Source organism: Pseudanabaena sp. BC1403 (genome assembly GCF_002914585.1).
In the GTDB taxonomy this organism is placed as follows: Bacteria; Cyanobacteriota; Cyanobacteriia; order Pseudanabaenales; family Pseudanabaenaceae; genus Pseudanabaena.
Window position 1 is genome coordinate 57,672 of the sequence record NZ_PDDM01000018.1, and the last position, 53,360, is coordinate 111,031.

Genomic DNA, 53,360 nt, shown 5'->3' on the forward strand with positions numbered 1-53,360 from the left:
CCTCAAAATTGATCGCTCTTTTGTCAGTCAAATCCAAACCGAAAATCGTAACTACCATGTCGTAGATACCATCATTGCTCTTAGCGATCAACTCGGTCTAGCAGTGATCGCCGAAGGGATTGAAACAAGGGAACAGCTTGAATGGCTGCAAAAAGTTGGTTGTAAATATGGGCAAGGCTACTTATTTAACAAGCCTCTACCTGCATCAGAAGTTGAAAGAATTTATCTGCAAATCTAAAAAGAAGGCGTGCAAAGCACGCCTTCTTTTAGATTAGCTAATCAACTGCTTGGCGCGACTTGCGATCGCGTCAGCATTCATGCCATTGAAATCAAACAACTGACCAGCAGATGCAGTCGTTTCACCACGCTTCCAAGAGAAGACATCGCGCTTGCTATTGCTGCGGAGCATTACGGGTTCCAGCATTGCTGAAGCGCCACCCACGATACCTATTAAAGCATCACCACCAAAGAAAGACTCAAAATCAGCATCGCTCAAGAACTTTCCATCTGGCTCTGAGCAAGTATCCCATGCCACATCGGTTGGACGATAGAGGCGACGAGGGCTGACAATAGAGACGATTTTGGAACCAATTCCTTGTTCTGCGAGTTTTTGCGCTGCTTCGTAAACAGGGATCAACATCATGTCACCGATGACAGCGAAGACCACCTTCTTATTTCCTGCGGTTTCTTGCAAAGTAATTGCGCCATCTTCGAGAGCCTGACGGTTTTGCTCAAACGTGGTGCGGATAGGCAAAGGTGATTTGCTGGCGGTAATCACAACACCCTTATTCACTGCCTTCAACGCCCAGTCGTAGCAAACTTGAATGCTATTCGCATCAAGAGGGAAGAGTGGGAATATATTTCCGTTACGCATCATTGAGGCAAAGTAGCCTTCGATTTCAGGTCGTTGGTGTGTCCAGCCATTGCGACCTTGCTCCAAAGCTCCTGCGGTAAATAAGCATACAGTTGCAGGTGTAGGGCGGCGCAGCTCTGCCATTGCCTGAGTAACTGTTTGCCAAATCGGAAGTCCATTAATCGCAAAGGATTCGTAAGAACACCATAGGGTACGGCTACCCATCAGCGCCAAGCCAACCGCTAAGCCTGCACAAGCATCTTCGCTCAATGGTTCGTAAACTTGTCCACCTGGCCCTTGATTATAAAGTGCATCTTCGGTGGGGTGATTGATTTTCAGAGCTTGGTTAATATTGGCAATCCCTGAAGCTTCATTTCCATCAGCATTAGTGACGATATAGCGCTTGTCAGTCTGTCCGACATAGCCAACTAAGCGCCCCATCGCTGTTGTGGAAATCTTCGCTTCCCCAGCAGCATATTCTTCTAAGGGCAAAGTTCCCAAATCGGTTAATGCTAGTACTGATTCCGTAACCGCAGTTTTGGAAGAAGAACCTCCGCCAGCCCATTCTAAATTAGTGCGAACGGTTTGCCATGCTTCAGGATTGAGCGCACGGGATTTCAACCCAGCCACTACATCAGGATTCTCAAGGGTGTGATGAGCATAGAGGTTATGGGATTTTGCACCGCGTGCATGAACTCCAGCGCCCTTAAGTTGTTTGATGATAAATACAGTCAGTTTGCCCCCAAAGGCTAGTTTTGCGGCTTTGTCTACACCGACAAGAACTGCTTCTGTAAAAGCAAGGCGTTGTTTGAAAGAGAAAGCGGTGCTATCAACATAGGCTTCTGGCTGATTCTGATCATCAAAATCCTTCGCATCGACTAGAATCACTTCATCAAAGCCGTTCCCTTTCCAGAAAGCAATCATTTCCGCATTGGTCTTGGTGGAAACCATGCTGTGATGTTCTTGGCTATAGCCATTCCAAACCAGAATTGGAATAAAATTTGTGACTTCAGGATAGGCGGTATGAAAATGGGCGATCGAGCTAATTGGATAGGGTTCACCCATGCCACCATCACCCATCGTCACTGGGAAAAGCTTGTCGCGATGCAACAGGGCTGCTGCCATCGCAAAATGTTGTCCTTGTCCAAGGGGGCCAGCAGGAGCGAGAATCCCTGGGATGAATCCTGATAAGTGACCAAGCAAGCCATGTTTTTCACGATAGCGATCGCGCATTTGCGTTACTGTGCTGATGCCCATGTCTTCGAGAGAGCGATCGAGAAACATGGCGCTGTAGTAACCAGGGGCGTGGTGTCCAACTTCGGTGGGCATGTTCTTGTGACCCAGCATATAAAAGGCGGCGACGGCTTCAGCGCTACTCGCAAATCCACCTGGGTGTCCTGATGCTTTGCTGGCTGTGACTTGTAGAGTTAGATAGCGTAAAGCATCGGCGGCGAGTAAGGTTTGAAATACGGCGGCGCGATCGCTAGGATCGGTAACGCCAGATTTTTCTGGGCTGAGTACTGGTACAAGTCCTAGCTCGTCGAACCCCTCCAACGGTTCGCCAAAGTACTGAATGCCTTCACGAAAGTCATCTTTGAAAGCGGGAGTGGCTGCGTTTGTGGTTTCAGGGGTTGCGACCATAGATTTTTTGACCTTGGGTTTGTCTAGACTAAGTATTTAATGATGAAATGTATAGAGGTTAAGAAATGTTGAAATTTCTTCTCCAGAGTCATTTTAGTATGTCTAGGGTTACATCAAGTCTTGATTTGCTAACTGGAGTTAAACTGTCGGGCGTGGATCAAATGGTTGTTGTTAGTTGGGGCAATAATGGGGAGTTAATGCAGCGCGATCTCCTATCACCATATCTACAATGCGATCGCTTAAATCAAAGTCTTCTATCTAGACTATTGAGCAAGCCTTCTCTCTCTGGCATCGTAAATTTTAAGGTGATATGATAGTTGACATGTCAAGTTACAAAAATTATGCGATCGCCGATTCATATTTTCTCAGTTGCGGAATATTTAGACGCAGAGAGTAAGAGCGAAGTTCGCCATGAGTATTTGGGTGGTCAGATTTTTGCGATGGCTGGGGGGAGCAAGGCTCACAATATCATTACTTTAAATATTGCAAGTTGGTTACGTTCTCAATTGCGGGGTGGGGCTTGCGATGTGTTTATGTCAGATATGAAGGTCAAGTTAAAGGCTGCTAATCAAAATAAGACGATATTCTATTATCCCGATGTGCTGATTACTTGTAGTCCTGAAGATCGGGATAAGTATTTTGTGAATTACCCTTGTGTGATTTTTGAGGTGTTGTCACCTAGTACGGAGGTAAGCGATCGCCGCGAAAAGCTGGTTAATTATCAAACGATTGGTAGTTTGCAGGAATATGTTTTAGTTTCTCAAGATGAAGTTAAAGTAGAGGTTTATCGTCAAGATTTGCAAGGGGCTTGGACAATGGAAGTTTTGGGAAGTGAGGATACAGTAATCTTAAATTCGATAAATCTATCGCTAACGATGACAGATATTTATGAGGGTATTTTCTAGATCGCATATCATCACATCTACAATGTGATCTCCCAAAAAGGAAAATTGACTACTAACACGATCGCTGTGAATATATTCAACGCATAGAAACCTCGGATTCACGATTCTGATTCAAATTGAACTATTTGCCATAGATTGGGATTGGGATAGTTGTATTTTAAATAATCGAGACTTTTACGGATAGATTCTTTATTGTTGGATTCCCAAAGGTTAATCCACTTGAGGAAACGCTCTAAGCAATCTCGATCTTTTTCAATATTTAGTTTCTCTCGAATGATTAAGTTAGAAAATATTTGAAAATAAGATAATCTTTGGATTTTAATATGTGCTATTGAATCCCCGAAAGAAATAGGATTTTTTAGCCATCGAATAAAAAGATTGTCTACTTTATCTTGAAAACTTTCTGTCTGAAGAGATCTCGCCCCGACAATAAAACTTAACGCTCGATAAATTTGGGCTTGAACTCGCTCATGTAAATCCCTTCTGTCGAGTAATAAGGTAAGAATCGCTTCGGCTGCTAAATATACATCTTCCGCTAGTTCATCTTGAAAAAGACGGCTTCCCAGATGATTAAATCGTATCAGACAGTTCTGATTGCCTGGGAATTTCTGACACCATTTTAATACACAGGTGAGTGTTTCAAGTGGTAGACTCCTTTGCATTAAAAGAGATTGCATCAGAAATGTCGCTTTTTCATTTTGCCAATTCCTATTAAACCAATTGATAGCCGCTTCTCGGACTATCTCAAACTCTCCGCCTGCTCTTAGCCATGCATTACAAATATAGTCAATTTCAGAAAAATCTTGATTCTGTTCGAGCCATTGAATCAAAGGCGATCGGATTAACTGGAAGTCACCTCCTGCATTCAACCATGATTTATAGACAAAATCAGCTTCTAAGACAGTAGCATGAAGGGAGAGCCATTCAAAAAAGTGCGATTGGATCCGTTCCTTATCCCCTCCTACATCTAACCATGCTTTGTAGACGAAACTTGTTTCTAAGGCAGTAGCATGAACAGAGAGCCAAGTAGAAAGGTGGGATTGGATCTGTTCCTTATCCCCTCCTGCATCTAGCCATGATTTACAGACAAAATTAGCTTCTAAGGCAGTAGCATGATCAGAGAGCCAAGTAGAAAGGTGGAATTGGATCCGTTCCTTATCTCCTCCTGCATCTAGCCATGAATAGTAAACAAATTGAGCTTCTAAGGCAGTAGCATGAAGGGAGAGCCATTCAAAAAGGTGAGATTGGATCCGTTCCTTATCCCCTCCTGCATCTAGCCATGATTGGTAGACAAAATTAGCTTCTAAGGCAGTAGCATGAGAGGAGAGCCAAGCAGAAAGGTGGGATTGGATCCGTTCCTTATCCCCTCCTGCATCTAGCCATGATTTGTAGACAAAACTTGTTTCTAAGGCAGTAGCATGATCAGAGAGCCAAGCAGAAAGGTGGGATTGGATCCGTTCCTTATCCCCTCCTGCATCTAGCCATGATTTGTAGACAAAACTTAGATGATCGTCTATAGGAAATTGATCGCACCATTGTTGCACTGCGAAACTAATAGCCTCGCTGGGCAAATCACTTTCTAACCATGCAACCAGCAAATAGTGAGTTTGAAATTTGCGAGGATAGATAGTAATCCAATTGAGCGCTGCTTCCTGTACGATTTTAGGACAGAGCTTTAACCCCCAGTTCAGTAACAGATTAGTCCTTGAAATTTGAGGAATCGATTTTTCAATCCACTTAGTCAATGTGATGCTAATTGAATTGTCTGTCTGGCTACCTGCCTCACTTAAATATTGCCGAATGTTCCAAGCCAAAGAGTTCTGAAAATCCACTTCAGTCTCAATGCCTTCCCATACAGGCTCATGTCGATCTAGTAAAGACAATGTTTGTATAGAAGAAAGTAGTGAATTTCTAATTAATACATCGCGAGTTTCTTTCCAAGCTAAGGGAGCGCGAAGCATTTGCTGATTTAGGATTTTGAGCCAATCGAGCCTATTAAGTTGCGGTAGACCGATTAGCCTTTGTAAAGTGTATAGGGTTGATCGCAAACTACCAACTTGCACGGCAAACTCCAGCAGTTCACAGACAAAGAGTTCAGTTGTCTTAGAATTACTCTCCAAGTAATGAGTCAATATCTGATCCGCTAAAACATCATGAATCGTCACCCAAGTGCGATCATCGCTTAAATCCATAGACAATTCTTCTTGCTCGATCCAACCATCGTTAGCAAGCCTGCTAAACAGTTGATGATAATCCCCTCGATAAATAGTCTCAGCCACAGCATCATTTAAAGGAAACTGAGTAATAAGGAAAGCAAGTTTCTTCTCAATTTGAGGTGTTTGAAAACTCAAGCGAATCCGCTTGATTAGCCATTCTCCAAAGCTAGGCTCCCCCACCAATGAAGCCAAATCTGCATTTCTTTCACGACTATGGAGATAAGCTAAAAAAACAGCCAAGATCGGCGTATCTCGGCAAAGCAATAAATAGTCATCAGTCGCACCTAACCCACTCCCCTGAAGAATATGTCTTACTGTCTCACGTCGGTAGCTCTTGAACCAATCTAAAGCTTTGTCTGGTGATAGATCTACTTGTTGATGTTTATAGATATCTCTAATGCTTGGATAATGGGTCGTGCGACAGTTAGCAATATATTTGAACTGAAAATCTTCATCCTCATTCAGTTCATTCATAGTTTCCAGTAGTTCTGCAAAATCCTGCTGAGTTTCTACATAGTCAATCAATAGCAAGACTTTTTGGGATACTTCAATCGCCTCTGCAAGTTGATAGATCCCATCTGCTTTCAACCTTTCCCTCACTCGAAACACTAACCAATTGTCTGCCAAGGCTAAACGACCGATCTCAAGCATGAGACGAGTTTTACCAAACCCACCACTACCTGTAATAATCAACCCCGTTAGATCTCGACTATCCAACCTTTGCAATAGAGCTACTTCATCAGGGATAGCAACATTTTCTGGCGCAGGGTCAATACTCAGGTGTGCAGATCTACTGTAATACGGCAATTTCTCACTACTTAGATATTCCCGAAAAGCACCTTGAGCAATTTTTTCTCCAAGCAAAGTTAACCCTTGAATACGCGGAAACCTTTTACCACTGCCAGATAATTGCTGCTCAAGTTTGGCAACCTCCTCACGCTTGTCGCCTAGCTCCACCTTTAGATGTGCAGGAATAGTCAAACTGCTATAGCCAGCCGCCTGTTCCTCAAGTACGCCCAGAATTCTTCTAGCTTTTTTTAATGCCTGTTCTATATCTGCTCGTTCAATCATGAGCATCTTTTAATCTTGCTTCTATGTTTGCCACTTCTTGACGTTTCTCTTCCAATTCTATCCGCAAATGAGCAGGCATTTGGAGTCTACCAAAACCTGCCGCTTGTTCTTCGAGAATAGCCAGCGATCGCCGCGCCATTGCTAAAGCTGGAGTCACCACCTCTTCATTCGTGATCACCCTAGGCAAATTCCCACTCTGAGGTTGACTAGGCAAACCCTTGCCACCTCGCAACATCGCCACAGGAAAATCCTCCGTCGCCGTGTCAAAAAATGGTGTTTGTTCCGCCTGACGTAGAGTTCGCGCACTTTGAGCTACCGTTTTACCAAGATGCGTCATCACATTTCCAAGGGTGACAAGGCGATCGCCCGATTGATTTGCTGCTCCCTTTAACGCCTCAATCAAATGAAAAGTATAAACACTAAGAGCATTATCGGGACGCACCCAAGAACTTTGATTTCCCCTCGATGAGGTGAATACAGCCCGACCTTCGCCTTGCTTCAGAACATCAACTACACCCTTCGGCAAAGCTGTAGCTAAAAAATCTGCTGGCAGATCGCCCTTAGCACTAGCCATTCCCTCCGCATGACAACTATCAACGATAACCCAGAGCCTCTTCGCCTCGATCTGTTTTAATCTCTCACTCAAAGTTTGAGCAGAAAGCGCTGTCTTGGGAATATCTGCGAGATCGAAGTCATGCTGGAGCAAATAGTAAGCACTACTGGAAAGATCATAGGTTCCATGCCCAGAGTAGTAAATGACGATCGTCGCATCTTTATCGCGATCGGCACAGGCTTTTAACCAGTCCAAACCTTCCAAAATTGCATTTCGATTCGCTTCCTGATCATGTAATAACCGCACATGATCGGGTGTATTCGGATATGCACAAAAATTCACATCAGTCAGTACAGCTTTAAGCGCTTGAGCATCCTTAACCGTCACTGGAAGCGACCAGCGCGGATTAGCGGTATTACCAACACCAATCAATAGCGCGTAACCATGAGTAAAAAGATCTGACATCTAGGTAAAAATCTAGCAATTAGTTAAGACTCAGAATAACCTAAAATCTCTCTGAATTTCAAATCATTAATCTCAATACAGTAGGTGACTAAACAGCGATCGCAAAGTTTTGCCAACTTGATATGGCGCTTGTCCTATTGTCTCAGATACTCTAGCCGCGCTATATCCTCGACCTCATTAAGTGCATCGTGCGAGTAAGTGTCGAATCGGTTAAAATTGTGAATAGCCTGCCACCATTGAATGAGAGATAGACATAAAAAACACAGGAGCTAAATTATGCCTGAAACAGTACAGTACATAACCAACGAACAAGGCGATCGCATTGGAGTTGTATTAGATTTAGATACCTATTCTCGACTTACTCCCACTTTAGATCCTGAATATCTTATTGGCTTAAACATAGAAGAATTAAAAGCCCTTGCTAGTTGCAAATTAGCCTTAACCGATCAAAATAACCTAGATCAACTCATCGATAGAAATAGCCAAAATTCACTCTCCGAAGGTGAACTTCATGATTTAGATGACCTTCTAGAGAAAGTGGATCATCTCACTATTCTAAAAACTCGCGCTAGATATACTCTAAGGCTCTTACAAACAAGATCAGAGCAAAGGATAGTTGCATGAGCGCCTACATCGCTATCCATTTACAAGAACAAATTCGAGAGCATTTTTATGAATGCTGCGCCTACTGCAAAACAGCAGAATTTTTAACAGCCGTTACCTTTGAGTTTGAACATATTCAACCAATTTCGGCAGGAGGTGAAACTATATTTGCCAACCTAGCTTTATCTTGCCCCTCCTGCAATCGCCACAAAGGAAATCGTCAAATTGCGCCCGATCCTAGCAACAACGATCTAGTTCCGTTATTTCATCCACAACAACAAATTTGGCAAGAGCACTTTAGTTGGGATGAATCCAAAACAGAAATTATAGGCAAAACAGCGATCGGTCGAGCTACTATTACCGCCCTCAAAATGAATCGCTCATCTCTAGTTCGAGTTAGAGCCATGTGGATAAAATTAGGAGAACATCCACCTATATTTTCAAAAGTAGTTCAAGAAATTCGTTTAGAAGCACAACAAAAAGGGCTTACCCCCGAAATCTTAGAGGAAATCCTCAAGGATGAATTTTAGATTTGCATCCCTTCCAAAATATTTCCATCATCAAAGCCGCTAATTTTTTAACTGCGATCGCGCTATATCCTTGACCTCATTAAGTGCGATCGTGCGAGTAAGTGTCGAATTAGTTGCGATCGTCAACAGCTTGCCACCATTGAATGAGCGAACCTAAACCAAAAATGCTAAGATATGCTCACTTGCTTTGTAAGGAGGTTTCTGTATGACTAACGCAACCTATGATGAAATTTTTGGAGCAGTCTTAACCCTGCCCCCTCTTTACCGCGCCATGCTTGCAGAACATCTCCTTAACAGCCTTGATGAAATTAATCCCGAAATTGAAACAGCTTGGAATAGAGAAATATCTAATCGCATAGAAGCGATCGATCAAGGTAAAGTCACCTTAATCCCAGCCGATGAAGTATTGCAAAAACTAAGGAATCGATAATGTTTCTTGAGTTTGATCCTAATGCACAACTAGAACTTGAAGCAGCAGTTTCATACTATGACAGCATCAATCGTAAACTTAACCAAGCCTTTATTGATGCCGTTGAAAGAACCCTCAATCGCATTGCTCAGTTTCCGAATGCTTGGACACCAATGATCGCAAGTGCTAGACGATGCCATGTTGATGGATTCCCCTATGGCATTGTGTACCGAGTTTGTGGCGATCGCATCCAGATCCTAGCCGTTATGCACTTACAACGCAAACCACACTATTGGATAGATAGAAATTAGATACAACCCCAACGACTGATCATGCGATCGCACTACATTCTTGACCTCGTTAAGTGCGATTGTGCGAGTAAGTGTAGAATCAGTTGCGATCGTCGTAGGGGAGAGCATTCCCATGAAAATCTACGCTTTTATAGATTGATTTAATTTGAGAATCCAATGACTTAAACACGCAAGATAGGGACAAGCGATCGCTAAAAAGAGAAGTCTAGAGGCTTTGCATCGCTTCGCTTAAGTTCATTAATAGCTTGTAATAGCGAATCACCCATATCAGAAAAAGAAGTAAAGACAATAAAGCTATGAAGGGGAAAATCGTAGCTAATCCCAACGATACAACCAGTCCTATGCCAATGAGCAAAACCCCTTCTGCATCTTTTGCAAGGTTATTTTTATGGATAAATTCTGCAACCTGTTTAAGAAATATTAAAAAAGAGACATAAGCGATCGCTGAAATAATCGTTTGTAGCCCTGCACCATTTGGGGAAAATGCTCCGATGCCCTGGAAACAAGCAATAATTATTGAAATTAAATCAAACATGACAGATATATAAATAGTTTCTTTTCCCGTCATTCTCTCTGGTGCTGTTAAGCAAAATAATTTGCCCACAATAGCCATAATCTGTGCGACCACAGATGCAATTATAGTACCAACCACTCCGAAAAAAAGAAACGCTAGGCTTCCAGCAAAGGGCGTAATAATGAGAATAATTACACTTAAAATAGTGAGGGCAAGGCTGTAATAGAGAAACGAAATCCCCCTAGGTACTTTAGTTTGCTTAAGTTGCCTAGCGGGGTTTGTATTCTGTCTAGAATTATTTTGCTGTCTCATAGCACTCTGAAGTTCGACCCTCGCAGTATATAGCTTCGAGAGCTTTATTGTATAGCAATGAAAGTTTTGCTTAGGACAGAATAAAACCCAAAAGATAAGTTGCGGCGCGAAGCGCCGCAACTTATCTTTTGGGTTTTATCGTAACATCAGTTAATTAAATAAACACCATCGGTTTATTCTTAAATGGAGCGAAAGCTTCCGCATCGAAGCGGTAGAGACTAGCGGGACGACCTGCTCCCCGTGAAGTTTTGATACCAGTATCACTTAAAAAGCCTAACTTTAATAATCGGGTGCGGAAATTGGAATAGTCAGAGAAATTCTCTCCGAGAACAGTTGTGTAGAGTTGATAGAGATCGCTAAGAGTAAAAGCTTCAGGCAGAACATCAAAGGCAACTGGGCTATATTCGAGTTTGTTGCGGAGGCGGCGATGTCCATATTCGAGAATGCGATTGTGATCGAAAGCGAGTTGCGGAACTTGCTTAACGGGATACCATGCGATACCGCTTACTCCATCGGCGATGAGTTCGGCTTGAGAGAAGGGAACTAGAGCAAAGTAACTGACAGATAGATAGCGCACAGCAAAACTGTCGGGAGCCTCGCGAGGATCGCGTCCGATATCGCCGAAGGTGAAGAGTTGTTCGAGATAAAGATTTTTGGCGCGGATTTTTTCCGAGAGGATGCGATAGGCCGATTCTTCGAGGGATTCGCCTTGACGCACGAGAGTTCCTGGTAAACACCAGCGATCGCGATATGGTTCATGTTGGCGCATCACAAGTAGTACCAATAGACGATTTTGCTCGGTGTCTACGGAAAAAATCACGTTATCGACACCGACCTTGAAGTCTGCTAGGGGTTTTGGGGCTATTGTGCGGGACTTGTCTGCCATGCGTAAAGCGACTCTCGTTGGATATATGCTGCGACTGTGGGTATTATGACTGAACTGTTGCCATTGTTGCGATAGTCTGACGAAGAAACGTTAGGTATCGAGGTAGAGTCAGGCGCGATCGCAACTTCAGTACCCATATTCACAAGGCGATCGATATCGTCTCCTAAAATGGTCACGCCTTGACGGGGAACAACTAGTAAATTTACTTGATTGAGCAGATCTTGAGCGCGATACCAAGTTGGCAACTGCGGCACAAGGTCACCACCGATAACGAGGGTGAAGTTTGTATCTTGCCAGATTTGTTTGGCTTGCTCGACGGTGTTAATCGTGCGTGGATTGCTGATTTCAGGATGCAAGCCAATCGTTTGGGCTGGTGGTTGGATCGCGGCAATGGTTAGCTCCATCATGGCGATGCGATCGCGTAGGCTTGCTTGATGAGTTTTGAATGGGTTATCTGACACCCAAACAACTGTGCGATCGTAATGATTATCGAGCCATTGCAAGATCTGTTGATGTCCAATGCTCGGCGGATCGGCGCTAGTTCCAAAAAGAGCGATATTCATGATTACCCTTGCAAGCTTGCTGCGATCGTAACAGGAATAGATATTGGTGAAGTAATGGCGCGTACAGTCAGCGGTAATGACTGAACAGATTTACGAGTGCGTTTTGCGATCGCATCCAAATCATCCAATGATTTCAACAATTCTCCATCATGCATGATTAGTTCTAGTAAAGGTTGCTCATTGGATTGAGGAATATCAGAAATATGAGTGAGGCGATCGCCTGTAATCATCCCATTCTCAAAACTGCGCCAGATTTGCTTGCGACCTGCGATCGAGTGCTTCCCACTTGATTTTTTGGAAACTGGAATATTATCAATTTCCACTAACTTATAAACTCCATTTACGGGCGCACCTGTTACCAATTTTGTACCGATGCCATAGCCATCGATGGGTGCTCCTAACGCTTTGAGACGGAGAATCTCGGCTTCGTCAATGTCACCACTAGCGAATATGGCGGCATCGGGAAGTAGCGATCGCACTTCTTTAGAAACTGCGGCAATATCTCCTGAATCAATGCGAACTCCCTTTACTTGCATCTCACCTGATTTTACTTTTTCAGCAAGATTTTGCGCAGCAGCGATCGTGTCGAAGGTGTCGATTAGGAGTGAACTATTGGGGAAAACTTGATGGAATGCGCTAAAGGCTTGGGCTTCACTACCCTCTGTTGCATTCAATGCCATCACCAAAGCATGAGCCATCGTCCCGCTTGGTTTTCTGCCAAGCTTCAGCGCAGCTAATACATTGGAAGTATCATTCATTCCTGCGGCGATGGCTGCTCTTGCTGCCCAGAGTGAAGCTTGAGGACTGAAGGCTCGTCTTGTGCCAAATTCTAAGAGGGTAATGCGATCGCCTGCGGCATCACGCATTCTTGCAGCTCTGGTGGCGATCAGGGTTTGATAGTTAATTGTATTTAGCAAATAGGTTTCCACTAATTGCGCTTGCCAGAGTGGTGCTTCGATTCTCAGAAAAGGTTCATTGGCAAACATGGCAGTTCCTTCTGGCACTGCCCAGAGATCGCCTTCAAACCGAAAATTTCTTAATAATTCCCAAAAACGGCGATCGGCGTTGGCAAAGATACCTGTACCTTGTAGAGCTTCGATTTGCTCTGAGGTGAAATGCAGATTTTGCAGATATTCCACTGCTTGAGCGAGTCCCATCGCGATCAGATAGCCAAATCCTTCAGGCAATCGGCGCACGAATAACTCAAAACTGGCTCGTTTGCGATCGCATCCTTCGCTTACATAGCAAGCGCCCATCGTCAGTTGATAAAGGTCAGTGAGCAGTCCATATTCATCGGTGGCGATGTTCAGTGTATCGGACTTTAGGCTCACAGTAGGATTAACGGTTATAGCGCTCATGACTTTGGTGGGGTAGAGGCTGGTGTATTTTTTATTATAGTGCTTTTCACCAAAATTGCAAGCGTATTTTTTATTTGGCAACATTTAAAACATTTATAGCTGGATCATAGATTTTCAATATGCTAAAGCTATTTCCTGTAGATATAAGACATGAGTCATTAAAGCGTTATGCTTGAAATTTGCAATAGTTATAGTAAATACAACTTTAAATATTAATTGCTGTGGCAGCAAGAATATTGCGTAACCAGTTGTGGGTCATATGATTGCGGTTGCTTTGATGCCAGCGCATGAATATCGAAAAGTCGTTCGTTTTTTACGGAACTGAAGCACCGTTTTCACCCCATGCGCTCCGTAAATAATCAAATTTGTCGTTAAAAAAATTTTGATTGTGCGAAAATATGCAATATCAAATATATACTGCATCTCAGTAAGTGAATTTAGGGGGTAGTGACATGTCTCGTACTTACGATTACAAAAAGAAGCCTTTCCAATCCACAGCTTTAGTCCAACCCAAAGCAACATATTTACAAACTAGAGGCTTCACACCACTTCAGACGGATTTGGATGAAGATGCCTCCTTTCGACCATCTGGATACACTGAGAATTTTCTAGAAAAAATAATAAATCAGCGGGGCACTGAATCGTCTGATACGTCAGTCCAAGCAAAGCCACAGAATCGATTGAAGGCGATCGCAAGTCAGCGTATGGCGATCCAAGCCAAGTTGAATATTGGTGAACCGAATGACAAGTATGAGCAGGAAGCTGATCGTATGGCGGCTCAGGTGACGCAGCAAATTAATTCATCTCCACAGGATAGCTCCGTCCAAAGGGGAGCGATGCCAAAAGAAGAAGACCAACTGCAAGCCAAGTTTTTGGTGCAAAGACGGACAAACTTAGATGAGAGCGAAGCCTCGACAGATTTGGAGTCATCAATTGAAAGTGCGCGGAGTCGAGGTCAGTCTCTAGAACCTAATCTGCAAGCAAAGATGGGGCAGGCAATGGGGGCAGACTTTAGCGGGGTAAAGGTACATACAGATTCGCAGTCTGATCAATTAAACAAATCAATTCAGGCTAAGGCTTTTACGACTGGACAAGATGTGTTTTTTCGGCAGGGTCAATATAATCCTACCAGTCGTGGTGGGCAAGAGTTGATCGCTCATGAGTTGACTCATGTTATACAGCAAAATGGGACACAAGCCCCAAGTGGTCAATCGATAGTTCATAAAGCTCCAGATCAAATTCAACGACTCATCTCAAAAGATGATTTTGTGAGTCTGGCTGGGGGGCCCAGCACTAAAGCTAAAATAGATTCTAGTACCTATACCAAGATTCTTCAATGTCTGAGACAGTGCGAATCGGAAAGTGTTGAAGAACGTAAACAAACGATTTATGAAAATCTGAAAAAACTATGTACAAAATGGTTGGGCGGACATACTGACAAAAAGAACACAGAGACAAGAGGCGTGGTCGATTATTTCCCCAAAGATAAATCGGATGAAACCAAAGCCAAGCATATTTCAGGCTTACTGAAAGAAGTTCTGGTGGTACTCGGAGAAAAAAGTAGTCATATCAAGAGCGAAACTCCTTCACAGATTGTCAATCAAATTCGAGAAGAGAAGGAAGCAACCCTAAATGCGATCAAAACCGAGGAAGAAAAAGCGTCTGAAGGCTCTGACAGTTATAAATTAACCTTACTTGCAGCAGTTGAGAATCCATACCTAATCGATTTCGCTAAGAAACGATTGGCTCTGACAATTGAAAATAAACGCAAACTGCGCTCTAAAAACAAAAAAAATAATACCCAAATCAAAAATGAAGCCGCCAAACAGGTACTGATGGAGAAAGAGGGAGAACAGTTTACTTCGATGAAGCCCGAAGAGCAACTAAAAGCAGTCGAAAAGTTAGCAAAGGCTTCGTCAGCAGTTGGTCATACTTGGGTGAATTTGACAGCATTAGATACTAATTCTAAGCCGTTAAATAGGCACAGTTTTGGATTCTATCCTAAGGAATTCTATAATCAACCCACGGTTCCAGTCCCTGGTAAAGTTGTCTATCCAGATACTCTTCATGAAGGTGATGCCACCCAAAGAGCTCTAGACTATAAATTAACCAAAAAGGAATACAACCAAGCACTGGATTTCGCAAAAATTCAACTGCAATCTCCGCCCCAATACCTATTAACTGGTTATAACTGCACATTCTTTGCTAAAAAGATAGTGGAAACCGCTGGGAAGAAATTTCCAGGAAATGCGTTTATGACAGTGCCAACAGGAGCAGTATCTGCAATTACAGGACTAGGAAAGGACAAAGCTTTTAATCCTAATGCCCTATACGATGAGTTGATGACATACGAAGGGAAAGACGGAGGTGCTCAGTCCTATGAACCCAAGAGGATAGAGCGCAAAAAGGAGCTTACTCCATGCGAAAAGATGCGTAAATGTATTTCAGACATGGGGGCTGACAAATTTACATTAAATCATGCTATCGAGGAAAAATATTCTCAACAAAATAAAGGGAAGCGAACCTTGGAAAGTGGTAAAGAAATAAAAATCACTGATATTTATACAGGCTTAATTGATAATGAAACAGAGATAACAACTATACCTGAAGGTAGAGGCGAATCCTATTGGGTTGATAACGATGTTTTGTATAATGCGATCGCCGATCAGGTTCTTGATGCTCTGGGTTTAAGTGATTGAGATTGACTTCTGCAAAAAATCTAGACGATTGATCGTATTCCATTAATTTGCATTAGTTTGACAAAACAGATTATGAAAGAAGATGGGGTAGTAGTTTAAGGCTCATTTGAGATAGGGCGATCTCGTATCTCGTAGGAAGTGATCTCCGATCTTGTCGATTGGGCTAAGCACAGCTACGCCGAATTATCCAACCACCAGCAACAAAACTGTGTAAAGTCTGGGTCATTACCGTCTGATCGCCGAGTTTGTAGCCCCGTATGGAGGCAAATAATCGGTGAGTTACGCGATCACTAACACATTACTACTTGAAAATTAATGAACGCGCTATAATGAAATTAAGCTAGCTATACCATAAACAGGTGGGAAATGGAAACTCTAACAACTGCCGCAGCCAGAGAAGACTTTGAGAACATGGTTAAATTAGTCACTGAAGAAAATAAAATCTATCAGATCAAATCTACTAAAAATTCTGCGGTACTTCTTTCATACAAAGAGTATGAAAGCTTGCAGGAAACTCTAGAATTATTGTCAATTCCTGGATTTAGAGAAAGCCTTCAGCTATCACTTCAACAAGTAAAAAACAATGAAACTTATTCCCTAGATGAGGTGTTAGGAGATCACAATTGATGCTTTACGAAGTTCGCTTTACAAAGGAAGCTCAAAAAGATATTGCCAAGCTGACTCCCAAATTGAAGCAAAAACTTAAAACAATTATTCAGGACACCATTAGCATCAATCCCTATGAGGGCAAAAAACTGGTCGGAGATCTTGCTGGCTTTTATTCTATTCGCTTGAGTTTGCAAGACAGAATTGTTTACTCAATTGATAGCGAGCAGAAACTGATCTATATTCACCGTGCCAAGACTCATTATGGAGAATAATAAAGGCGATCGCATAATCTGGTGATGCGATCGCTCTACTTCTGATAACTAGCTTCCCAGCCTAATATGGCAGTCTTGCGCTCCAATCCCCAACGATAGCCGCCTAATTCACCTGATTCGCGAATGACACGATGACAGGGAATGATAAAACTGATGGGATTACTACCAACGGCGTTACCGATCGCTCTAGCAGCATTGGGACGACCAAGCGATCGCCCTAAGCCCTGATAAGTGGTAATTCCGCCAAACGGAATGCGCAACAAAGCTCGCCAGACTTGAATTTGGAAGTTAGTACCTTTGACATAAAGGGTGAGGGGCGGTTGCTTCGTGGTATTCAGATTAGGAAGATGGCTAAATAGGCGATCGCAAATTGGTTGTGTAATTTCGCGATCGCAAATAATCTCGGCGTTTGACCATTCCTCTCGCAGCATTAATTCAGCAGCCTGATCATTCATTCCATCCAGAAAATATAAATTACAAATACCTCGCGCTGTCGTGGCAATCAGGCAATCACCAAACATGGTTTCATGGATGCCATAGCAAATCTGTAAACCCGCCCCACCAGTCTTAAACTCTTGCGGTGACATTGCTTCGATGTTCACAAATAGGTCATGCAATCGCCCTGCACTGGATAAACCCACATCTCCAGTCAATTCCAGTAAGTTCTTTGTTTCCGCAATTTTAGATTTAGCATATTCCACCGTCAGATATTGCAAAAATCGCTTAGGGCTAATGCCTGCCCATTTGGTAAACAAGCGCTGAAAGTGATATTCGCTCAGATGTACCTGTTGCGCGATCGCGGCGAGGTCTGGCTGTTGTCGATGGTTTTGACGAATAAAGGCGATCGCTTTTGCCATCAGTTCATAGGTTGCGCGATCGCCCATATTCTCATCTAGAAATTTGTCCATCGGAGAGTTCATGCTCAGCATTACGAGGGTTTACTCTCAATTTAGCAATGATTTGATATTTAAGCTAACCGTTTCTTGCGATCGCCTAAAATTCTAGTAAACTAGTCAGCAATGCGATCACTTGGTTTTTATGAATGGTAATGGGTTAACCTCTATAGAGTGTATATTTTCTCGCATGGAAGATTGTGAAATATTAGAAATGGAAAAAGAGGGAATTTGAACCATGAAAGTCACCCTTGATATACCTCAAGTTGAACTTGAAAAATTAATTGCTTCTGCGATCGCTGAACCGCGTATTGCCCTTCATGACATAACTTGGCAGCAATACCAAACCTTCATCGATCTATTTTCTGGACATCAAAACCTCCATCTAACCTATCTCAAAGGAGCATTAGAAATCGTGACGCTTTCGCCAGAGCATGAAATGCTGAAAACGCTGATTGCGAGATTAATATATGTATATGCCGATGTCATGAATATTGACCTCTTTAGTTGCGGCTCCGCTACTTGCAAATCAGAATTTACAGCGAGGGGATTAGAACCCGATGAAAGCTTCTGCATCGGTCAGCGTCAAGAATTGCCTGACTTAGCGATCGAGATAACGGTCACTAGTGGCGGTATTGATAAATTGGAGGTTTATCAGGGATTAGGAATTACAGAAGTTTGGTTTTATCAAAATGGGAAATTTACTCTTTATCATATCAATAGCGATCGCAGTGGATATAATGCGATCGCTCAAAGCCAATTCTTTCCCAATCTCGATCTAAACCTAATGGTCGAATACATCCAACCCGATCAAGAACCTGCAATGGTTAGAGCTTGGCGGCAATTGTTAAGCAAGCAGTAAATCAACCGACTGAAGAAAATCTCCAAACAACATTTTTCCGCTTTTACTTGATCAGCATATCAGGCAAAAAATATTAGGTTGCCATCCTTAATTTCTATTTGTTTTATATAGTCACTAGGTATTCCTCGTTCTCTAGGTTCTTTGATGACAATATCTTTAAGAATTGCTTGAGCTAATTTTCCTTGAGAAATGATCAGTCTCTCATCTTGGTAGGTGTCATCATCAGCTATATCAAAAAAGCCTCCTTTTACCCCTAAAAGAGTATCATTTTCAATGATTATATCTCTTTCAAAATAACTATCGTAGCGAAGCCCAAAGGATATTTCCCAAGTAGCAAAAATATATCCTTTGATAGATAGTACATAAAAGTCTTTTAATTCATGTGTAAACAGTTTGTTTTCAGTAATCGAAAAATGATATATGGATTTTTTGGCTTTACAAATGGCATTTAGTTCTTCCTCAGCAAGTGTTAGAGAAACTTCTGGATCTCCTCGTGCAATTGATTCAATGAATTCCTCGACTTTTTTAATAGCCCGATCTGCTTTTTCGATTGACGCATTATTCTTCCATTTATCTGGTATCTGAGGTGGATACAATTTGAGCCAGAACCAACGCAGAAAGTACAGAGAAGCAATTCCTCCCCAGCAGTAATAAAAAGCTTTAGGGTCTAATAGATTTATCATCTTGAAATTCTGCTTGACTTGAAAAAGTATAGTCTAGGACAAAATTTTCCAAAAGAATCAAAAGATAGATTTCAACAATCTAAAGTGTGTTCCAATTCCCAAGGACTAATACGAGTACTGTAATCATTCCATTCGCGTTGCTTTAACTTGATATAGGATTGCACAAATTCTGAGCCTAAAGCCTCTGGCAAAATCGTATTTGCTTGCAAACATCGCAGTGCATCTAAGAGATTAGCTGGTAATTGTTTCACCGTACCAAAGGGAAGCGGATCGGTGTAGGAATTATTGTCATAACGTTGACCTGCTTCGCGTTGGTGTTTGATGCCATCGAGACCACTGGCGATGAGGGCAGCAGGGAGGAGATATGGATTAGCGGCTCCATCGGCGAGACGGAACTCAAAGCGACCTGCTTCGGGAATGCGGATCATGTGGGTGCGATTGTTGCCTGTATAGCTGATCGTATTGGGCGACCATGTTGCGCCAGAGTTGGTGACAGGGGCATTAATCCGCTTGTAGGAATTGACGGTGGGATTGGTGAAGGCGCAGACGGATTCGGCGGAATGTAATACGCCGCCGATAAATTGATAAGCTAAGCTCGATAAACCGAGTTCTCCTTTTGCGTCATCAAAGAGATTAGTATTTCCCTCCAAATCCCAAATAGATAGATGGGTATGACAGCCGTTGCCTGTTAGATGTGGGAAGGGTTTCGGCATAAAGGTGGCGCGGAAGCCGTGCTTTTCGGCGATCGCTTTGACCATATATTTAAAAAAGGCATGGCGATCGGCTGTAACTAAAGCATCAGCATAAGTCCAGTTCATCTCGAATTGACCATTCGCATCTTCATGATCATTCTGATAGGCTCCCCAACCCATCGCTAACATGGCATCACAGATTTCGGCAATGATGTCAAAGCGGCGCATTAGGGCTTGTTGATCGTAGCAGGGCTTACTTGCGCGATCGCTTAAATCAGAAATATCCGTACCATCAGCAGAGAGTAGGAAATATTCGCATTCCACCCCCGTTTTGACGCGATAACCGAGGGCTTTGGCTTGGCTGAGAGCTTGCTTGAGAACATAGCGTGGGGCTTGTTTGACGGGTTCGCCATTCATGTAGAGATCGGCGGGCATCCAGCCAATTTCGGGTTGCCAAGGTAAGGGGAAAAGACTATTGCGATCGGGAATGGCGAAGAGATCGGGATCGGCGGGTGTCATGTCAAGCCATGTGGCGAATCCTGCAAATCCTGCGCCATTGGATTCCATCGAGTCGATCGCTGCGGTTGGCACTAATTTAGCGCGTTGGACTCCAAATAGGTCAGTGAAGGAAATGAGAAAGTAACGAATCCCTTTTTCTTGAGCAATTTCCGATAGAGCCTTAGTCATAATCCTGTAGTCACAATGTTTATCTCTCAGCAAACGGGATTATCGCTCAAATTAAAATGCAGTCTAGTATCAATCTTGTCAATATTTACCAAATCTTTATTCACCAAGTCTTTGCCACAAAACTCTGATCATTAACGATCGCCACCGTATCCCCTGAAGGCTTAATCAGAAATAGCCCTTCCTGTGTGGCATATTCATCGGCTCTCTCATCCACCTTAATGCCAGCGATCGCGCCATAGAGCTTATAACTTTGATACTTAGGCAGAGCTTGTTTAAAACGATCTAAAGTGATTAAAAATCGCTTCACATCACGAACTTCTAAATGAGACTTGACCTCAATCGCCACCACTTCATTAGTATTTTCGGCTAGAACATCAATTTCAATAGAACCCTTTTCATCCTGAGCTTCCACTCGCAAGGCTGTAAAATGCACTTCAATCCCCTTCTCGCGAAACATCCGTACTGCCGCAGGTCTAACTAAATTTTCGACAAACTCACCCCAGCGACTCGTAATCCCACCGACTTGCTTATTTGTCTGCGCGACAATTTTTTTGAGTTCAGCCATTTCTTGCTCAGAGGTCTTTCTATATTCTTGCAAAGACTGCTCAAATTCTCGTTGCTGTTCTTTACGTTGGCGTTCACTTTCACGAAACAACTCGAAAATATCATCTATGGTTACAGGACGTTGAGACATAGTTTTTTGGCGATGTTTTTAGCGATCGCATTAGATGTTAATAATGATTATAAACTCTTCCAAAACTCAAAAGATAAGTAGCTAGCGTAAACTGTAAATAGCGATCGCAGGATGAGTAAAGTTAGGAGATACGCAGATGACCACCCTATTACGAATCTCACAGATTGAAACCCTAGCAGGACAAAGCACAGTCCTCCATGATATTAACTGGCAACAATTTGAATCTATCCTCCAAGACCTTGGCGAAAAGCGCAGATCAAGAATTGCTTATTTAAACGGTGTATTAGAAATTGTCATGCCATTACCTGAACATGAAAAAATTAAAGTCTTGATTGGAGATTTTGTAAAAGCACTTCTTGAGACAATGGAGATCGATTTTGAAGGGTTTGGCTCCACGACTTTCAAGCGAATTGACAAACTCGCAGGACTAGAACCTGATGACTGCTTCTACATTCAAAACAATGTCGCTATGCGTGGCATCCGTAAACTAGACATGACAATCGATCCTCCACCTGATCTAGCGATCGAGGTAGATGTAACTTCCAAAACCAAGTTTGATGTTTACCGCGTCCTCGGTGTACCTGAACTCTGGCTATACGATCAGATATTGAAAATTTATATCTTGCGTGATGGCGAGTATGTCGAATCACAGTTAAGTCCTATTTTTGGTGATATTCCTATCCGTGATGTCATACCGCAGTTTTTAGAGATCAGTCTTAGCCAAGGACGCAGCAAAGCAATGAAGGCTTTTCGGTTATGGATGCAAGAGAATCTATCGCGATGATTCTTTGCGACTTAGCAATTCTCCAACCGCTTGACGAATGAACTTCTCATCTTCGGGATTTTGATAGGGATTACCCGCACGATGTCCCCAGACTGAAGGAATGGGAAGGTATGAACTATGGGGAATTAGAGATGCATCGCGATCGCAATCTTCGGGGGTGAAATACAAGTCCGTAGTGCTAGGCATGACTAGAGTTTTCGCTTGGATTGATCGCATGGCAAGTTCGTAATCTTTTTGATAAATGGGATTATCACTGACATCGCACCTGAGCCAAGTATCAAGCATCGCCATCAAATTTCGTGGATCGCGCTTGCGATAGCCTGCTTCCCAACCACGTAGGAGATAATCTTCGAGAGATTCATAACCGAATTGATAATACAAGCCTTCGCGATAAAAGGCTTGGGATGCTGCCCAACTAGCGTAAATTCTGGCAAAAGTGCGAAATCCGCGATCGGGAATACCGTCAAAATTAGTTCCATTCCAAGTTGGATCGCCAGTTAGGGAATAGCGCAAACTTTCTAAGAAAATGCGATTGTGATCGGTGGTTTTCGCCGTGCCGCAGATAGCGGCGATACGTTCTACGCGATCGCTATATAACGCACCCCAATGATAAGCCTGCTGAGCGCCCATCGACCAGCCGTAAACTAGGGCTAAACGCTCAATGCCAAAGACTTCACACAGCAGTTGCTCTTGAGCCGTGACATTATCCAGATGCGTAAACCAGAAGCCTTGTTCGGCTAATCCACATTCTGCACAATTGCAAGGCGAACTCGACAGCCCATTCCCAAACATATTGATGATAATCACGAACCATTTTGTCGGATCGAGAATACCATCAGGTCGCACTAGCCACTCAATATCAGGATGTTGCGCTCCGTAGGAGGTGGGATAGAGAATTACATTTGAGCGATCGCTATTTAGTTCGCCATAGGTTTGATAAACCAGTTGTGCTTGCGGCAAAATCGCACCGCACTGAAGCTGAAAGTTCTTAATCGTAAAAGTATTCATGCTACTGAATTCTCTGTCTTCGCGTCAAAATTAGCGATGATTTGGCGATGGACATTAATATATCCATTTTCGACACATTCAAAATGGGAACTTAATTTTGCATGGGCTGCGCCTAATTGATGGAAGGGAATGGAAGCATAGAGATGATGCTCGGCATGGTAGGAGATATTCCAAATTAGGAATCTTAAAGGCGCAAGGGTAAGCGTAGTACGGGTATTGGCGAGCATATTATCGGTATTGGGGCGATCAGTATGCTCGGCTAGGAGCAGAAATCTTAAAATGGGCTGACCGACTGCAAGGGGGAGCATCCAGTAGGTGATAAACCAAGGCTGTTGGAAATATACAGAAATAGCGATCGCCACCGCATAAACCAATAGCTGCAAACGGTTTGAGCGAATCACTTCCGCACGGGAGCCTTCAGGAATAAATGGACAATTATCTAAGTTACCGATCGCTGTGAGGAAATGTCTACGAAACTTGCCGATCCACCAAGTAATCCCGCTAATTTCGATAATATATTCCTTGAGATTTGTGGGCTTGCGATCGCTTAATTCAGGATCTTTATCCAAGATCTGAGTATAGCGGTGATGCCACTTGTGATAGAGCCGATAGAAGGTACTGTTATAAAAAGATAACAGCCCTGCAAACCAGCAAAGGACATCATTGGCTTGATTATTCGTAAAAACGGTACGATGGGAAGCCTCATGCAATGGCGCAAACATAATTGCAAAGCTAAATCCGTAAAGAATTAACGCTGGTATAGCTATAAACCAACGATCGCTAAGATTTCCCATATTTGTACCCCAGAGATAGCCACTAATTGACATCACCGCAAGATGCCCAAATAATTGCACAGATCCCTTAAGATCAGACTTAGCATTCAATACATTCAATTCTTGAGCAGAGAGAATTTGCTTAGAACTTTGAACTGATTTTGCCGATTTAACTTTGGTATTATCTATAGCCTCAAAATCCCTTGAAAACATAGTTTAAAACTCACTATTTATTTAGAGAGGATGGAGTAAATATTTATTCATCCTAACAATATAAATAAATTATTAGGTCAAAGCTTCTCTCAATAAGTCAAAGTTAATACCAAATCTGATCCCAGTTACGAATCACCGATGCAAAGCTCTGCTGATTCTTGATTAGCGAGGGAGTATTAAAAACTAAATACTGTACGTAAACTCAAGATCGTGATCGAGCCATTGGTATTGTTGTTATTAGGATTAAAGATCATCTGCAAATCTGGCGTGATCGTAATCTGTGAGGTAATTGGAAATTTAACAAATAGCTCAAGATTAGTTTGAGTAGCATTGCCAACATTCGTATCGATAAAGGGCTGCCCGATCGCGATCGCGCCCAATCCGCCTTCCGTAAATAAATCGGGAAAAGCTAAGCCTAAAGACCATGTTTGCGGATTAATCGCATTGCCTCCAAAGTTGGCATTTATATAAGTCGGTAAGGCATCACGAATCGGATTATCGCGGTTTTGAATGGAGCCGAACCCATATCTCCCAAATACTGCAAAGCCTTTATTAAGCATCCATTCCAAGTTAAGTCCACCGATGTTGTAATCAAGATTATTAACAGAGCCATTGGTATATTGCAAACGGATAGATACGGGTGTATTTTCTTGTGCATCTTTAGGAGCAAATTCTAATTCTGCGATCGCTTGATAGGGATCGCCAAATAGTCCTTGATTAATATTGCGAATTGGATCACTAGTATCTAATCCTGCGCCAGTTGTGATATGTCCTACTCTCAGAGTCCAGTCTCCCTGATTAGGACTCCATTCGACTAAGCCGCCAGTTCCATCATTTACAGGCAACAAAAGTGGATTGCTGATAAATATGCTGGCAGAAAAATCTTTGGTTTCGTCATTAGAGAAACTGTTTAAATCAAAATAATCATTTAGTGATAGAACAGGTGCGATCGTGGCTTGAATATCTCTACCTAGGGGAAATGTATAACGTAAAGCACCTAAATAGAACTCCGAAGAAATTCCACCATATTCTAATCCAGAACTACTAGCAAACCCAGCATAGCCAATAAATTGGGCAGGTTGCTCTAACAAACTACCAATACTTACGCCACTGTTTCCAGCTTCTAGTCTTGTATATAAGAGATCTTCGCCAGAGAAACTAGTACTTAAGTTCAATCTAGCGATCGCGATCACATTAGTATTAGGGGTTAACTGGTTAGAAATTATTGAGTTTTGCTGAATATCTAAAGCAGGTTGAGTAAAGTCAGTTTGACTAGCATAATTAGTAGCGATGGACATAATCGCTACTCCATTCAGTTTTGTCGTTGGCGAGAAAGATTTTGATTCTAAGTTAGTAGTTTTTGCTTCTAGATTAGCGACTATGTTAGTAAGCGATGATAGCTCTGTCGCGAAGTCAATTTGCAATTTTTGTAAAGTAAGTAAATCGGCTTGACTTATTTTATTTGTAAGTGTGGTTTGCAGTTGCTGATTTAAGCGATCGCTACAAGCTCTGATCGCTGCTGCAAATTCGTAACGAGTCAAATTGCGATCGCCCCTATAGTTTAGATTTGGATAACCAGTTAAGCAGTTGTATCGATTTACAATAGATTGCAAAGCCATAAAATCCCAGTCTTGATGGCTAACGTCTAAAAGTTGGGAAACATTAGAATATGATTCTGCTTTAGAATTAGAAATTATGTATGAGTTAGAGATTTGAAATGATTTTAAATCTCCCCTAAGGGTTATATCTGATAACTTATTTAACTCTGATCTAGAAAAACTATAAGCTAGTAACTGATCTGAAAAAATAGTATTTACTAGAAGGCTAACCATGCTGACTAGTAAATGCTTATTTAAAAATAAAATCATGATTTTTTAATTTGCTGTGATGGAGTACTCTATCAAACATTTTAATTAATTGCATTTTTATCAGATAAAAATATTGCTACGATTTTTTGATAAAAATTAACTTAAAGTCATTACCATAGATTTTTTTATGTTATTAAGCCTAAAGAACAACCACCAAAAGACTCAAAAACAAGGTTTATCTTTAAGGCTTTTGTTAGTTGCTCCATTTGTTATCCAAATTTTTGCTGCGGTGGGTATCACTGGGTATTTAGCATTGCGAAATGGACAACAATCCGTAAGTAACCTTGCCAGTCAATTGACGAATAAAGCTAGCCATCTAGTTAATCAACACCTAGATAGTTATTTAAATATCCCTCCAAAAATCAATCAAATTAATATTGATGCGATTGATATTGGTCTACTCAACTTACAAGATTTCCAAAAGTCTGGACGCTACTTTTGGAAGCAGATGCAGAGCTACAAGGTCAGCGCCATTGGCTACGCTTTGACAAATGGTGACTTTATTGGTGCAAACTATGTTAAAGAAGGATCGGAAATTATAATTGAGGAAGTTTCCAATCTCACAAACCGTAAAGACCATATCTATTCAGCCGATCTTGAAGGGAATCGGCTCAAAGTCATTAATATCGAAGATTATTCACCCTTAATGGAACCTTGGTATTATGAAACGATTCAGGCTAATAAGCCTGTTTGGACAAAGGTCTATGCATGGAATATTAAGCAGGGAATTTTTGCTGTCTCAGTAAACCAACCAATCTATGGAAAAAAGAAGGAAATCATTGGTGTGATTGGAACTGATTTACTCTTGAGTAGTATTAGTATTTTTTTAAGCGAGATCGAGCTTAGCCCTTCTGCCAAAATATTTGTAATTGAGCGCGATGGGCTGTTAATAGCTAGTTCTAACCGAGAAAATATGTTTACTGTTGTTAATGATAAAAGCGATCGCTTGAACATTCTCCAAAGCCAAGATCCACTTGTGAGAGCAACTGCGAAACACTTACAACAAAAGTTTGGGAACTTTCAGGTGATCCAAACGGGATTTCAAAGCTCAGACTTTGACTATCAAGGCGATCACCAATTTTTACAAGTCACACCTTGGCGCGATCGCTATGGCTTAGATTGGCTGGTGGTCGTCGTCGTGCCTGAGTCAGATTTTATGGCGCAGATTAATGCGAATACGCGCATTACAATTTTGCTTTGTATAACTGCATTAGCGATCGCAATTTTGGTCGGACTTATCACCTCACAATGGCTTGTGAAACCAATTCAAGGTTTGAGCCAAGCTGCTGCTGCGATCGCCGATGGGGAACTTGAAACTCGTGTGAATATTCAAGGCGTTAATGAATTAGAAATCCTATCCACTTCCTTTAATCAAATGGCAGCAAAACTGCAAGAATCCTTTGAGGATTTGGAAGTTAAAGTTGCCGATCGCACAATTGAACTGCAAAAATCGAAAGAACAAGCCGAAGTTGCCAATGTTGCCAAAAGTGAATTTCTCGCTAACATGAGTCACGAACTGCGAACACCCTTAAATGCGATTTTAGGCTTTACCCAAATCATGCATCGCGATCGCAGTCTTAATAAGTCACAAATTGAGAATCTTAATATCATCGGTCGTAGCGGCGAACATTTACTGGCGCTGATCAACGATGTCCTTGATATGTCCAAAATTGAGGCAGGACGGATTGCGCTGAATGAGACAGATTTTGACCTGCGAGAATCTCTCTATTTAGTCATAGAAATGTTCCAAATGCGGGCTGGCACTAAGGAACTATATCTCAAGCTTGAGCAATCAGAGGATCTGCCCCAATTTATTCGCACCGATGAAAAGAAGTTACGACAAGTTTTAATTAATCTAATTAGCAACGCTCTCAAATTTACACAAATAGGTGGAGTTACGGTTCGCGTTAAACTTGATAATTCCAAAACTAATGCATCCTCAAATCCCAAACAGATAAATATCCATTTCTCTGTTAACGATACTGGTGCTGGCATTGATGCTGCTGAAGTAGATAAGGTATTCGATCCGTTTATGCAGACTGAATCGGGACGTAAAGCTGACCAAGGCACAGGTCTGGGTTTACCGATTAGCAGTAAGTTTGTACAGCTTATGGGCGGCGATATCACCTTCAGCAGTGAGGTTGGGGTTGGTACAACTTTTGAGTTTAGTATCCAAGCTGAGCTTAGTGAATCTGCTAAGGCGATCTCCTCTAAACCCACCTTTCGGGTCATTGGTCTTGTCCCCAATGAAAGAACCTATCGAATTTTGATCGTTGACGATCGCTGGGAAAATCGGCAAATCTTAATCAAATTACTGACTCCGATTGGCTTTGAAGTAAAAGAAGCCGAAAATGGACAGATTGCTGTGGAAATTTGGGAACAGTGGCAACCAGATCTGATTTGGATGGATATGCGAATGCCCGTAATGAATGGCTATGAAGCTACTACTCAGATCAGATCCCATCTCAAAGGTCAAGCAACAACAATTATTGCACTCACGGCTAGTACCTTAGAAGAAGAACGCGCCATTGTCTTATCGGCAGGTTGTGATGATTTTGTTCGCAAACCTTTTCTTGAAAATACGATCTTTGAGAAGATGTCACAATATCTTGGTGTACTGTATGTTTATGAAGAGATCGCTGCCAGTCAGTCAAAACCTAGTCTGTCTCTAGTCAAATTCACGGCTGAGTCGCTGTTGGAGATGCCCAAAGAATGGCTATGGCAGCTTGAGAAAGCAGCTTCACAACTAGATAGTAATGCGATCGCCCAATTACTAGCGCAAGTGCCGAAAGAACATTTTCTGCTAACTAAAGAAATCGAAGATAGTGTCCATGATTTCGATTTTGGTCGGATTATCTCTCTAGTGCAGGAGGCTTGCTCTCTATGAATGACAACAAAGACTCTATTCAAACCGCAGCTACTAATAGCGAAATATTAATTCTAATTGTCGATGATTTGCCAGACAATCTCCGCGTTCTCTCTGCTGCGATCTCAGGTCAAGGATATCAAATTCGCTGTGCCAAAAGTGGCGCGATCGCGTTGATGGCAGTTGAGACAACTTGTCCAGACTTGATCTTACTTGATATCAAAATGCCAGATATGGATGGTTATGAAGTTTGTCAGCGCCTCAAAGCCTCTGAATTTCGCGATATTCCCGTCATCTTTTTAAGTGCCTTAGATGATGTTTTCGATAAGGTCAAAGCTTTTAATATCGGTGGTGCTGATTACATTACCAAACCGTTTCAAATCGAAGAAGTCTTAATCCGTGTCAAACATCAACTATCACTGAAAGTCGCGGAATCAAAAATTTGCCAGCTAAATCAACAACTTGAGCAACAAAACGGACAGTTAGAAGCACTCAATGCAGAATTACAGTTTGAAATTATCGAGCGTCAAATTATGGGAGAAACATTAAAAGTTAGTGAAGAACGTTTAGAGAGTATTTTAGGTTCTATTGAAGATGTTGTCTGGTCAATGCATCCAACCGCTTCACAGTTTATCTATTTTAATGCGGCGGTTGCAAAAATCTATGGTTATCCCATTTCTAACTTCTTTGAAGATCCTGAATTCTGGTTAAAAGTAATTCATATAGAAGATCGCGATCGTATTGAGATTGCCAATCGTAGCATTATGACGACAGGGACTGTAAGCGAAGAATATCGCATCTTACGTCCTGATCAAGAAGTTCGCTGGGTAAGCGATCGCCGATATCTTGTATATGATCGCGATGGAAAAGTCATTCGGATCGATGGAATTGTGCGAGATATCACTGATCACAAACGAGCGCAGGATCAATTAGTCCATGATGCTCTCCATGACTCACTTACAGGACTTCCAAATCGCAATCTGTTTATGGATCGTGTCGAGCAAGCTCTCAAATATGGTAATCGACATTCTCAATATATGTTTGCGGTTATGTTCATCGATCTAGATCGCTTTAAAATGGTCAATGATATGCATGGTCATATGATCGGTGATCAGTTTTTGCAAGCGATCGCCAAGATATTAGGAAGTTGTTTGCGATCGGTTGGCGATACTGTTGCCCGTCTCGGTGGGGACGAATTCACGATTTTGATTGATGATATTCAAGAAGTTAGCGAAGCCCTGATGATTGCCGATCGCATTCTTTCTAAGCTCTTACATCCGATTAATTTACCAACTCAAACAATTTTTGCAAGTGCCAGCATTGGCATCGTTATCAGCAATCGAGACTATGTGAATAGCACTGATTTACTTAGAGATGCAGATATTGCGATGTATCGAGCTAAATCTCTTGGGAAAGGAAGATACATTCTCTTTGACAAAGAAATGTACGAACAGAACTTAAGGGCAATCCAACTTGATAGTGATCTCCATTACGCACTAGAGCGTGAGGAGTTTGAGCTGTATTATCAACCAATTATGTCTTTGGCATCAGATAAGCTCGCAGGATTTGAAGCCTTGATTCGGTGGCATCACCCCGAACGTGGATTAGTACCACCCTGTGAGTTTATTCCCATCGCTGAAGAAACAGGCTTAATTATTGGGATTGGTGATTGGGTAATAAACCAAGCTTGTAAGCAGTTATCTATATGGCAAAGCCAATTTATAGAAGCAAAGTCTCTAAAAATGAGCATTAATCTTACTTGCCAACAAATACGCGAAAAAAATCTTTTAGAAAAACTAGATCGGGTGTTAGCGACAACAGGAATTGATGGCAGCACCATCCGACTAGAAATCACCGAAAGCTCAATGATGGATCAAGGTGAAGAAACGATCGCGAAATTAGAACAATTACGTGCGCGAAATATCCAACTAAGTATTGATGATTTTGGACAGGGCTACTCTTCTCTTAGTTATTTGCATCGCTTTCCCGTAAATACGCTCAAAATTGATCGCACTTTTGTCGAACAGATGAGCCTTGGTGGCCAGAATTTTGAAATTATCCGCACGATTATCATTCTTGCCCATGCCCTAGATATGAATGTAGTTGCCGAAGGCGTAGAGACCCATGAGCAAATGTCTATGTTGAAACAATTAGGCTGTGAGTATGCTCAAGGCTATTTCTTCTCACGTCCGATCATCGCTGCCGCCGCTGAGCAAATGATTAGAATCCAGACAACAATATAGGCGGTACTTTTACAACCTATATTGAACCACAAGAGATTTTTTGAAAGTGTTGCAAAGCAACACTTTCAAAAAATCTCTTGGTTTTGGTTTGAGCACAAAGCGCTGTAATAATTAGATTCAGAACTAAAAGATAAAATCTATGCTGCTACACCTATCAACATGGCAAGAAGTCGAGACTTATTTACAGCGATCGCAGGCTGTAATTATTCCCATCGGCTCCACTGAGCAGCATGGCCCCACAGGATTAATCGGCACAGATTTTATTTGTGCGGAAGCGATCGCCTGTGCCGTTGGCGAAAAAGCTGATGCTTTAGTTACTTCCACCCTTACGCTTGGCATGGCAGAGCATCACACAGGGTTTGCAGGCACAATTAGCCTCAAGCCTTCTACGCTGACCTTAGTAATTCATGATGTCGTGCGATCGCTTGCCAAGCATGGATTCAAACGCTTCTTTTTTCTGAATGGGCATGGTGGCAATATTGCCGTTCTCAAAACTGCCTTTACGGAGATTTATAACGAACTACCCGATGTACGTTGTCGTCTAGGCAACTGGTGGGCAAGTAATGACATGTATAAGCTTGTCAGAGAGCTTTATGGCAATCAAGAGGGCTATCACGCTACGCCCAGTGAAGTTGCTGTCACGATGTATCTTTATCCTGACTCGATTAAAAATGTCCCGCTTAGCGAATCCGTCAATAAAGATAGCCGCATTTATAGTCCCGAAGAATTTCGCAAACGTTATCCCGATGGTCGTATGGGGTCAAATCCAGCTTTAGCAACTGTTGAACATGGGCAACAACTTTTTGAGCTTTCCGTCAAAGAACTAGTCAGTCAGTACAACGATTTTCTTACTGAAGTTTAAATGAACCAATAAATTTTTTGAAAGTGTTGCGAAGCAACACTTTCAAAAAATTTATTGGTTCAGGTTTGATCGCAAAGTGCGGTAAATCCGATAAACAAGATTAAGTCATTTGCAGCAAAGCGCAAACACTAGAATCGTTGTATGCTGATCAACTTAAACATCAAAAGTACTTGTATTTTGACCTCATGCTTGATCGAGCAGCGATAACCGTAGCGATTTCCTTATGTCCCGAAGAAGCAGTTTGTTACTTAGCAAGGGTTTACACAACCTTAGTTGTTTTCAATCCGCCTGAGTTTATCAAGACTTCTATCGGGGGGAGAGTGTTGATCCATTCCCTTGGCTATCCTGACAATGCCGAATCAGCCTATATTTGCAAGCAACTTATGGATGAGTTTGGCTTTGATGCTGATACTTTTCCTGCTTTTGCGATCCAAGGACTAGCCACGATCGCTTCGATATTTCCCTGCGATCGCCAAAATTTAGATGTAGATTTTGAGCTAGATCAACATCTCGATATTGCTCCAACTAGCTTGATCGATCTCCAATCAAGGGTAGAAGATAAAGGTCAATCCGCATGGTTAATGCAATTGAAAGAAACTTATTTTTTGCAGGAGCCAATTTATGATGTCCTACCACCAATGAGCACAGAGACGGGCAATGCATGGCTCCCACAACATAAATCCCATTTAGAAAATTTTCAAAATGCTCTAAGACGAGATATTCTCAGCAGTAAAGTATAAGAAAGCAGAACTTTGTGCCACTTTCCATCAATTCTCATTATAAACATCGGTTGTTTGAAAGCCCGCCAACGGCGGGCTTTCAAACAACCGATTTTGGTGTTTCCAGCGCCTTCGGCGCTGGAAACACCAAAATCGGTTGCATAATGAGAATTGCTAGTCACTTTCTTATACTTTAGGGAATTGAAAAGGCTTGTACTTTGCTATTGCCATCATCTTTTAGGAAGTTGCTAGCAAAAATCAAACGTTTTGGGGATGATGCTTTACTAATGATAGGTGCATGATAGATATGGCTATTGAGTAAAGTTGGTGTTCTCCATACCAATTTGCCAGATTTATCGTCAAATGCACTTACCCAGCTATTGTTATCGGCAGAACCATAAAAGCCAAAGGTTGCATTTTTGATTTCCATATCAGGCGCGTAAATCAGACCATCTGACCAAGTTAAATTTTTAGGTTCAGTATCGTAGACACGAGGAAGTTTAAATTTGCGTAAAAATCCGCCCGTTTCCTTGTCTAGTACTACAAAATTATTGCCAGCATTACCTTCAGATTGCCAAACAAAGACTTCGCGATCGCTCACAGTTTTGACTTTTCCAGTGGCAACATATGACCATTTTTCCTTACCTGTTTTAAGGTCGATCGCACTAATGCGTCCTGATGGTTGCATATCACTATTGCCAAAGACGGAAGTATAGATCGTATCTCCGAAAATCTTTGTTGACCATAAGCCATCAGGCTTTTGAGGCGCTTCCCATTTCCAAAGAACTTTACCTGATGTCACATCAATCACTGTAAATTGTTCGATGCGTCCTGATGGAGTGTCATTAAAACTAGGTAAAAATAACAGACCATTCTGGACGACGGGTTCGATAGAATCATGGGCTACAGAAATACCAATCATTCCGTCAATATTGGGTTTGTATGACCAGAGAGTTTTATCTTTACTGATACCAAATACCTCAATGCGGTAAGTGCTTTTGTAGTCATGATTTTGGAGTGACCGAGAATCACCATACACAGCTATATCCTGATATATTCCCATCGTGCGATCGCTAGTGCGTTCATGAACATCTTCTGTATACTTAAACGATACGGTGGGAGAGCCAGTTTCAGGTTTAAATCCTACAAGTCCATTGGCATGACTAACATAAATAGTTCCATTGTCTAAAAATAACTGGTGACGAGCAATCGGCTGAGATGGTGGTAGTTTTTTCTGCCATAGCACTTTTCCTGAAGCAATATCAAGGGCAACCAGTTCTGAGGGAATACCTTCATTAATCTTTAAATCGCTGAACTGCGTCTTAATCTTATTGATGACAAATAATTGCTTATTAGTAGCGACGGGTTTAGCGATCGCTTCTAAATTAGCAGTCCATTTAGGCTGAATGATCGCTTCGGAATTATTACCATAGGCAAAAAAATGAAAACTAGTCAGCAGCAGTAAAGCACTTAAGAAATATTTAAAAAAGTCGGTGATTTTTTTTGAATATCTCAGTTTAGATATTGATGGTATTACTTGCATAACGGCGATCGCTATAATGTTTTAACGAAGCTAAAGATAATAATTTACCTGTTGTTTTTGCTTTAAATTCATAAACAACATTAATTATTAAAATCAAATCAAAATTAAACTTGTACGTAGATCATTGTTTTGGTAGATTGGAGGTTGGGAAAGAAGTAATAATAAATACATTTTTATAAGGATTGGTTCAGAATTATGAGCAGTAAGCCCAACCGCGTTGTTGTGATCGGAGTTGCAGGAGACTCTGGCTGTGGCAAGTCCACATTTTTACGCAGATTAAATGACTTGTTCGGCGAAGAATTTATGACCGTGATTTGTCTGGATGACTATCACAGCCTAGATCGCAAACAACGTAAACAAACGGGAATTACTGCGCTTGATCCTCGTGCCAATAATTTTGACTTGATGTATGAGCAGGTCAAAGCCCTCAAGGAAGGCAAATCGATCATGAAACCGATTTACAACCATGAGACAGGTCTACTTGATCCTCCTGAATTGGTTCAGCCTAATAAGGTAATTGTGATCGAAGGCTTGCATCCGATTTATGACGAGCGCGTGCGTGGGCTGCTAGATTTCAGCATTTATCTTGATCTCAGTGATGAAGTCAAAATTGCTTGGAAGATTCAGCGTGATATGGCTGAGCGTGGTCATACCCTTGCTGATGTCATGCAAGCGATCGAATCTCGTAGACCAGACTTTGAGGCATACATTGATCCTCAAAAAGCCCATGCTGATGTGGTCATCCAAATCCTACCCACTAATCTGATTGCTAATGATACTGAGCGGAAAGTATTGCGGGTACGCTTAGTTCAACGCAGTGGTGTTGAGGGTATTGAGCCAGCTTACCTATTTGATGAAGGTTCCACAATTTCTTGGATCCCTTGTGGCACGAAGCTAACCTGCTCTTATCCAGGTATTAAGCTATTTTCGGGACCAGATAGCTGGCTTGGTCAGCCTGCGAGCATTTTGGAGATCGATGGACAATTCGATCGCCTTGACGAGATGGTCTATATCGAAAGTCATCTCAGCAGTATAGATACTAAGTATTACGGTGAACTGACAGAGTTGTTACGCAAACACCCAGATTATCCAGGTTCTAATAACGGTACTGGCTTGTTACAAATTATCGTGGGTCTGAAGATGCGCGCAACTTTTGATCGTCTCACCAAACAAGCTGAACAACTAGTCACAGCCTAAATAACCCTATGAAGAAAGGAAAGTGTTATTTCACAACACTTTCTTTTTTTGTACGGTCACAACACATCTAATACCAAAACACAAAATGGCTACGCCATTTTGTGTATTAAAAACCCTTACAGAGGTTGGTTTTTAATACACAGAAGTGTTGTCACACTTTTGTGTATTGGTATAAGAGATAGCTAGGAAATTTGGCGACAGCTATATAAAGGGACTGCTAAACCAGTAGCCCTGATTATCATGATGAGCAAAAAGTAAGAGGCGACGACACAAATTGATTGTTTCAGGTGTGAGTGCATAATCACTAGTCACACATTCGTGTAAAGCTTGCCGATCGCGATCTCTAATTGTTGATAGTCGAGTAGTGCGATCGCTATCCAAGACTTGGTTGAGCAGCTCAAGACGGATTGGTGGATCTTGCGATTGCAAACAACCTTGCAGTAGGGATAGTAAATATGGTAGATGACCACGGCTAGCTAGACATAGGCGATCAAGGGTTTCTAGATTCTCAAAGCAATCGGTAACTTGATCTAGCCTGAGTTCGGGGGCAATATTTGGCAACATCCTTGCTAAAACAACTTGACGCAGTAGGTTTAAACTTTCAGGATTAACAACATTATTGCGATCGCATAGCTGTAAATTCGGCAAGACAATCGGGGCAGTCCCCTTGGGCTGTAACTGCTCACTGAGATGAGTGATCGCCAGCAGTTGCAAAGTATAGATAGTGTGGCATTGAAATTGACGTAAATATTTACTACCTTTACCAAAAATTTGATCGGACTGCTCAATGGATAGCCGATCAAGGTTATCTACTAAAATCACTAATCCTTTTTTTCCAGTTTGTTTAATACGATCGACTGCGACTCCAGTCACTTCTTCGATCGCCACAATTAGTAAGTTGGTAAGCCGTGTTTCCATATGGCGGTGCAACTGGCGGCGATTTTGACCGTTATCTTGTAAGGTTTGTAAAATTCTTTGTAAGCGTTGCCCAGAGGTTGTGATGTTAATAGATGGAATTATCCTCATCCATTTTTCGATTTCCGCGATCGCATTGGGCAAATAGGTTAGGGATATTGAATCTCCTTTGCTCTCTAATTGTTGCAAAATCAATTTCAGAATTACTAGCCAAAGCTCTGCTAAGCCAACTTCATGGAGTTGTAGATGCTGGTCAACTGCACAATAAATTACTGCAAAGCCTTGCTGCTCTAACTCAAATTTTAATCTTAGGAGTTCCGTTGATTTGCCACTACCAATATGTCCTGAAAGTAATTGATAGGTGGGTTTATTCGGGGATAAGGCGATCGCTCTTCGCATTCGCTTCACTACGTTTTCTCCTCTTGCAGGAGCTAAATCTATATAGTACGATGCTTCTTTTTGTAAACAGATGGAAAAACTGGCGTTACAAGCATGAAGGAATTCTAGATTTGACATAATGTAGGATTAATTGGAGATCTATGCTTGAGTCCCTTGTTTGTCTTAAGAATCCATTTAAGAATTGTCTAGATCCCCCCCAGCCCCCCTTAAAAAGGGGGGAGAATTAAATTCTTCCCCCTTTTTAAGGGGGATTGAGGGGGATCTCTTAGAGCTTTTGACCGCAGAAAGTAATTCTTAAATGGTTTCTAATACCAATTCACAAAATGACATAGCCATTTTGTCTTTTTAAAACCCTTGCTGGATTTGCTTTTCAACTCACAAAAGTGTGACTATATTTTTGTGAATTGGTATAACACAAAATTTTAGATCGTTTTTTTTGTTCTTGTACGTTCTGTGCCAGCAAAGTAGCAACTCTCATTATGAAACCAATTTTTGGTTTTCCAGCACCTACGGCGCTGGAAAACCAAAAATTGGTTTTTTGAAAGTCAGCCACAAAAATGAGAATTACAGCTAGCAAATAAGGGGTGGTGCATTGATAACTGGCTAGCGCCTCATGGTGCCGAAAAAATTTGGGTTTGTCATGGTCGCATCAAGGAGTGATACCAATTCACAAAAACCAGAAAGGGTTTTATAGCTTTCGCCAAGTGTAAGGACATAAAACCTAAGAATTGATTGGCGGCGCTTCGCGCTGCCAATCAATTCTTAGGTTTTTTATGTCTTAAGACAAGTGACTGTAGACATGATCTTTTTATGATTCGACTAATTGACGGGCAATGTACCAAGTGAGAATGCCCGTAGCGATCGCGATCGCACTCAGTGCAAAAATCACCTTCTGCAATCCAAAATAGGATTCGGCAATCCCAGCCACTGATAGGGGTAAACTAAGCGCAATATTCACGGCATTATTTTGTAAGCCGAAGACCTTGCCGCGCATATCTTCAGGCGTTTCTTCTTGAATTACTGTCTGCATAGGAATTACGCATAATCCTGCAAAAATCCCCGTACCCGCGATCGCAATTAGTCCCAATCCAAAGCGATCGCTAAAAATCGCCAACATCCCCAAAAATGCTGACATCCCAAGGGAGCCAATTAAAGAAAGCATTTGACGGCTACAGCGATCGCCTAGTTTTGCGACAATTCCTGCACCAATCGCCATCCCCAAACTGGCTACCGCCAATAAAAATCCAAACTGCTCCGATTTAATTTCGGGCATCACTTCGGCTAAGCGTACCGCTAGGACTGTCAGCGCCGCAATAATTGAAAAGGTACAAATTAATTGAATTAGTGCCGATAGTGAAGTCTTTTTATGATTGAGATATTGCAAACCCTCTTTGATGTCATTCCAGAGGTGAAAACTATCACGATGTAAGTCTTCCTTAGTTTCGCCTGTTTTCAATAGAATTAAGATAATCCCTGCGACTAAATAACTGCCGCCAACGAGGATCTCTTGACCGACATTATGCCAAAGATGATCGGATAGGGCTAAAAGTGGTTCGCCAAGGGCAAATCCTAAAATCAACGCCCCCATGATCGTGGTTGTGTAGAGAGAATTCGCTGACAATAACTTTGGTTTCTCGACTACGAGCGTAATCGCTGATTGTTCGGCTGGCGTGAAAAACTGCGTGAAGGTGGAGACCAGAAAAGTAATGCATAGTAACCCCCAAAAGCCAGTCGGTGCGCCCCAAGGTAACACACTATTTTTGGTAACCCAGAGTAGCAGGGGAATACTGAGAACCAATAGTCCGCGCAGAATATTAGAACTAACTAAAACTGTTTTTTTATTCCAACGATCCACATATACGCCTGCGATCGATCCAAACAAAATCGCGGGAATTGTGAATGACACCATGACTGCGGAGACCCAACCGCTAATCGTTTCGCCCTCGTGCTGAAATTGTGTAGAAACGATCGCAATTACGAGTACTAAAAAGATTTTGTCTGCGATCTGCGAAAAGACCTGCCCTGTCCACAGTGATAAAAAATTAGGATTGCGAAGAACTGACTTAGAATCAGCAGAATCGGCTGGTAATGCATCGGTTGGTAATTCAGGAGTTCCTACTTTATTGCCATTGTTCGCATGAGTATCAGCATGGTTGGGATCGGGAATCTCTGGCAGATTTGGTGTAGGCGGATCGAATAAATGGGTCATATGTTAAAAAAACAGTTATCAATCAGAGCCGAAGACTGGATTGGTCTATCAAAATGATACTGTGCATATGCTCGTAACAATCTTTCAACTGCAAGCCAATCTGATGTATTCGTTTCTAAAATATTATCTGCTAAATCAGTCTGGGCAAGTTCTTGCATAGCAAGAAGTTCAGACGCTGTGAGGTAGTGACTGATGCGATTGTGTATAGCTTCACTCATGCTTGATTCAGCGCTATCAGAGTTCGGATTACCGTCACTAGCAAGATCGGTTATTTCAAGGTTGATGACTCCACCGCCGACAATGCTAAAGCCTGCTTTCCATTTTTGCTGCTCGCGATTGGCTATAACTGGGCTTTGACTGATGCAACAGCTATGTACTTGGGGCGCAAATCCTGCGATCGCCAGCAAATGGTATGTTCCATGATTCAAATGCGCCAAAACATTTTGATTTTCAGCATCCTGAATACGGTTTAGATGCTCAATTAGCACTAAGAATAGTTCTTCTTGGGGCTGGGCTGATAATGCTTGCATTAGGGCAAGTTCCGATAAATATTGGGCGGCGGTAAGCTTAGCTAGAGTTTTCCCCAAACCCACAAAAGATTGCAAAACTTCAGCATGTTTAATACGATCCATATTGCGCCCTACAGAAATCTGCAAATCATTGACCACAAATAAGCCTGATCGACCTGCCATTGCTGAGCGATGTTTTCGTGCTCCTGCGGCGACAGCTCTGATCAAGCCATGTTCTTTGGTGAGAATGGTTAATAGGCGATCATGTTCACCCAAGGGCATTCCCTTAAGATTTACTCCTGTGGCTCGATATTCTTTAGGCAATTTGGGACTCGTGATTAAGTAAATAGACTAAAATAACGATCATCGGTTGTTTTATATCAGATCAGTCACTGATTTGTGTCTTTGCCCGTCTTTGAATACAGATGTAACCATTTCTATTGCCATAATGAATCTTGCCAATCGCGATTTGAGTTCAGTTTTAAGTCGCATCACCAATAAGTTACAACAAGATCAAGTCGTTAGTGACGCTCTACACAAGCTCAGAGAGAATCTTAATGTTGATCGTGTGGTTTTGTACTACTTCTACACGAAATGGAAAGGACAAGTAACCTTTGAAGCGATCAGTGAGCCTCAATATTCGATCATTGGGTCAACTGGTCCCGATGATTGCTTCAATGCCGATTATGCCGAGCTTTATTTGGAAGGACGTGTTCAGGCTACTGAAGATATTGAGAAAGCTCCTATTAGTGCTTGTCATCAAGATTTTTTGCGAGGTATGCAAGTGCGAGCAAATTTAGTTGCACCTGTTTTAACACATGGAAAGCTATGGGGGCTATTAGTTGGACATCATTGTCAAGATGTTAGAGTCTGGAAAATCTCAGATATTGATTTAATCCGTCAATATTCTCATGATCTGGCTTTTGCTCCTTCAATTAGCGATGTATGATTTTTGGCTTGAGCGCAAAGCTCTATAAACCCAAAAAAGAAAAAAGCGTCCGCATCGCGGACGCTTTTTTCTTTTTTGGGTTTTACCAGATTTTCCAATCACTCCAATTGAGGTTAAAAATAGAAGTGTCGGGGAATGCGATCGCATTATTGTTTTTTACTAACATTTGCTGCAATTGCGTAAGTTGTGGGCTTACCCTTGGTAAATCCTCAACTAACTGGTAAGGGAGAATTCCTTCAGACAGAGCAAAATCAGCAGTTGTACCTGCGGCGGCTCCTACAGACCACTCATAGGAATGGACACGATATCCTGCGGCGACGATATAGCTAAAGGCGATATTTTTCCCAGACACGATCAGATTGTCGATTTTTTGAGGAATTAGCGATCGCAATGGGATTTGTCCTGGAAATGCTGGTCCATGACCATTACGGACTCCAGCCCGTTCAGTATTTCCCGCTTTCTCAACTGGATATTCACTCAAGCAAGGATGGAAGTCTAGATAATATTGAGCAATGCCGATCGCATCAGGATAAATCGTCGAACGGGTACGACGAGAAATTTTATTCGGCTCAATGTTATTTCTAATAGTGCTAGCTGCGTCTAGTCCTGACAAGGCTTTCCATAAGCTACGGTAGGTTGATTCTGAAAGTTTATTTTGGTAAAGATCAGTACTAAAATCAACCTGTGAGACATCAATTTCCGACATGCTAAATCCTTCAGGATAGCCATAGGAAGGACGACCGATGATCCGCCTTGATTCACGAATATATGGGTATTTGGACAACCCATGTAAAGTCCCCATTGGCGAGTCAAAGCCCGTTAGTAAACGGTGATTAGGAAATGGCTTTTTCCAATCAGTTTTTTGTTGTGAATCCGTTGTTCCTGCTACTAGCCAATAATAGAATCCAAGCGCGATTTCTTCACCACTTTTAAGGGTTTCTGTTCGTAAGCCACCCATCCATCCATTTGGCTCTAGTTGCCCCGATCGCTGCAATTGCGCTTGAGAATAAATGAGATTATCCTTGTCTGTTCCAGGGCGATAGTCATTGCCCCATACCCAGTTCTGCATGGAGATATCACCCGTTTTCATGGCGGAAACACCAAAGGCATTTTTTTTAGGGCTTTCTGATTCAGCGCTCCAAATACGGCGATAGGTGAAGATCGTATCAAAGTTGGCAAGATTGGGCTTTGGGTCAGACCCATAGTAGGGCTGGTAGCGATCGTAAGATTCGGGCTTCTTTTGCGGTTGTACTTCTTGGGTTTGCTCCATTGCAAAGGTATAGGTAAACCCCTGCGTGCAATAAGCATCATTTGTAGTTACTGGGGAAGATGGATTGAGATGCGATCGCGGATCGATGCCCAAGCGATAGGGAACATCCGCTAGAGCAATGATTTCCCCTGTTTCGGTGGAGTCAATCACAAACCAATCACTTGGGCGCTTTTGCTGCTGGGTCTTTTCATTAGCTAAAGGCACAAAGCGAATAATTTGTTTTTGTAAGCGTGGCGAATTTTCGTAGCGATATGCGTCGTCAATAATTTGTGAAAGTGGTTCTGTATTTAGTGGTGGCGTATTTGGCGCAGGGCTATGTTGGATTGCGATCGCGCCATCGATCAGTTTCCCGTCCGCACTCATTTCCAGCTTCTTAATTACGGTATTCGGAAACCATTTCAACTTGCCATTACCTTTTTGGGCTGCTTCCTGCAACATGTCCACTAGTATTTGCTGCGCGGTATTGGGAATAAAACAAGACACACTTACCCAACAATCTCCCGCATTCAACTTCCCGTAATTCTGTTCAATTCGCTTCCGAAATTCTGTATATCCTTTGGGGAAAAACCAAAGATTGCGCTGTTTTTTGGCTTCATCTAATGCTGAAGTGCCTTGAGAGGTAATCTGTCCACCCACCCAATCTGTAATTTCTGTCATACAGACGGTACGTCCTGCTAGTAGTCCTTCGTAGGCAGTTGCTGTACCTGCCACACCACCACCCACGATCAGGATTTCGCAATCTTCTGAGCGTTCAGGTGTTTTAGGAAGGGAATTTTGTGCGATCGCGGATTTAGCGATCGCAATTGTCGATATGGCGAAACCCAGTGCGATGTTAGAAGCGATCGCGGTGATGGTAATTAAAATCTTATAACTAAACTTTTTCAAGGGTTTTGCCAATATTTCAGATAAACATGATTCAAATTTTAACTGAATGCTTAATTAAGTAGAAGGACATAATTAATTGCAAACCTAAACCCATAGGGTCGCAAACCTATAGGTTTAGGTGATGTATTCCGCACAGGTATAGCTGTCGCCAAGTTTACTAGGACATAAAACCTAAGAATTGATTGGCGGCGCGAAGCGCCGCCAATCAATTCTTAGGTTTTGATTTGTCCTCAGACAAGTTACTGTAGCTATACATAGCTAAAATACAAAGCCGATGCTGCATTCCACCAAGTATTTCGATACTATCCAAAGTGCGCATTCCCTATAAGAAGGTTACGCTGCTTAAATCCAAGGTGTCGGAATCGAACCGACATATCAACGATTATGAGTCTGTGACTAGTTAGACTGAAAGTATTTGCTAGACTGGATTAGAGATTTTTGTATCTCTTATGATAGTCATTTGATAGTCAAACTGCTATATATCTGTTTTTATTTGTGGCTGAGTACTTCTTTTATTTTGGTTTGTGTTTCTTCGATGATTGTAACGATCTTTTTAAGTTGAGACTCACTTAGTACACCTTCACTAGCAAGTGTCTCTACCGCTTTTTCGATCGCCATAGGTCTTGGGAAAAACATCTCAAGGACTCTTACAGGGCATCTCCTGTAATTGTTTGGATCTACGGTTAATCAAAGTCATAATGATTTCTCGATCGCTGATCGAATGGGTTTAGTGATGGTTATGCTAGAGGCTAGTCAAGCTAATGTCGGTAAATTATAGAGTTAAATATGGGGCAACTCGAACATATTGAGGCAATTGAAAAGCGCCTGTGGGGTGCTGCTGACACGTTGCGGTCTAACTCCAACTATGCCAGTAATGAGTATTTCATGCCTGTAATGGGGTTGATCTTCCTGCGTCATGCCTATAGCCGTTATTTGGCAGTTAAGGATGAGATTATTGCTAACTTGCCGAAACGGGGTGGTAAGGTGCGCGAACTCAAGAAAGAAGATTTTTCACAGAGGAGTGCGATCTTTTTACGACCAGAGGCACAGTTTGATTATTTGGTAGCGCTTGGGGACGATCGCGATCGGGCTAAGGCTGTCATTGAGGCGATGGAGTCGATTGAGGCGGACTACACCACGCTGAAGGGTGAACTGCCGAAGCAAGAATATCAAGAACTGGATAATGAGGTTTTGGGGCAATTGCTCAGAGCGCTGAATCCTGAGGAGTTGAAGCAGGTTAAGGGGGATGTGTTCGGGCGGATCTATGAATATTTTTTGACACAGTTTGCGGATCTGAAAGCCCATGATAATGGTGAGTTTTTTACGCCTGTTTCTTTGGTTTCGTTGATTGCCAATGTTTTAGAACCCGATCGCGGTATTTTGCTCGACCCTGCCTGTGGTTCTGGGGGGATGTTTGTCCAGAGCGCTCATTTTCTGGAAGATCGACAGGGTAATCCGCACTCGTTAACCTTTAAAGGTTTGGAGAAAAATCCCACCACGATTCGGCTTGCCAAGATGAATTTGGCGGTGCATGGTTTGGAGGGGGATATGCAAAAGGCGATTACTTACTACGAAGATCCCCATGAGTTGTTGGGGAAGGCTGATTTTGTGATGGCAAATCCGCCTTTTAATGTGGATGAGGTGGATGAGGAGAAGGTCAAAAACGATCCGCGTTTGTTGTTTGGTTTGCCAAGTGTCAACAAAAACAAGAAGATTTCTAATGGTAACTATCTCTGGATTACCTATTTTTATAGCTATTTGACCGATCGCGGCAGAGCAGGATTTGTCATGTCGTCTCAGGCTTCGAGTGCGGGTGGAACTGAGGCAACGGTGCGAGGGAAGCTGATCGGGACGGGTGATGTGGAAATGATGGTAGCGATTCGCTCGAATTTTTTCTATACGCGCACTGTGCCTTGTGAGTTGTGGTTTTTTAATCGGGCAAAGTTGCCCCAACATAAAGATCATGTGCTGATGTTGGATGCGCGGAATATCTACCGCAAAGTAACGCGCAAAATCTATGATTTTAGTCCTGAGCAGTTACAAAATCTGTTGGCGATCGTGTGGCTATATCGAGGACAGGAGGAGAAGTTTCTTAAACTAGTGCGGGATTATCTCGATCGCACTTTAAGCGCTGTCAATGGTTGTTTTGAGTCGGTTGATGGTTATACGAAGGCGATCGCTTTATTTCGAGACAAGATGACTCTGTTTGTAGAAAAACTAAAAGATGAATCCTCACCGATGGCAGAGTTTGAGGAGAGTTTGACGACTTTAATTAAAGATGTGGAAGTATTTCGGGGGGATGGCGATCGCGAGGTTGCGTTATGGCAAAAACAATCAGCTAGGACTAATGCGGATCTAAATCAAGCGGTAATTCGTCTTGCTCCTCTTGCGGAAACTAGCCGCGATTTGGTGAAGCAAGCGGATCTCGTTTATAAGTTGGGCTGTCGGGTGATGGACTGGTGCGAAAAGGAACAGGCGGCGAAGGATAGCGATCGCTGGTCGAGTCGAGATGTCACGAAGGAACGCAAGGCGGCGGATTTGGCGCGACAGGAGGTGGTGGAGCAGTTAAAACTGGTGCGCTATTTTCATAAACAGGCGGTATGGTTGACGGATCGTTTTCCTGATGGCAAGTATGGCGATGTGCAGGGTTTGGTGAAGCTGGTCGATCGCGCTGAGTTGGCGGCGAATGATTGGAGTTTGACCCCTGGGCGATATGTGGGTGTTGCCCCTGAAGAGGTGGATGAGGATTTTGATTTTGAGGAGACTTTGCGAGATATTCACATCGAGCTTGAGGGTTTGAATGCTGAAGCGGTGGATCTGGCGGCGGCGATCGCGCAGAATTTTAAAGAGTTGGGCATTTAGTTTAGAGAGACTTAACTCCTAGATGTAGATCTGCCCGAAGTTTGCCCGTTTACTGTTGAGCAGGTTTTTGGTGCTGCTTTTCCTGATGGGGTGAAGTGAGTAAAATTAGAGAGACTGGATTTAAAGGAGTTAGAGGTATGAGTTGGAAGAAGTTACTATTCAAAGATTTCATAACGTTACAACGTGGGTTTGATTTAACAAAAACTCAAATGAAAGAAGGAGAAGTTCCTGTCCTTGGATCAAATTGCATTATTGGCTATCACAATGAATCAAAAGTAACTCCTCAAGGCGTTGTAACAGGAAGATCTGGAACACTTGGAGTAGTACAGTTTATTGAAAAAGATTTCTGGCCGCACAATACAGCACTCTGGGTAAAGGACTTTAAAGGAAATATTCCTAGATTTGTTTACTACAAATTACAAACTCTACATTTAGAAAATTTCAATGGAGGGGCTTCTGTTCCCACTTTAAACCGAAATGTATTAGATACTCTTCCAGTAAGCGCTCCAGATGTAGAAACTCAATCAAAAATAGCAACTACGCTATCCAATTATGATGATCTTATCGAAAATAATCGGCGGCGCATTCAGTTGCTTGAGCGATCGCTGCATCTGCTCTATAAAGAATGGTTTGTCCATCTCCGCTTCCCCAGTCACAAACACAGCAAAATTGTAGATGGTATCCCTGAAGGATGGTCTAAGATTTCACTAGGAGAAGCACTTACTTTACAGAGAGGATTCGATCTACCTACCGCAGAGAGAAAAAATGGGAGATATCCAGTTTTCGCATCAACTGGAATCAATGGATATCATGATCAATACAAAGTTAAGGCTCCATGTGTAGTTACAGGACGAAGCGGATCTTTGGGGACAGTGATGTATGTTGCTGAAGATTTTTGGCCACTAAATACAACACTTTGGGTGAAAGAGTTTAAATTAGTTGAACCACTAATAGCTTTGTATTTGCTTAGAAGTTTAAAACTTGAACAATATAATGGTGGTGCTGCGGTTCCTACACTTAATCGAAATGATGTGCATCGTATCGAGTTTTCTTGTCCACCCAAAAAACTACAAGAATTTTTTCTAGATGTTGCTAATCCTATCTATTCTCAGATGAGAGTACTTGAACAACAGAATGTACAGCTAAAACAAGCCCGTGATCTTCTACTTCCTAAACTGATGAGTGGAGCGATCAGCGTATGAATCCATCGTCATATTCAACAGAAACACAATTTTTAGAAAAGAAATCCCTAAAAGTTGTCACAGGAAAAAATGCAGACTGGAGCGAACTTGCAAAAGACTGTGTTTGTTTAGCCAATGCCAAAGGCGGCATCATTGCGATCGGCATTGAAGACGACAGCGCCGAACCACCCGCCGATCAAAAAATATCCGTCGAGTTGCGCGAAAAAATCCAAAAACGCATCGGTGAACTCACCGTAAATGTTGCGATCGCTCCTCAACTCGACACCGCCACAAACGGCGGCGAATATATACGGCTGACCGTCGCCCGATCCAACAGCATCGCCTCAACCAGCGATGGACGTTACTACATCCGTATATCAGACACTTGCAAGCCCGTACTCGGTGATGATGTCTCACGACTACTCAACGAACGCGCCGCCACACCTTGGGAAACCCTCACCAATCTAGAAGTCCCACGCGATCGTATAGATACCGCCAAAACCCAAAAATTTTGTCAAGATATCCGCAACTCCGATCGCGTCAAATCATCTGTCAAAGAAAAAACCGATGCCGAACTGCTCGATCATTACTCCCTCACAGAAGGCGAATGGCTGACGAACTTAGGCATTTTATGTATCGGACAAAGAAGCGATCGCGCCCGTCTCGGCACAGCACCCGTCATTCAATTTCTCAAATACGACGAACAAGAACGCAAAGTAAACAAACTGGTATGGGATGACTTCTCCCTATCCCCCCTAGAACTCGTTCCCACCGTCTGGCAAGAAATCCCCGACTTTCGGGAACGCTACGAACTACCCGACGGCTTATTTCGCCAAACCCTCCCCCTCTACGATGAAACCGTCGTGCGCGAACTACTAGTCAATGCCCTTGTCCACCGTCCCTATACCCAACGCGGCGATATTTTTATTAACCTCTTTCGCGATCGCCTCGAAATCGTCAATGCAGGGACATTACCCCTAGGCGTAACACCTCAAAACATACTGCACACAACCGTTAGACGAAATGAGCAGCTCGCACGGGTATTTCACGACCTCAAATTTATGGAACGTGAAGGCAGTGGCTTCGACAAAATCTATGAGGTCTTACTATCTCAAGGGCGATCGCTACCCGAAATTAGCGAAGGTAAAGCACTTGATCGCGTCCAAGTCACCATCTATCGCCAAATCCTAAAACAAGATGTAATCGACTTCATCGCCCAAATCGACGCTCAGTATCAATTAACCCAACGCGAACGCATCACCCTTTGCTTACTTGCACAGCATGAATCTCTGAACGCCCGTGAACTGGGTCAATTGCTAACATTACCCGAAGACAACCACGCGATCGCCCCTTGGTTAGGCAAACTAACCAACTATGAATTAGTCAAACAAAGCGGCAAAGGTCAAGCAACTCGTTACTACATCGACCCCGAACTATTGCGATCGACCCAACTAAGAATCAAAACCACATTACAAAGAATCGAACCCCATCGCCTAGAAGCCTTAATTCTGGAAGATTTACGCCACTATCCTAAATCAAGCATCAGCGCAATTCAAGACCGTATTGCCCCAGAATTACTTCGTAGTCGGATTAAACGCGCCCTAGAAAAAATGGTACAGGACAAGACTATAGACTTTGAGGGTGAAAACCGAGGAAGACGATACTCACTTACTGCAAATAGCAATTAAACGATATTTAATCGATATTTAATCGGTAAGTAATCGATACTTGATCGATATTGCTTGATATTGATCGATATTTTGATCGATAACTATTAAAGTGAAAATCACTAAAGACCACTCTCTAAAACAGTTTTACACCCCTAGTCTTATTATTTGCTTATCGATCGCTGATCGATATCGATCGCGCAAAATAGTAAATAGCGCTCGATAGAAATTTCCAAATAACCACAAATAGCCAATGAGTAAATATAACGAAGACACCCTCGTACAGCAAACCACCGCCGAATATCTGCGCGACGAGCTTGGCTGGGATGTTGTCTATGCTTATAACAACGAAACCTTTGGCAAAAATGGCACACTTGGCAGAGACAGCGATCGCGAAGTCATCCTCACCCGTTATCTATCCGCCAAACTCACAGAATTTAACCCCAATCTCCCCGAAACAGCCTACCAAGACGCAATCAGGCAAATAGTCGAAACCAGCACCGCCCAAACCCTACTCGCCACCAATCGCGACAAATACTACCTCCTCAAAGATGGTGTACAGGTTACTTTTACTAATGCCAAAGGCGATCGCGAAAAACGCCGCCTCAAAATCTTTGACTTTGATAATCCCACTAACAATCATTTTCTAGCCGTCCGTGAACTCTGGGTCAAAGGCGATCTCTATCATCGCCGCGCTGATATTGTGGGGTTTGTAAATGGCATCCCCCTGCTATTTATGGAACTCAAAAACATCAATAAAGACATTCGGGCTGCCTACGAAGAAAATTTTTCTGACTATAAAGATACGATTCCGCACCTTTTTCATCACAATGCTTTCATCGTTTTAGGCAATGGCATTGATGCGCGTATAGGTTCTCTATCCAGTCGCTTTGAGCATTTTCACGAATGGAAACGCCTAGAAGAAGAAGACAAAGGCGTTGTCGATATGGAAACCTTACTTAAAGGGATCTGCACCAAAACCAACTTTCTCGATCTCTTCGAGAACTTTATCCTCTTTGACGACTCCTCTGGTAAAACTATTAAAATTGTTGCTCAAAACCATCAATATCTCGGTGTCAACAAAGCCGTTCAATCAGTACGCGATCGCCAAGACAGACAAGGCAAACTTGGCGTATTCTGGCATACCCAAGGCTCAGGCAAAAGCTACTCAATGGTATTCTTCACCCGCAAGATTCACCGCAAATTAGGCGCAAACTTTACCTTTGTGATCTGTAGCGATCGCGATGATCTCGATTCACAAATCTACAAAACCTTCGCAGGATGTGGTGTCGTCAATAACGACAAAGATCCCTGTCGTTCTAGCGGTGGTAAGCATCTTCAACAATTACTCAGCCTGCAAAAAAGCCATGTGTTCACCCTCATTCAAAAGTTTAATCAACAAGTCGATCAAGCCTATTCTCTGAGAGACGACATCATCGTCATTTCCGATGAAGCACATCGTACTCAATATGGTTTGCTGTCTCTAAATATGCGAAATGCTTTACCCAAAGCAAGCTATATCGGGTTTACAGGTACGCCCCTTTTCTCTGACGATGACATTACCCGTCGTGTGTTTGGCGGATATATTTCCACCTATGATTTCCAACGCGCCGTTGATGACAAAGCCACTGTTCCCCTTTACTACGACAGTCGCGGCGAAAAGCTAAAGGTTGAAACCACAGACTTGAATGAACGCATTGCCAAAAAAGTCGAAGAATTAGAAATAGATAACGTTGATGTTGAGCAACGCCTCCAAAAAGAACTTAAACGCGATTATCACATCATCACCGCCGAAAAACGCCTAGACCAGATCGCCCGTGATTTTGTACAGCACTATGCCACAGCATGGGAATCTGGCAAAGCCATGTTTATCTGCATAGACAAGATCACCTGTATCCGAATGCACCAACTGATTGGTAAATACTGGCAGCAGTATATCCTCCAGTTAGAAAAAAATCTGAAGTCTGCACCTAGCGATCAAGATGAGAATTATCAAAGGCGACAGATTGCATGGATGAAAGAAACCCAGAGCGCTGTCATCATCAGTGAAGAACAAGGCGAAATGGAAAAGTTCCGTAAATGGGGTTTGGATATCTTGCCCTATCGCAAATTAATCAAAGACGGGTTTGAGTTAGCTGATGGTCAAAGCCTCGATGTGGAATCTGCTTTTAAAAACGCCGATCATCCCTTCCGTATCGCTATTGTCTGTGCCATGTGGCTCACAGGGTTTGATGTCCCTAGCCTCTCGACCCTCTATCTCGACAAACCCTTAAAAGCACATACCCTCATGCAAGCGATCGCTAGGGCAAATCGTGTCTACGAAGGCAAAACCAACGGCTTAATTGTGGACTATTGCGGCATCCTCAAAAACCTTCGTGCTGCCCTCAAGGAATATGTAAAGGGACAGGAAGATAATCCAAATAATAACGAAGATATCGACCCTACTAAGCCAGAGTCAGAACTGCTAGAAAATCTCGCTGAATCCATTGATGCAGTAAAAGTATTTTTAAGCGATCGCCATGCTTCCCTTGACGACATTATCGACAAGACAAGATTTGCTAAAAATGCAGCGATCGCCACAGCCAAAGAAGCCGCCAACGAAAACGATCAAACTCGTAAACGCCTAGAAATAATGTGTCGGGATGTTTTGAATAAATTTAAAGCTTGTATCAATAGTCAAGGTGTCAATGCTTATCGAAAATACTATGACGCGATCAATGTCCTCTATAAAAGCCTCGAATCGGATCGCGATCGTGTAGACATTACCGATATTCTGCGACAACTTCAGCCCGTTATTAATGATGCGATCAGCGTTCAAGTTAACGAAGATCCTGATTCCAATACAATCTTTGATATCAGTGGTATTGATTTCGATCGCCTCCGTGCCGAGTTTTGGCGTAGTTCCACCAAAAACACCACTGTTCAGAATCTCAAGCAAGCCATTGAAAGCCGACTCAATCGCTTACTAAATCAAAATCCCCTGCGTACTGACTTTCAAAAGCATTACGAAGAAATCGTTGCTGACTATAACAGTGAGAAAGATCGAGTCGCGATCGAGGTCACTTTTGCCGCTTTACTTGATTTTACGCAAACCCTTGATGCCGAACAAACCCGTGCCATGCGTGAAGGTCTAGATGAGGAATCACTAGCGATCTATGATTTGCTCCAAAAGCCCGATCTCAGTCCTAACGAAATTAAGCGCATTAAGCAAATCTCTGTTGAATTGCTAGCAACCCTCAAAGCGCAAGATCTCCAAGTCGATCGCTGGTGCGATAAAGAATCAACCCGCGATCGCGTCAAAAATAAAATTCATGACTTTCTCTACAGTGATGATTCAGGATTGCCCGTAGACACTTACACCGAGGATGATGTCAACGATAGAGCGATCGCTGTATTCCGCCATGTATTTCGAGCCTATCCCAAGCTACCATCGCCAATATATGCTTATGCAGCTTAAAGTTTCTGCTTATTTCCAAAAATCGAACATTTTATATTTAATTATGCCTAGCTACCTACTGTAATTAGCATTAATTCGTTGATTTCTGTAATTTTTTTTGCTCGACTCTCCGACTAAATGAATGATCATCCTCTTTGTATATATCAGCGTAGTCCTCATGTATTCCTTTAATAATCCACACACCTTTTCGTAAGGCTGGAGTTATAACTGCATCCATCCATACAACGCGATCGCCTATTTTCAAAGGCTCTTTACTAGGGATGGTTGATATAGCTAGGGATGGTAGAGATATAGCTGGGGATGGTAGAGATATAGCTGGGGATGGTAGAGATATAGCTGGGGATGGTGGAGATATAGCTGGGGATGGTAGAGAGATAGTTGTATCCCTTACTGAAAGACCGTTAGGGATAGTTGTAGATGGTTTAGGGGGCATACTCTCTACATATTCAACTTCAGACTTTATTTGAACCTGTTCAATATCTTTTTGATTTTGAGATTCAAACTGTCTACAACTATCCCTATTGCTTACTGAGTCAAGGTTTGAACTGTCTCGCTTACCATCCCCTAACTGTCTCTTAACTATCCCCAAATGTGAAGGAATATCAAAAGTAGACATTCTAGGGATTGTGTAATAAAAGCAGCCGCCGATCTTGTTACTGCGGTTACAGCCCAAAGTTTTGATAATACTTGCAAATTTAACGTTGCTTTTGGGATGATGTTGGTTGCTGCTACACCATACTCGATAACTCTGATAGAAGTCATTAGCCTTGATAGAGTCTTTCCCTTCTGAGAAAACCTCAACTAAAAATCTAAACTCAGGATTATTTGCTTCAAAGCGTTCAATACTCATTTCAGCGATCGCGCTAATCTCTCCAGCCGTCATGATCCGTCGTTTCATCTCTTCATGAGAGATCGAGTAACACCAAGCAAATATTCCTGATAGTTCACTCTCAAGTTTTTGAGATAAGTTAGTATCGACAGACTCAGGCTGATGATTAAATGGAATAACCGTTAGCCTTCTATCTAGTCCCTCAGAGCCATCAGGAACACTAATAAAAGCGTTATACGCTCTAACGACCAATACACCAAGTCTAACGGTACAAGTATCTAGATATAGCTTTTTGACTTCTACAGGCTCATTGCTAACAACCTTGTTATATGCCCCTATATTGCTCAAGAAACCTGACGCATCATAATCGACAGCAAGATCCTTATCTAGCAATTGTCCCAATCCCACAGCATTTTTAAAAGTTTCCACACTAGCAGAGCCAACATTTTCAGAGCCAACAAGCTTAGTTAAAACATCTAGAGTAGTACCTTTACCCGTTCCCTTTTGCCCAAAGAAATCAAAGGACTTCTCAATCTCTGCCTTTTTGTCTCTTCGCCTTGGTAATACAGCATAGCGAAATATAGCTTGGATTAGATTTACGCGATCGCTATCTCTCTCCATAGCTTCATAAATAAAGTTTTGCCAGTTAGGACATTGAGCCTTGAGGTCAAACGCATAAGGGCGTAGCTGTGTAATGCGATCGTATGGACTATGACAGTCTTTGAATTCTCCTATTGTCGTATCAAAAGTACCATTAGAAAAGGCGTTGTTGCATAAAAAGGGTAGGGGAAGGTAAATTAGATATTAATCAGGAGATGAAACCGTAACAAATGAAACAGCAATATCAGATCCGCAACTGGTCAGAGTATAA

Annotated in this window: 43 protein-coding genes (1 of these 43 only partly in view); 22 read left to right on the forward strand and 21 right to left on the reverse strand. The window is 42.4% G+C overall.

The annotated features are described in order from the left end of the window. Positions 1-238, forward strand: the end of a protein-coding gene (locus CQ839_RS16310) for an EAL domain-containing response regulator (RefSeq protein WP_103669352.1). Its footprint begins 1,511 nt before the window's first position; 238 of the gene's 1,749 nt are visible here — the last part of the coding sequence; its start codon lies off the left edge, out of view; the stop codon is at positions 236-238. A gap of 33 nt (positions 239-271) precedes the next feature. Here the strand turns inward: CQ839_RS16310 and CQ839_RS16315 are convergent, their stop codons facing one another. Next, positions 272-2,494: a transketolase gene (locus tag CQ839_RS16315; protein WP_103669353.1), complete on the reverse strand. Its 2,223-nt coding sequence runs from the start codon at positions 2,492-2,494 to the stop codon at positions 272-274. A gap of 98 nt (positions 2,495-2,592) precedes the next feature. On the opposite strand from CQ839_RS16315, the gene CQ839_RS16320 reads away from it, so the two are divergent. After that, on the forward strand, positions 2,593-2,808 hold the full coding sequence (locus tag CQ839_RS16320) for a hypothetical protein (protein WP_103669354.1): 216 nt from the start codon (positions 2,593-2,595) through the stop codon (positions 2,806-2,808). 27 nt (positions 2,809-2,835) lie between these two features. Further along, positions 2,836-3,399 carry a Uma2 family endonuclease gene (locus CQ839_RS16325; RefSeq protein ID WP_103669355.1) on the forward strand — a complete coding sequence of 188 codons (564 nt, stop codon included), beginning with the start codon at positions 2,836-2,838 and terminating at the stop codon, positions 3,397-3,399. Positions 3,400-3,497: 98 nt separating this feature from the next. Here CQ839_RS16325 and CQ839_RS16330 read toward each other — a convergent pair whose 3' ends face one another. Both CQ839_RS16330 and CQ839_RS16335 read right to left on the reverse strand, forming a co-directional pair. Continuing rightward, positions 3,498-6,686 carry an ATP-binding protein gene (locus CQ839_RS16330; RefSeq protein ID WP_146048752.1) on the reverse strand — a complete coding sequence of 1,063 codons (3,189 nt, stop codon included), beginning with the start codon at positions 6,684-6,686 and terminating at the stop codon, positions 3,498-3,500. Next, positions 6,679-7,704 (reverse strand): caspase family protein, encoded by a 1,026-nt coding sequence (locus CQ839_RS16335; RefSeq protein WP_103669357.1) that lies wholly within the window; start codon positions 7,702-7,704, stop codon positions 6,679-6,681. Before CQ839_RS16335 ends, CQ839_RS16330 begins: the two co-directional genes overlap by 8 nt. Positions 7,705-7,980: 276 nt before the next feature. Between CQ839_RS16335 and CQ839_RS16345 the strand changes: the two genes are divergently transcribed. The 4 genes from CQ839_RS16345 to CQ839_RS16360 all read left to right on the forward strand — a co-directional run bounded on the left by CQ839_RS16345 (position 7,981) and on the right by CQ839_RS16360 (position 9,557). After that, complete coding sequence (locus CQ839_RS16345) at positions 7,981-8,328, forward strand: hypothetical protein (RefSeq protein WP_103669358.1); 348 nt, start codon at positions 7,981-7,983, stop codon at positions 8,326-8,328. Then, on the forward strand, positions 8,325-8,837 hold the full coding sequence (locus CQ839_RS16350) for an HNH endonuclease (RefSeq protein ID WP_103669359.1): 513 nt from the start codon (positions 8,325-8,327) through the stop codon (positions 8,835-8,837). Before CQ839_RS16345 ends, CQ839_RS16350 begins: the two co-directional genes overlap by 4 nt. A 205-nt stretch (positions 8,838-9,042) precedes the next feature. Continuing rightward, positions 9,043-9,267, forward strand: a complete 225-nt coding sequence (locus tag CQ839_RS16355) for an addiction module protein (protein WP_103669360.1) — start codon at positions 9,043-9,045, stop codon at positions 9,265-9,267. Continuing rightward, entirely contained in the window at positions 9,267-9,557 is a 291-nt protein-coding gene (locus CQ839_RS16360) for a type II toxin-antitoxin system RelE/ParE family toxin (protein WP_103669361.1), read from the forward strand. The genes CQ839_RS16355 and CQ839_RS16360 overlap by 1 nt, the downstream gene beginning before the upstream one ends. Positions 9,558-9,762: 205 nt before the next feature. Here CQ839_RS16360 and CQ839_RS16365 read toward each other — a convergent pair whose 3' ends face one another. From CQ839_RS16365 to CQ839_RS16380, 4 genes are all read right to left on the reverse strand, one after another. Next, positions 9,763-10,383: a hypothetical protein gene (locus CQ839_RS16365; protein WP_103669362.1), complete on the reverse strand. Its 621-nt coding sequence runs from the start codon at positions 10,381-10,383 to the stop codon at positions 9,763-9,765. A 154-nt stretch (positions 10,384-10,537) separates the two neighbouring features. Then, positions 10,538-11,269, reverse strand: coding sequence for an NUDIX domain-containing protein (locus tag CQ839_RS16370; protein ID WP_103669363.1), 732 nt, complete (start codon positions 11,267-11,269; stop codon positions 10,538-10,540). Further along, complete coding sequence (locus tag CQ839_RS16375; protein WP_103669364.1) at positions 11,245-11,832, reverse strand: nicotinate-nucleotide adenylyltransferase; 588 nt, start codon at positions 11,830-11,832, stop codon at positions 11,245-11,247. The genes CQ839_RS16370 and CQ839_RS16375 overlap by 25 nt, the downstream gene beginning before the upstream one ends. 2 nt (positions 11,833-11,834) lie before the next feature. Beyond that, positions 11,835-13,190 carry a nicotinate phosphoribosyltransferase gene (locus CQ839_RS16380; protein ID WP_103669394.1) on the reverse strand — a complete coding sequence of 452 codons (1,356 nt, stop codon included), beginning with the start codon at positions 13,188-13,190 and terminating at the stop codon, positions 11,835-11,837. Positions 13,191-13,642: 452 nt separating this feature from the next. On the opposite strand from CQ839_RS16380, the gene CQ839_RS16385 reads away from it, so the two are divergent. From CQ839_RS16385 to CQ839_RS16395, 3 genes are all read left to right on the forward strand, one after another. Continuing rightward, on the forward strand, positions 13,643-15,889 hold the full coding sequence (locus CQ839_RS16385) for a DUF4157 domain-containing protein (protein ID WP_258040762.1): 2,247 nt from the start codon (positions 13,643-13,645) through the stop codon (positions 15,887-15,889). A 366-nt stretch (positions 15,890-16,255) separates the two neighbouring features. After that, positions 16,256-16,516, forward strand: coding sequence for a type II toxin-antitoxin system Phd/YefM family antitoxin (locus CQ839_RS16390; protein ID WP_103669365.1), 261 nt, complete (start codon positions 16,256-16,258; stop codon positions 16,514-16,516). Next, positions 16,516-16,770, forward strand: coding sequence for a type II toxin-antitoxin system YoeB family toxin (locus CQ839_RS16395; protein ID WP_103669366.1), 255 nt, complete (start codon positions 16,516-16,518; stop codon positions 16,768-16,770). Before CQ839_RS16390 ends, CQ839_RS16395 begins: the two co-directional genes overlap by 1 nt. Before the next feature lie 35 nt (positions 16,771-16,805). On the opposite strand, the gene CQ839_RS16400 is transcribed toward CQ839_RS16395, so the two are convergent. Continuing rightward, on the reverse strand, positions 16,806-17,690 hold the full coding sequence (locus CQ839_RS16400; RefSeq protein ID WP_103669367.1) for a methylated-DNA--[protein]-cysteine S-methyltransferase: 885 nt from the start codon (positions 17,688-17,690) through the stop codon (positions 16,806-16,808). Positions 17,691-17,901: 211 nt separating this feature from the next. Here CQ839_RS16400 and CQ839_RS16405 point away from each other — a divergent pair, with 211 nt between their 5' ends. Beyond that, entirely contained in the window at positions 17,902-18,525 is a 624-nt protein-coding gene (locus CQ839_RS16405) for a Uma2 family endonuclease (protein WP_103669368.1), read from the forward strand. 59 nt (positions 18,526-18,584) lie between these two features. Here the strand turns inward: CQ839_RS16405 and CQ839_RS16410 are convergent, their stop codons facing one another. The 3 genes from CQ839_RS16410 to CQ839_RS16420 all read right to left on the reverse strand — a co-directional run bounded on the left by CQ839_RS16410 (position 18,585) and on the right by CQ839_RS16420 (position 21,281). Then, positions 18,585-19,208, reverse strand: coding sequence for a hypothetical protein (locus CQ839_RS16410; RefSeq protein WP_103669369.1), 624 nt, complete (start codon positions 19,206-19,208; stop codon positions 18,585-18,587). Positions 19,209-19,279: 71 nt separating this feature from the next. Then, positions 19,280-20,587, reverse strand: a complete 1,308-nt coding sequence (glnT, locus tag CQ839_RS16415; protein WP_103669370.1) for a type III glutamate--ammonia ligase — start codon at positions 20,585-20,587, stop codon at positions 19,280-19,282. 100 nt (positions 20,588-20,687) lie between these two features. Beyond that, positions 20,688-21,281, reverse strand: coding sequence for a DUF3782 domain-containing protein (locus CQ839_RS16420; RefSeq protein ID WP_103669371.1), 594 nt, complete (start codon positions 21,279-21,281; stop codon positions 20,688-20,690). A 136-nt stretch (positions 21,282-21,417) separates the two neighbouring features. Between CQ839_RS16420 and CQ839_RS16425 the strand changes: the two genes are divergently transcribed. After that, positions 21,418-22,065, forward strand: coding sequence for a Uma2 family endonuclease (locus CQ839_RS16425; protein WP_103669372.1), 648 nt, complete (start codon positions 21,418-21,420; stop codon positions 22,063-22,065). Here CQ839_RS16425 and CQ839_RS16430 read toward each other — a convergent pair. The 3 genes from CQ839_RS16430 to CQ839_RS16440 form a co-directional block, all read right to left on the reverse strand. Further along, positions 22,054-23,073 (reverse strand): alpha/beta fold hydrolase, encoded by a 1,020-nt coding sequence (locus CQ839_RS16430; RefSeq protein ID WP_103669373.1) that lies wholly within the window; start codon positions 23,071-23,073, stop codon positions 22,054-22,056. The two genes, CQ839_RS16425 and CQ839_RS16430, sit on opposite strands and share 12 nt — an antisense overlap. Continuing rightward, positions 23,070-24,059 (reverse strand): fatty acid desaturase family protein, encoded by a 990-nt coding sequence (locus CQ839_RS16435; RefSeq protein WP_103669374.1) that lies wholly within the window; start codon positions 24,057-24,059, stop codon positions 23,070-23,072. The genes CQ839_RS16430 and CQ839_RS16435 overlap by 4 nt, the downstream gene beginning before the upstream one ends. A 176-nt stretch (positions 24,060-24,235) precedes the next feature. Next, positions 24,236-25,927, reverse strand: coding sequence for an iron uptake porin (locus CQ839_RS16440; protein ID WP_103669375.1), 1,692 nt, complete (start codon positions 25,925-25,927; stop codon positions 24,236-24,238). Positions 25,928-26,054: 127 nt separating this feature from the next. Between CQ839_RS16440 and CQ839_RS16445 the strand changes: the two genes are divergently transcribed. The 4 genes from CQ839_RS16445 (at position 26,055) to CQ839_RS16460 (ending at position 32,638) form a co-directional block, all read left to right on the forward strand. Beyond that, complete coding sequence (locus CQ839_RS16445) at positions 26,055-28,814, forward strand: hybrid sensor histidine kinase/response regulator (RefSeq protein ID WP_103669376.1); 2,760 nt, start codon at positions 26,055-26,057, stop codon at positions 28,812-28,814. After that, positions 28,811-31,036 carry an EAL domain-containing protein gene (locus CQ839_RS16450; RefSeq protein ID WP_103669377.1) on the forward strand — a complete coding sequence of 742 codons (2,226 nt, stop codon included), beginning with the start codon at positions 28,811-28,813 and terminating at the stop codon, positions 31,034-31,036. Before CQ839_RS16445 ends, CQ839_RS16450 begins: the two co-directional genes overlap by 4 nt. A 139-nt stretch (positions 31,037-31,175) precedes the next feature. After that, positions 31,176-31,898, forward strand: a complete 723-nt coding sequence (locus tag CQ839_RS16455; protein ID WP_103669378.1) for a creatininase family protein — start codon at positions 31,176-31,178, stop codon at positions 31,896-31,898. 185 nt (positions 31,899-32,083) lie between these two features. Beyond that, entirely contained in the window at positions 32,084-32,638 is a 555-nt protein-coding gene (locus CQ839_RS16460; RefSeq protein WP_146048753.1) for a hypothetical protein, read from the forward strand. Between the two features lie 172 nt (positions 32,639-32,810). Here the strand turns inward: CQ839_RS16460 and CQ839_RS16465 are convergent, their stop codons facing one another. Then, complete coding sequence (locus CQ839_RS16465) at positions 32,811-34,160, reverse strand: PQQ-binding-like beta-propeller repeat protein (RefSeq protein ID WP_103669380.1); 1,350 nt, start codon at positions 34,158-34,160, stop codon at positions 32,811-32,813. A gap of 195 nt (positions 34,161-34,355) precedes the next feature. Between CQ839_RS16465 and CQ839_RS16470 the strand changes: the two genes are divergently transcribed. Continuing rightward, the gene (locus tag CQ839_RS16470) at positions 34,356-35,357 is read left to right on the forward strand and encodes a phosphoribulokinase (RefSeq protein WP_103669381.1); all 1,002 of its coding nucleotides are present in this window, start codon (positions 34,356-34,358) and stop codon (positions 35,355-35,357) included. 201 nt (positions 35,358-35,558) lie between these two features. Here CQ839_RS16470 and CQ839_RS16475 read toward each other — a convergent pair whose 3' ends face one another. The 3 genes from CQ839_RS16475 to recO all read right to left on the reverse strand — a co-directional run bounded on the left by CQ839_RS16475 (position 35,559) and on the right by recO (position 39,713). Next, positions 35,559-36,788, reverse strand: a complete 1,230-nt coding sequence (locus tag CQ839_RS16475; RefSeq protein ID WP_103669382.1) for an ATP-binding protein — start codon at positions 36,786-36,788, stop codon at positions 35,559-35,561. Between the two features lie 691 nt (positions 36,789-37,479). Next, positions 37,480-38,880 carry an MFS transporter gene (locus CQ839_RS16485; protein WP_103669384.1) on the reverse strand — a complete coding sequence of 467 codons (1,401 nt, stop codon included), beginning with the start codon at positions 38,878-38,880 and terminating at the stop codon, positions 37,480-37,482. Further along, positions 38,877-39,713, reverse strand: a complete 837-nt coding sequence (recO, locus tag CQ839_RS16490) for a DNA repair protein RecO (protein ID WP_103669385.1) — start codon at positions 39,711-39,713, stop codon at positions 38,877-38,879. Before recO ends, CQ839_RS16485 begins: the two co-directional genes overlap by 4 nt. Positions 39,714-39,804: 91 nt before the next feature. Between recO and CQ839_RS16495 the strand changes: the two genes are divergently transcribed. Continuing rightward, positions 39,805-40,338 carry a GAF domain-containing protein gene (locus CQ839_RS16495; protein WP_258040763.1) on the forward strand — a complete coding sequence of 178 codons (534 nt, stop codon included), beginning with the start codon at positions 39,805-39,807 and terminating at the stop codon, positions 40,336-40,338. Between the two features lie 82 nt (positions 40,339-40,420). Here CQ839_RS16495 and CQ839_RS16500 read toward each other — a convergent pair whose 3' ends face one another. Together CQ839_RS16500 and CQ839_RS25190 are read right to left on the reverse strand one after the other, a co-directional pair. Continuing rightward, complete coding sequence (locus CQ839_RS16500) at positions 40,421-42,493, reverse strand: FAD-dependent oxidoreductase (RefSeq protein ID WP_308455522.1); 2,073 nt, start codon at positions 42,491-42,493, stop codon at positions 40,421-40,423. 489 nt (positions 42,494-42,982) lie between these two features. After that, on the reverse strand, positions 42,983-43,129 hold the full coding sequence (locus tag CQ839_RS25190) for a hypothetical protein (RefSeq protein WP_181016224.1): 147 nt from the start codon (positions 43,127-43,129) through the stop codon (positions 42,983-42,985). A gap of 150 nt (positions 43,130-43,279) precedes the next feature. Here CQ839_RS25190 and CQ839_RS16505 point away from each other — a divergent pair, with 150 nt between their 5' ends. The 4 genes from CQ839_RS16505 to CQ839_RS16520 all read left to right on the forward strand — a co-directional run bounded on the left by CQ839_RS16505 (position 43,280) and on the right by CQ839_RS16520 (position 51,660). Continuing rightward, positions 43,280-45,355, forward strand: a complete 2,076-nt coding sequence (locus tag CQ839_RS16505) for an N-6 DNA methylase (protein ID WP_103669387.1) — start codon at positions 43,280-43,282, stop codon at positions 45,353-45,355. Positions 45,356-45,450: 95 nt separating this feature from the next. Then, positions 45,451-46,557, forward strand: a complete 1,107-nt coding sequence (locus CQ839_RS16510; RefSeq protein ID WP_219817796.1) for a restriction endonuclease subunit S — start codon at positions 45,451-45,453, stop codon at positions 46,555-46,557. Then, the gene (locus tag CQ839_RS16515) at positions 46,554-48,224 is read left to right on the forward strand and encodes an ATP-binding protein (RefSeq protein WP_103669389.1); all 1,671 of its coding nucleotides are present in this window, start codon (positions 46,554-46,556) and stop codon (positions 48,222-48,224) included. The genes CQ839_RS16510 and CQ839_RS16515 overlap by 4 nt, the downstream gene beginning before the upstream one ends. A 232-nt stretch (positions 48,225-48,456) precedes the next feature. After that, positions 48,457-51,660, forward strand: a complete 3,204-nt coding sequence (locus tag CQ839_RS16520) for a type I restriction endonuclease subunit R (RefSeq protein ID WP_103669390.1) — start codon at positions 48,457-48,459, stop codon at positions 51,658-51,660. Positions 51,661-51,730: 70 nt separating this feature from the next. On the opposite strand, the gene CQ839_RS16525 is transcribed toward CQ839_RS16520, so the two are convergent. Continuing rightward, positions 51,731-53,287 (reverse strand): phage/plasmid primase, P4 family, encoded by a 1,557-nt coding sequence (locus CQ839_RS16525; protein ID WP_103669391.1) that lies wholly within the window; start codon positions 53,285-53,287, stop codon positions 51,731-51,733. Positions 53,288-53,360: the final 73 nt, after the last annotated feature.

What these genes read in the sequence shown, in the direction of transcription:
- CQ839_RS16315 (WP_103669353.1), bottom strand. Translation starts at nt 2,494, where the DNA reads ATGGTCGCAACCCCTGAAACCACAAACGCAGCCACTCCCGCTTTCAAA.
- CQ839_RS16320 (WP_103669354.1), top strand. Translation starts at nt 2,593, where the DNA reads ATGTCTAGGGTTACATCAAGTCTTGATTTGCTAACTGGAGTTAAACTG.
- CQ839_RS16325 (WP_103669355.1), top strand. Translation starts at nt 2,836, where the DNA reads ATGCGATCGCCGATTCATATTTTCTCAGTTGCGGAATATTTAGACGCA.
- CQ839_RS16330 (WP_146048752.1), bottom strand. Translation starts at nt 6,686, where the DNA reads ATGATTGAACGAGCAGATATAGAACAGGCATTAAAAAAAGCTAGAAGA.
- CQ839_RS16335 (WP_103669357.1), bottom strand. Translation starts at nt 7,704, where the DNA reads ATGTCAGATCTTTTTACTCATGGTTACGCGCTATTGATTGGTGTTGGT.
- CQ839_RS16345 (WP_103669358.1), top strand. Translation starts at nt 7,981, where the DNA reads ATGCCTGAAACAGTACAGTACATAACCAACGAACAAGGCGATCGCATT.
- CQ839_RS16350 (WP_103669359.1), top strand. Translation starts at nt 8,325, where the DNA reads ATGAGCGCCTACATCGCTATCCATTTACAAGAACAAATTCGAGAGCAT.
- CQ839_RS16355 (WP_103669360.1), top strand. Translation starts at nt 9,043, where the DNA reads ATGACTAACGCAACCTATGATGAAATTTTTGGAGCAGTCTTAACCCTG.
- CQ839_RS16360 (WP_103669361.1), top strand. Translation starts at nt 9,267, where the DNA reads ATGTTTCTTGAGTTTGATCCTAATGCACAACTAGAACTTGAAGCAGCA.
- CQ839_RS16365 (WP_103669362.1), bottom strand. Translation starts at nt 10,383, where the DNA reads ATGAGACAGCAAAATAATTCTAGACAGAATACAAACCCCGCTAGGCAA.
- CQ839_RS16370 (WP_103669363.1), bottom strand. Translation starts at nt 11,269, where the DNA reads ATGGCAGACAAGTCCCGCACAATAGCCCCAAAACCCCTAGCAGACTTC.
- CQ839_RS16375 (WP_103669364.1), bottom strand. Translation starts at nt 11,832, where the DNA reads ATGAATATCGCTCTTTTTGGAACTAGCGCCGATCCGCCGAGCATTGGA.
- CQ839_RS16380 (WP_103669394.1), bottom strand. Translation starts at nt 13,190, where the DNA reads ATGAGCGCTATAACCGTTAATCCTACTGTGAGCCTAAAGTCCGATACA.
- CQ839_RS16385 (WP_258040762.1), top strand. Translation starts at nt 13,643, where the DNA reads ATGTCTCGTACTTACGATTACAAAAAGAAGCCTTTCCAATCCACAGCT.
- CQ839_RS16390 (WP_103669365.1), top strand. Translation starts at nt 16,256, where the DNA reads ATGGAAACTCTAACAACTGCCGCAGCCAGAGAAGACTTTGAGAACATG.
- CQ839_RS16395 (WP_103669366.1), top strand. Translation starts at nt 16,516, where the DNA reads ATGCTTTACGAAGTTCGCTTTACAAAGGAAGCTCAAAAAGATATTGCC.
- CQ839_RS16400 (WP_103669367.1), bottom strand. Translation starts at nt 17,690, where the DNA reads ATGAACTCTCCGATGGACAAATTTCTAGATGAGAATATGGGCGATCGC.
- CQ839_RS16405 (WP_103669368.1), top strand. Translation starts at nt 17,902, where the DNA reads ATGAAAGTCACCCTTGATATACCTCAAGTTGAACTTGAAAAATTAATT.
- CQ839_RS16410 (WP_103669369.1), bottom strand. Translation starts at nt 19,208, where the DNA reads ATGATAAATCTATTAGACCCTAAAGCTTTTTATTACTGCTGGGGAGGA.
- glnT (WP_103669370.1), bottom strand. Translation starts at nt 20,587, where the DNA reads ATGACTAAGGCTCTATCGGAAATTGCTCAAGAAAAAGGGATTCGTTAC.
- CQ839_RS16420 (WP_103669371.1), bottom strand. Translation starts at nt 21,281, where the DNA reads ATGTCTCAACGTCCTGTAACCATAGATGATATTTTCGAGTTGTTTCGT.
- CQ839_RS16425 (WP_103669372.1), top strand. Translation starts at nt 21,418, where the DNA reads ATGACCACCCTATTACGAATCTCACAGATTGAAACCCTAGCAGGACAA.
- CQ839_RS16430 (WP_103669373.1), bottom strand. Translation starts at nt 23,073, where the DNA reads ATGAATACTTTTACGATTAAGAACTTTCAGCTTCAGTGCGGTGCGATT.
- CQ839_RS16435 (WP_103669374.1), bottom strand. Translation starts at nt 24,059, where the DNA reads ATGTTTTCAAGGGATTTTGAGGCTATAGATAATACCAAAGTTAAATCG.
- CQ839_RS16440 (WP_103669375.1), bottom strand. Translation starts at nt 25,927, where the DNA reads ATGATTTTATTTTTAAATAAGCATTTACTAGTCAGCATGGTTAGCCTT.
- CQ839_RS16445 (WP_103669376.1), top strand. Translation starts at nt 26,055, where the DNA reads ATGTTATTAAGCCTAAAGAACAACCACCAAAAGACTCAAAAACAAGGT.
- CQ839_RS16450 (WP_103669377.1), top strand. Translation starts at nt 28,811, where the DNA reads ATGAATGACAACAAAGACTCTATTCAAACCGCAGCTACTAATAGCGAA.
- CQ839_RS16455 (WP_103669378.1), top strand. Translation starts at nt 31,176, where the DNA reads ATGCTGCTACACCTATCAACATGGCAAGAAGTCGAGACTTATTTACAG.
- CQ839_RS16460 (WP_146048753.1), top strand. Translation starts at nt 32,084, where the DNA reads ATGCTTGATCGAGCAGCGATAACCGTAGCGATTTCCTTATGTCCCGAA.
- CQ839_RS16465 (WP_103669380.1), bottom strand. Translation starts at nt 34,160, where the DNA reads ATGCAAGTAATACCATCAATATCTAAACTGAGATATTCAAAAAAAATC.
- CQ839_RS16470 (WP_103669381.1), top strand. Translation starts at nt 34,356, where the DNA reads ATGAGCAGTAAGCCCAACCGCGTTGTTGTGATCGGAGTTGCAGGAGAC.
- CQ839_RS16475 (WP_103669382.1), bottom strand. Translation starts at nt 36,788, where the DNA reads ATGTCAAATCTAGAATTCCTTCATGCTTGTAACGCCAGTTTTTCCATC.
- CQ839_RS16485 (WP_103669384.1), bottom strand. Translation starts at nt 38,880, where the DNA reads ATGACCCATTTATTCGATCCGCCTACACCAAATCTGCCAGAGATTCCC.
- CQ839_RS25190 (WP_181016224.1), bottom strand. Translation starts at nt 43,129, where the DNA reads ATGTTTTTCCCAAGACCTATGGCGATCGAAAAAGCGGTAGAGACACTT.
- CQ839_RS16505 (WP_103669387.1), top strand. Translation starts at nt 43,280, where the DNA reads ATGGGGCAACTCGAACATATTGAGGCAATTGAAAAGCGCCTGTGGGGT.
- CQ839_RS16515 (WP_103669389.1), top strand. Translation starts at nt 46,554, where the DNA reads ATGAATCCATCGTCATATTCAACAGAAACACAATTTTTAGAAAAGAAA.
- CQ839_RS16520 (WP_103669390.1), top strand. Translation starts at nt 48,457, where the DNA reads ATGAGTAAATATAACGAAGACACCCTCGTACAGCAAACCACCGCCGAA.